Source organism: Bacillus massiliigorillae (assembly GCF_000380245.2).
In the GTDB taxonomy this organism is placed as follows: domain Bacteria; phylum Bacillota; class Bacilli; order Bacillales; family DSM-1321; genus Bacillus_AD; species Bacillus_AD massiliigorillae.
In genome coordinates this window covers 3,324,558-3,382,228 of sequence record NZ_HG428741.1, presented here as the reverse complement: position 1 = coordinate 3,382,228, position 57,671 = coordinate 3,324,558, and the positions used below count along the sequence as shown (strand labels likewise).

General features: G+C 35.1%; 62 protein-coding genes (1 of these 62 only partly in view). 43 read left to right on the top strand and 19 right to left on the bottom strand.

The genetic code is table 11. The annotated features are described in order from the left end of the window. The 6 genes from TX86_RS15625 to TX86_RS15600 form a co-directional block, all read left to right on the top strand. Positions 1-391: the 3' end of an NAD(P)/FAD-dependent oxidoreductase gene (locus TX86_RS15625; protein WP_042349802.1), read on the top strand. 509 nt of this gene lie to the left of the window's left edge; only the last 391 of its 900 coding nucleotides appear in the window; its start codon lies off the left edge, out of view; its stop codon occupies positions 389-391. A gap of 95 nt (positions 392-486) precedes the next feature. Continuing rightward, complete coding sequence (gene mobA, locus TX86_RS15620; protein ID WP_042349800.1) at positions 487-1,089, top strand: molybdenum cofactor guanylyltransferase; 603 nt, start codon at positions 487-489, stop codon at positions 1,087-1,089. A gap of 95 nt (positions 1,090-1,184) precedes the next feature. Then, complete coding sequence (locus TX86_RS15615) at positions 1,185-1,649, top strand: molybdenum cofactor biosynthesis protein MoaE (protein ID WP_042349799.1); 465 nt, start codon at positions 1,185-1,187, stop codon at positions 1,647-1,649. Next, the gene (gene moaD / locus TX86_RS15610) at positions 1,642-1,878 is read left to right on the top strand and encodes a molybdopterin converting factor subunit 1 (protein ID WP_042349798.1); all 237 of its coding nucleotides are present in this window, start codon (positions 1,642-1,644) and stop codon (positions 1,876-1,878) included. The genes TX86_RS15615 and moaD overlap by 8 nt, the downstream gene beginning before the upstream one ends. Before the next feature lie 6 nt (positions 1,879-1,884). Next, positions 1,885-2,904, top strand: coding sequence for a MoeB/ThiF family adenylyltransferase (locus tag TX86_RS15605; RefSeq protein WP_042349796.1), 1,020 nt, complete (start codon positions 1,885-1,887; stop codon positions 2,902-2,904). 15 nt (positions 2,905-2,919) lie between these two features. Further along, a complete protein-coding gene (locus TX86_RS15600) occupies positions 2,920-3,438 on the top strand; it encodes a MogA/MoaB family molybdenum cofactor biosynthesis protein (protein WP_042349795.1) in 519 nt (172 codons plus the stop codon). A gap of 74 nt (positions 3,439-3,512) precedes the next feature. Here the strand turns inward: TX86_RS15600 and moaC are convergent, their stop codons facing one another. Beyond that, positions 3,513-4,004: a cyclic pyranopterin monophosphate synthase MoaC gene (gene moaC, locus TX86_RS15595; protein WP_042349794.1), complete on the bottom strand. Its 492-nt coding sequence runs from the start codon at positions 4,002-4,004 to the stop codon at positions 3,513-3,515. Positions 4,005-4,195: 191 nt separating this feature from the next. On the opposite strand from moaC, the gene TX86_RS15590 reads away from it, so the two are divergent. From TX86_RS15590 to TX86_RS15570, 5 genes are all read left to right on the top strand, one after another. Next, on the top strand, positions 4,196-5,455 hold the full coding sequence (locus TX86_RS15590; protein WP_042349792.1) for a molybdopterin molybdotransferase MoeA: 1,260 nt from the start codon (positions 4,196-4,198) through the stop codon (positions 5,453-5,455). Continuing rightward, on the top strand, positions 5,443-5,958 hold the full coding sequence (gene mobB, locus TX86_RS15585) for a molybdopterin-guanine dinucleotide biosynthesis protein B (RefSeq protein ID WP_052343692.1): 516 nt from the start codon (positions 5,443-5,445) through the stop codon (positions 5,956-5,958). The genes TX86_RS15590 and mobB overlap by 13 nt, the downstream gene beginning before the upstream one ends. Before the next feature lie 22 nt (positions 5,959-5,980). Continuing rightward, positions 5,981-6,997 carry a GTP 3',8-cyclase MoaA gene (gene moaA / locus TX86_RS15580; protein ID WP_042349790.1) on the top strand — a complete coding sequence of 339 codons (1,017 nt, stop codon included), beginning with the start codon at positions 5,981-5,983 and terminating at the stop codon, positions 6,995-6,997. Positions 6,998-7,189: 192 nt separating this feature from the next. Further along, positions 7,190-7,804, top strand: coding sequence for a TorD/DmsD family molecular chaperone (locus tag TX86_RS25845; RefSeq protein WP_195892896.1), 615 nt, complete (start codon positions 7,190-7,192; stop codon positions 7,802-7,804). Positions 7,805-7,844: 40 nt separating this feature from the next. After that, positions 7,845-8,936, top strand: a complete 1,092-nt coding sequence (locus TX86_RS15570) for an ATP-binding protein (protein WP_042349789.1) — start codon at positions 7,845-7,847, stop codon at positions 8,934-8,936. Between the two features lie 55 nt (positions 8,937-8,991). On the opposite strand, the gene TX86_RS15565 is transcribed toward TX86_RS15570, so the two are convergent. Beyond that, the gene (locus TX86_RS15565) at positions 8,992-9,546 is read right to left on the bottom strand and encodes a helix-turn-helix domain-containing protein (RefSeq protein WP_042349788.1); all 555 of its coding nucleotides are present in this window, start codon (positions 9,544-9,546) and stop codon (positions 8,992-8,994) included. Positions 9,547-9,659: 113 nt separating this feature from the next. Here TX86_RS15565 and TX86_RS15560 point away from each other — a divergent pair, with 113 nt between their 5' ends. From TX86_RS15560 to TX86_RS25840, 5 genes are all read left to right on the top strand, one after another. Continuing rightward, positions 9,660-10,244 (top strand): LysE family transporter, encoded by a 585-nt coding sequence (locus TX86_RS15560; protein WP_042349786.1) that lies wholly within the window; start codon positions 9,660-9,662, stop codon positions 10,242-10,244. A gap of 414 nt (positions 10,245-10,658) precedes the next feature. After that, positions 10,659-10,916 (top strand): hypothetical protein, encoded by a 258-nt coding sequence (locus tag TX86_RS15555; protein WP_042349785.1) that lies wholly within the window; start codon positions 10,659-10,661, stop codon positions 10,914-10,916. 29 nt (positions 10,917-10,945) lie between these two features. Continuing rightward, positions 10,946-13,144 carry a molybdopterin-dependent oxidoreductase gene (locus TX86_RS15550; protein WP_042349783.1) on the top strand — a complete coding sequence of 733 codons (2,199 nt, stop codon included), beginning with the start codon at positions 10,946-10,948 and terminating at the stop codon, positions 13,142-13,144. Between the two features lie 13 nt (positions 13,145-13,157). Next, entirely contained in the window at positions 13,158-13,730 is a 573-nt protein-coding gene (locus TX86_RS15545; RefSeq protein WP_042349782.1) for a 4Fe-4S dicluster domain-containing protein, read from the top strand. Further along, positions 13,730-14,533 carry a dimethyl sulfoxide reductase anchor subunit family protein gene (locus TX86_RS25840; RefSeq protein ID WP_052343690.1) on the top strand — a complete coding sequence of 268 codons (804 nt, stop codon included), beginning with the start codon at positions 13,730-13,732 and terminating at the stop codon, positions 14,531-14,533. The genes TX86_RS15545 and TX86_RS25840 overlap by 1 nt, the downstream gene beginning before the upstream one ends. Positions 14,534-14,597: 64 nt before the next feature. Here TX86_RS25840 and TX86_RS15535 read toward each other — a convergent pair whose 3' ends face one another. Both TX86_RS15535 and TX86_RS15530 read right to left on the bottom strand, forming a co-directional pair. Then, entirely contained in the window at positions 14,598-16,148 is a 1,551-nt protein-coding gene (locus TX86_RS15535; RefSeq protein WP_042349780.1) for a PucR family transcriptional regulator, read from the bottom strand. Continuing rightward, a complete protein-coding gene (locus TX86_RS15530) occupies positions 16,145-16,714 on the bottom strand; it encodes a 4Fe-4S dicluster domain-containing protein (protein ID WP_052343689.1) in 570 nt (189 codons plus the stop codon). The genes TX86_RS15535 and TX86_RS15530 overlap by 4 nt, the downstream gene beginning before the upstream one ends. A gap of 265 nt (positions 16,715-16,979) precedes the next feature. On the opposite strand from TX86_RS15530, the gene TX86_RS15525 reads away from it, so the two are divergent. From TX86_RS15525 to tatC, 9 genes are all read left to right on the top strand, one after another. After that, positions 16,980-19,034: a molybdopterin-dependent oxidoreductase gene (locus TX86_RS15525; RefSeq protein WP_042349779.1), complete on the top strand. Its 2,055-nt coding sequence runs from the start codon at positions 16,980-16,982 to the stop codon at positions 19,032-19,034. Between the two features lie 35 nt (positions 19,035-19,069). Then, entirely contained in the window at positions 19,070-19,270 is a 201-nt protein-coding gene (locus TX86_RS15520; protein ID WP_042349777.1) for a twin-arginine translocase TatA/TatE family subunit, read from the top strand. A 299-nt stretch (positions 19,271-19,569) separates the two neighbouring features. Further along, positions 19,570-19,950, top strand: coding sequence for a winged helix-turn-helix transcriptional regulator (locus TX86_RS15515; protein ID WP_042349776.1), 381 nt, complete (start codon positions 19,570-19,572; stop codon positions 19,948-19,950). A gap of 453 nt (positions 19,951-20,403) precedes the next feature. Next, the gene (locus TX86_RS15510; RefSeq protein ID WP_042349774.1) at positions 20,404-21,093 is read left to right on the top strand and encodes a TorD/DmsD family molecular chaperone; all 690 of its coding nucleotides are present in this window, start codon (positions 20,404-20,406) and stop codon (positions 21,091-21,093) included. Beyond that, on the top strand, positions 21,086-23,488 hold the full coding sequence (locus TX86_RS15505) for a DMSO/selenate family reductase complex A subunit (protein WP_042349773.1): 2,403 nt from the start codon (positions 21,086-21,088) through the stop codon (positions 23,486-23,488). The genes TX86_RS15510 and TX86_RS15505 overlap by 8 nt, the downstream gene beginning before the upstream one ends. Before the next feature lie 13 nt (positions 23,489-23,501). After that, complete coding sequence (locus TX86_RS15500; protein WP_042349771.1) at positions 23,502-24,080, top strand: DMSO/selenate family reductase complex B subunit; 579 nt, start codon at positions 23,502-23,504, stop codon at positions 24,078-24,080. Between the two features lie 20 nt (positions 24,081-24,100). Continuing rightward, positions 24,101-24,937 (top strand): dimethyl sulfoxide reductase anchor subunit family protein, encoded by an 837-nt coding sequence (locus TX86_RS15495; protein ID WP_042349770.1) that lies wholly within the window; start codon positions 24,101-24,103, stop codon positions 24,935-24,937. Between the two features lie 177 nt (positions 24,938-25,114). Beyond that, a complete protein-coding gene (locus TX86_RS15490; protein WP_042349769.1) occupies positions 25,115-25,315 on the top strand; it encodes a twin-arginine translocase TatA/TatE family subunit in 201 nt (66 codons plus the stop codon). Positions 25,316-25,390: 75 nt separating this feature from the next. Next, positions 25,391-26,146: a twin-arginine translocase subunit TatC gene (gene tatC / locus TX86_RS15485; RefSeq protein ID WP_042349768.1), complete on the top strand. Its 756-nt coding sequence runs from the start codon at positions 25,391-25,393 to the stop codon at positions 26,144-26,146. A gap of 98 nt (positions 26,147-26,244) precedes the next feature. Here tatC and TX86_RS15480 read toward each other — a convergent pair whose 3' ends face one another. Continuing rightward, on the bottom strand, positions 26,245-26,835 hold the full coding sequence (locus TX86_RS15480) for a transglycosylase SLT domain-containing protein (RefSeq protein ID WP_042349766.1): 591 nt from the start codon (positions 26,833-26,835) through the stop codon (positions 26,245-26,247). Positions 26,836-27,659: 824 nt separating this feature from the next. Beyond that, on the bottom strand, positions 27,660-28,421 hold the full coding sequence (locus TX86_RS15475; protein ID WP_042349764.1) for a polysaccharide deacetylase family protein: 762 nt from the start codon (positions 28,419-28,421) through the stop codon (positions 27,660-27,662). Between the two features lie 181 nt (positions 28,422-28,602). Here TX86_RS15475 and TX86_RS15470 point away from each other — a divergent pair, with 181 nt between their 5' ends. Together TX86_RS15470 and TX86_RS15465 are read left to right on the top strand one after the other, a co-directional pair. Then, complete coding sequence (locus TX86_RS15470; RefSeq protein ID WP_042349762.1) at positions 28,603-30,123, top strand: FAD-dependent oxidoreductase; 1,521 nt, start codon at positions 28,603-28,605, stop codon at positions 30,121-30,123. A gap of 138 nt (positions 30,124-30,261) precedes the next feature. After that, positions 30,262-30,414: a helix-turn-helix transcriptional regulator gene (locus TX86_RS15465; protein WP_042349760.1), complete on the top strand. Its 153-nt coding sequence runs from the start codon at positions 30,262-30,264 to the stop codon at positions 30,412-30,414. A 255-nt stretch (positions 30,415-30,669) separates the two neighbouring features. Here TX86_RS15465 and TX86_RS15460 read toward each other — a convergent pair whose 3' ends face one another. Then, entirely contained in the window at positions 30,670-31,581 is a 912-nt protein-coding gene (locus TX86_RS15460; protein WP_042349759.1) for a DMT family transporter, read from the bottom strand. A gap of 497 nt (positions 31,582-32,078) precedes the next feature. Here TX86_RS15460 and TX86_RS15455 point away from each other — a divergent pair, with 497 nt between their 5' ends. From TX86_RS15455 to TX86_RS15425, 7 genes are all read left to right on the top strand, one after another. Further along, entirely contained in the window at positions 32,079-33,092 is a 1,014-nt protein-coding gene (locus TX86_RS15455) for an NAD(P)H-dependent flavin oxidoreductase (RefSeq protein ID WP_042349757.1), read from the top strand. A 231-nt stretch (positions 33,093-33,323) separates the two neighbouring features. Then, on the top strand, positions 33,324-34,337 hold the full coding sequence (locus TX86_RS15450) for an NAD(P)H-dependent flavin oxidoreductase (protein WP_042349755.1): 1,014 nt from the start codon (positions 33,324-33,326) through the stop codon (positions 34,335-34,337). 456 nt (positions 34,338-34,793) lie between these two features. Continuing rightward, positions 34,794-35,225, top strand: a complete 432-nt coding sequence (locus TX86_RS15445; protein WP_230203626.1) for a MarR family winged helix-turn-helix transcriptional regulator — start codon at positions 34,794-34,796, stop codon at positions 35,223-35,225. Between the two features lie 80 nt (positions 35,226-35,305). Further along, on the top strand, positions 35,306-36,670 hold the full coding sequence (locus TX86_RS15440; RefSeq protein ID WP_042349754.1) for an MATE family efflux transporter: 1,365 nt from the start codon (positions 35,306-35,308) through the stop codon (positions 36,668-36,670). A gap of 73 nt (positions 36,671-36,743) precedes the next feature. Beyond that, positions 36,744-38,492 carry an ABC transporter ATP-binding protein gene (locus TX86_RS15435; RefSeq protein WP_042349753.1) on the top strand — a complete coding sequence of 583 codons (1,749 nt, stop codon included), beginning with the start codon at positions 36,744-36,746 and terminating at the stop codon, positions 38,490-38,492. A gap of 22 nt (positions 38,493-38,514) precedes the next feature. Then, a complete protein-coding gene (locus TX86_RS15430) occupies positions 38,515-39,189 on the top strand; it encodes a response regulator transcription factor (protein ID WP_042349751.1) in 675 nt (224 codons plus the stop codon). After that, positions 39,186-40,217: a sensor histidine kinase gene (locus TX86_RS15425; RefSeq protein WP_042349749.1), complete on the top strand. Its 1,032-nt coding sequence runs from the start codon at positions 39,186-39,188 to the stop codon at positions 40,215-40,217. The genes TX86_RS15430 and TX86_RS15425 overlap by 4 nt, the downstream gene beginning before the upstream one ends. Positions 40,218-40,327: 110 nt before the next feature. On the opposite strand, the gene TX86_RS15420 is transcribed toward TX86_RS15425, so the two are convergent. Beyond that, the gene (locus TX86_RS15420) at positions 40,328-40,732 is read right to left on the bottom strand and encodes a hypothetical protein (RefSeq protein ID WP_042349748.1); all 405 of its coding nucleotides are present in this window, start codon (positions 40,730-40,732) and stop codon (positions 40,328-40,330) included. 208 nt (positions 40,733-40,940) lie between these two features. Here TX86_RS15420 and TX86_RS15415 point away from each other — a divergent pair, with 208 nt between their 5' ends. Beyond that, complete coding sequence (locus TX86_RS15415; protein WP_042349747.1) at positions 40,941-42,713, top strand: adenine deaminase C-terminal domain-containing protein; 1,773 nt, start codon at positions 40,941-40,943, stop codon at positions 42,711-42,713. Between the two features lie 84 nt (positions 42,714-42,797). Continuing rightward, positions 42,798-44,078 (top strand): cell wall-binding repeat-containing protein, encoded by a 1,281-nt coding sequence (locus TX86_RS15410; protein ID WP_042349745.1) that lies wholly within the window; start codon positions 42,798-42,800, stop codon positions 44,076-44,078. Between the two features lie 72 nt (positions 44,079-44,150). Here the strand turns inward: TX86_RS15410 and TX86_RS26760 are convergent, their stop codons facing one another. Next, positions 44,151-44,327 (bottom strand): hypothetical protein, encoded by a 177-nt coding sequence (locus tag TX86_RS26760; protein WP_154663118.1) that lies wholly within the window; start codon positions 44,325-44,327, stop codon positions 44,151-44,153. A gap of 154 nt (positions 44,328-44,481) precedes the next feature. Between TX86_RS26760 and TX86_RS15405 the strand changes: the two genes are divergently transcribed. Beyond that, positions 44,482-44,685, top strand: coding sequence for a hypothetical protein (locus tag TX86_RS15405; protein WP_042349743.1), 204 nt, complete (start codon positions 44,482-44,484; stop codon positions 44,683-44,685). A gap of 51 nt (positions 44,686-44,736) precedes the next feature. Here TX86_RS15405 and TX86_RS15400 read toward each other — a convergent pair whose 3' ends face one another. The 3 genes from TX86_RS15400 to TX86_RS15390 all read right to left on the bottom strand — a co-directional run bounded on the left by TX86_RS15400 (position 44,737) and on the right by TX86_RS15390 (position 48,644). Continuing rightward, positions 44,737-45,936: a MalY/PatB family protein gene (locus TX86_RS15400; protein WP_042349741.1), complete on the bottom strand. Its 1,200-nt coding sequence runs from the start codon at positions 45,934-45,936 to the stop codon at positions 44,737-44,739. Between the two features lie 133 nt (positions 45,937-46,069). After that, the gene (gene malX, locus TX86_RS15395) at positions 46,070-47,629 is read right to left on the bottom strand and encodes a maltose/glucose-specific PTS transporter subunit IIBC (protein ID WP_042349740.1); all 1,560 of its coding nucleotides are present in this window, start codon (positions 47,627-47,629) and stop codon (positions 46,070-46,072) included. A gap of 226 nt (positions 47,630-47,855) precedes the next feature. Beyond that, entirely contained in the window at positions 47,856-48,644 is a 789-nt protein-coding gene (locus tag TX86_RS15390) for a MurR/RpiR family transcriptional regulator (RefSeq protein WP_042349739.1), read from the bottom strand. A gap of 272 nt (positions 48,645-48,916) precedes the next feature. Between TX86_RS15390 and manA the strand changes: the two genes are divergently transcribed. Together manA and TX86_RS15380 are read left to right on the top strand one after the other, a co-directional pair. Continuing rightward, entirely contained in the window at positions 48,917-49,867 is a 951-nt protein-coding gene (manA, locus tag TX86_RS15385; protein WP_195892915.1) for a mannose-6-phosphate isomerase, class I, read from the top strand. A gap of 392 nt (positions 49,868-50,259) precedes the next feature. Beyond that, complete coding sequence (locus tag TX86_RS15380) at positions 50,260-50,874, top strand: hypothetical protein (protein WP_042349736.1); 615 nt, start codon at positions 50,260-50,262, stop codon at positions 50,872-50,874. Between the two features lie 53 nt (positions 50,875-50,927). Here the strand turns inward: TX86_RS15380 and TX86_RS15375 are convergent, their stop codons facing one another. Continuing rightward, the gene (locus TX86_RS15375; protein ID WP_042349735.1) at positions 50,928-51,416 is read right to left on the bottom strand and encodes a GyrI-like domain-containing protein; all 489 of its coding nucleotides are present in this window, start codon (positions 51,414-51,416) and stop codon (positions 50,928-50,930) included. A 140-nt stretch (positions 51,417-51,556) separates the two neighbouring features. On the opposite strand from TX86_RS15375, the gene TX86_RS15370 reads away from it, so the two are divergent. Continuing rightward, on the top strand, positions 51,557-52,027 hold the full coding sequence (locus TX86_RS15370; protein ID WP_230203662.1) for a GNAT family N-acetyltransferase: 471 nt from the start codon (positions 51,557-51,559) through the stop codon (positions 52,025-52,027). A gap of 105 nt (positions 52,028-52,132) precedes the next feature. On the opposite strand, the gene corA is transcribed toward TX86_RS15370, so the two are convergent. Further along, positions 52,133-53,086 (bottom strand): magnesium/cobalt transporter CorA, encoded by a 954-nt coding sequence (corA, locus tag TX86_RS15365; protein ID WP_042349731.1) that lies wholly within the window; start codon positions 53,084-53,086, stop codon positions 52,133-52,135. 333 nt (positions 53,087-53,419) lie between these two features. On the opposite strand from corA, the gene TX86_RS26340 reads away from it, so the two are divergent. Continuing rightward, on the top strand, positions 53,420-53,551 hold the full coding sequence (locus TX86_RS26340; RefSeq protein WP_081707673.1) for a DUF4023 family protein: 132 nt from the start codon (positions 53,420-53,422) through the stop codon (positions 53,549-53,551). A 59-nt stretch (positions 53,552-53,610) separates the two neighbouring features. Here the strand turns inward: TX86_RS26340 and TX86_RS15360 are convergent, their stop codons facing one another. The 5 genes from TX86_RS15360 to TX86_RS15340 form a co-directional block, all read right to left on the bottom strand. Next, complete coding sequence (locus TX86_RS15360) at positions 53,611-53,964, bottom strand: hypothetical protein (RefSeq protein WP_042349730.1); 354 nt, start codon at positions 53,962-53,964, stop codon at positions 53,611-53,613. 53 nt (positions 53,965-54,017) lie between these two features. Then, a complete protein-coding gene (locus TX86_RS15355; protein ID WP_042349728.1) occupies positions 54,018-54,674 on the bottom strand; it encodes a DUF1700 domain-containing protein in 657 nt (218 codons plus the stop codon). Next, entirely contained in the window at positions 54,675-55,007 is a 333-nt protein-coding gene (locus TX86_RS15350; RefSeq protein WP_042349725.1) for a PadR family transcriptional regulator, read from the bottom strand. It abuts the gene before it with no gap. A gap of 97 nt (positions 55,008-55,104) precedes the next feature. Further along, positions 55,105-55,428: an AzlD domain-containing protein gene (locus tag TX86_RS15345; protein WP_042349724.1), complete on the bottom strand. Its 324-nt coding sequence runs from the start codon at positions 55,426-55,428 to the stop codon at positions 55,105-55,107. Next, positions 55,418-56,122 (bottom strand): AzlC family ABC transporter permease, encoded by a 705-nt coding sequence (locus tag TX86_RS15340; RefSeq protein ID WP_042350535.1) that lies wholly within the window; start codon positions 56,120-56,122, stop codon positions 55,418-55,420. The genes TX86_RS15345 and TX86_RS15340 overlap by 11 nt, the downstream gene beginning before the upstream one ends. A 103-nt stretch (positions 56,123-56,225) precedes the next feature. Between TX86_RS15340 and TX86_RS15335 the strand changes: the two genes are divergently transcribed. Both TX86_RS15335 and TX86_RS15330 read left to right on the top strand, forming a co-directional pair. Continuing rightward, a complete protein-coding gene (locus TX86_RS15335; RefSeq protein ID WP_042349723.1) occupies positions 56,226-56,777 on the top strand; it encodes a helix-turn-helix domain-containing protein in 552 nt (183 codons plus the stop codon). A gap of 28 nt (positions 56,778-56,805) precedes the next feature. Next, on the top strand, positions 56,806-57,671 hold an 866-nt coding region (locus tag TX86_RS15330; protein ID WP_052343688.1), incomplete at its 3' end, for an aminoglycoside phosphotransferase family protein.

Here is a 57,671-nt window from a genome sequence, read left to right as displayed (position 1 = left end):
TACGGATGGAAGCCATACACTTTCAGAAGAAGAAAAGAGTGAACTTGAACGGAAAGAAATACAGCTGTTTGAACAAAAAGTGAAACAATTAGTGGGCAATGAAGGAATGGTAAAGGCTATAAGATTTGCTGATGGGGTGGAAGTGCCAATAGAAGGTGGATTTATTACACCTGAATGGGTTTCAACTACTTCAATAGCACAATCTTTAGGTTGTGAAATAGATAAAAACGGTGGTTTGAATACTGATGGATTAGGTAGAACAAATATAGAAGGTATCTATGCAGCAGGAGATGTTACAACTCCGTCACAAGTCGTAATTGCTGCTGGGGAAGGCAGTAAAGCGGCTATTGGCGTGAATACAGACTTGACGAACGAGGACTTTGTAAAGTAATTGGTTTGTTTTTCAATTTGTTACTTTCGTATTTAGTACGATAAAATGCATAAGTAAGAGAATATTTTTTACGAATGGAGAGGAGCGTTGACAAAATGGAATGTACAGCTATCATTTTAGCTGGTGGCAAGTCTAGTAGGATGGGAACAAATAAAGCATTATTACCTATTTTTGATAAAACGACAATTGAGCATATCGTAGATTGCTGTAAGCAAGTTGCTGATGAGGTTATTGTTGTGACAAATAATCATGAACAATATGCCTTTTTGAATGTTCCTTTAGTGGCTGATACGTATAAAGAAAGCGGTCCGCTAGCTGGTCTTGAAGCGGGGCTGCAAGCGGCGAAGCATGATAAATGTTTTTTAGTTGCTTGTGATATGCCATTTATTAATATTGAAGTAATGAAGCTTTTAGTACAGCATCTAGATGATTATGATGCCGTATTACCAAGTGTAGATAATCAGTATCATCCTTTATTTGCTGCTTATCGAAAAACTTGTTTAGCTCCTATTCGCAAGAACTTACAAGAGAAGATGCTTCGTATGGTAGGGATTTTCGATGAAGTTCATACGAGAATTTTGACCGAAGATGAGCTGTTGTCAGTGAATGATCATATACAAAACGTGTTTTTTAATATGAATCGACCTGAAGAATTTAAAATAGCACAGAAGCTAGAAAGTGAATTAAAGAAGGGTTAAACAATCATTCAAACTGATTAATGGATACATATTTGTAAATGATTTCACAAGTGAATTTTGTGAAAGAAATAATTATATTAAAAGGATGAAGACATATGAATTGTGCAATAACGACTGAACCGATTGACGTTCAGCAATTAATTGATAAAGTAACGAAACGAGAAGCAGGAGCAATCACAACTTTTATTGGTACGGTACGTGAATTTACAAAAGGTAAGAAAACGATGTATTTAGTCTATGAAGCATATGTACCAATGGCAGTGAAGAAATTAGAAGAGATTGTTTCTGAAGTGAAAGAACGCTGGCCTGATGCAGAGATGGTCATCACACATCGTATCGGAAAGCTTGAAATTACGGATATTGCTGTTGTTATTGCGGTATCAACACCACATCGTCGTGATGCATATGATGCGAATTCTTATGCAATTGAAAGAATTAAAGAAATTGTCCCTATTTGGAAGAAAGAGCATTGGGAAGATGGCGAAGAATGGATTGGTAATCAACAAGGAACAATTGAATACCCTTCTGGAAAACCGACGGAGGAAGAGTGCAATGATTAAAATTTTATTATTTACTAATTTAAAAGAGAAGTTTGGAAAAGACAGTATAGATTGGCAAGGTAGCGGTTTAACAGTTGCTGAATTAAAAGAACAGTTAATTAATGAATTCCAAGTTGCAGATGAATTACAAGCTGTGATGACAGCGGTAAATGAAGAATTTGTTGATGCTACATACAAGTTAAATGAAGGTGATACAGTAGCATTTATTCCACCAGTTAGTGGGGGTTGATGAGTGATGGGTGACCGTTATTCAAGACAAGAGTTGTTTAGTCCAATTGGAAAACAAGGGCAAGACCTAATTCGCTCAAAGCATGTTCTTGTGGTTGGTGCTGGTGCTTTAGGTTCAGCGAATTGCGAAATGTTAACGCGAGCAGGTGTAGGGAAATTAACTATTATTGATCGTGATTATGTAGAAGAAAGTAATTTACAACGTCAGCAATTGTATACAGAAGCTGATGTGCAGGAAAGAATGCCAAAGGCAGAAGCGGCACGACGTCATTTACAATCGATTAACAGTGACGTTGAGATAGAAGCCGTTGTTGCAGATGGTACAGCCCTTACGTTACAGCCTCTTGTTCAAAAAGCGGATGTCGTGATAGATTCAACAGATAACTTTGAAACGCGAATGATTATTAATGATTTAACACAGAAGTATAGTATCCCATGGATTTATGGTGCATGTGTTGGAAGTAGCGGAATGAGCTTTACGATTATTCCTGGAGAAACGCCTTGCTTGCATTGTTTGTTATCTACACTACCAATTCAAGGGATGACTTGTGATACAAATGGTATTATTGCTCCTGCGGTAACGATGGTTGTTGCTCATCAGCATACCGAAACATTAAAAATGTTAACGGAAAACTGGAGTGCACTTCGACCTGGATTTGTAAGCTTTGATGTATGGAATAATCAATATCATGTGATAAAAGCATCTAAAATGAAAAAATCTAGCTGTTTATCTTGTGGAGAAGAGCCTACATACCCGTTTTTACAAATTGAGAAAGCTACAAAAACAGCTGTTTTATGTGGACGAAATACAGTACAAATCCGACCGTCTTCTGAAAGAAAGTTAAATTTAGTAAAGCTTGCAGAGGATTTACGAAATGGTGGTTATGAGGTAAAAGCAAATGCTTTTCTTATTTCGCTAGAAACAAATGGACAGCGAATGGTCATTTTCCAAGATGGTCGTGCTCTTGTGCATGATACGAAGGATGAAGCGCAAGCGAAATCGTTATATCAACGTATTTTAGGATAGCAGTGGAGGTATAAGATGAGTGTAAATGAACATAAACTAGAAGCTCCGAAAAGCATTCGTATAATGGTGATTACAGTGAGTGACACACGTACTCCTGAAACAGATAAGAGTGGCAAGACGATGATGGAACTATTAGAAAGTGCGGGGCATACGATTTCGGCATATAAGATTGTTAAAGACGAGCAACAAGAAATCCACAATGCTTTAATCGAAGGCTGCCATAATTCTGATATAGATGTGATTTTAACGAATGGTGGTACGGGAATCGCACGTCGTGATGTAACCATTGAGACTGTAAAAAGCTTGTTGGATAAAGAACTACCAGGGTATGGCGAGATTTTTAGAATGCTTAGCTATTTAGAAGATATTGGTTCAGCTGCTATTCTGTCACGAGCAATTGCAGGAGTTGCGAAAGATAAAGTGATTTTTTCCACTCCAGGTTCAACAGGAGCTGTTAAATTAGCTATGAATAAGCTTATTCTACCTGAAATAGCTCATGTTGTAAGAGAAGTGAGGAAAGATCTTCTTGGGTAGATGGTTTACCTAATTAAAAAAGCTTTCTTCTACGTGCTCATGTAGAAGAAAGCTTTTTTGATGAATAGATAGCATTATAATTGTCTTTTATAATCGCCACTCTTTCCGCCTGTTTTACTGATTAACATCGTTTGACCGATAATCATGTCTTTACCAGCTGCTTTACACATATCGTAAATCGTTAATGCTGTGGCAGAAGCAGCAGTTAAAGCTTCCATTTCTACGCCGGTTTGTCCAGTTGTCTTAGCTTCAGCTAGTATTAAGACTTCATAATGATGGTCATAACGATGCACATTCCAATCAAACGTAATATTAACACCCGTTAAAGCAATTGGATGGCACATTGGTATGATGGATGATGTTTGTTTAGCTGCCATAATTCCAGCTACTTGTGACACGGCAAGCACATCACCTTTTTTATTTGTACCATCGATAATTTGATTATAAATATATTCGTTTACAATGACTGATGAACGAGCTACAGCTGTTCTTTCGGTAGTGTTTTTTTCAGAAATATCGACCATTTTAGCACGGCCTTGTTCATTAAAGTGTGTAAGTTTACTCATCAATAATCATCCAATCTGTTTGTTTATTCTCTTTTTTGTGATGGAATTAATATTATACAACCCTTCACATGATAATTACTGTCATATTACATAAAATATAAAAAAGTTTTTTGTGATATAATGTACAATACAAAAAAAGTAAAGCTTATATTCCTTTAGTATATACGAAAAATGTAGGGAGAACTGAAGAAATGATAGAAAAAAGAAAACCAATTCCTGTAACTGAAGCTATTGCAAGACTGATGAATCATATTCCTTCTGTAAAGACAGAAAGTGTACCTTTACAACAAGCTTATGGGCGTATATTAGCAGAAAATATTATTGCAAGGCATGATATCCCACATTTTAACCGTTCAGCATATGATGGATTTGCCATTCGATCACAAGACTCTGAAGGTGCATCAGGAGAAAGTCGTGTCACTTTTCGTGTAGTTGATCATATCGGAGCAGGCCATGTGTCGAAAGTTGTTGTAGGGGAGCATGAAGCCGTTCGTATTATGACAGGGGCAGCATTGCCAGAAGGAGCAGATGCTGTTGTTATGTTTGAACAAGCGAGAGCTGAAGGAGAAGATTCTTTTTCAATTCGTAAGCCCTTTAAGCCTGGTGAAAATATTTCTTATCAAGGTGAAGATGCAAAAGTTGGAACAGAATTAATTAAGGCTGGTGGTTTCATTCACCCTGGTACAATTGCATTGCTTGCAACTTTAGGCTATGCACAGGTGAAAGTGGCTAAAAAACCAATTGTCGGAATTATAGCAACTGGTACTGAATTATTGGACGTAAATGATGAGTTACAACCTGGTAAGATTCGTAATAGCAATGGATATATGATTGAGGCGCAGCTACAACGTATGGGTATTGAATTCCGTTCATATGGTATGCAGTCAGATGATCTTGATCAGTGCTATGAAACGGTAGTACGTGCTTTAAGTGAGACAGATTGTTTAATTACAACTGGTGGCGTATCGGTTGGTGATTTTGATTTTGCTCCAGCTGTGTACAAGCGTTTAAATGCAGATGTTCTATTTAATAAAATTTTGATGAGACCAGGAAGTGTAACAACGGCAGCAGTAAGTAATCATCAATATTTATTTGGATTATCAGGAAATCCGTCAGCTTGCTTCTCAGGATTTGAATTGTTAGTACGTCCTGTATTGTTAAAAATGATGGGCTGTAATAAGCCGTATTTACAGCAGACGAAAGCGATTTTAACAGAAGATTTTCTAAAACCAAATCCATTTACACGATTTATTCGAGCATCATATGAATTTGGTGTGAATGGACCTATTGTAAAACCAGCTGGTTTCAATAAATCAAATGCAGTAACTAGTATCGCAAATGGAAATGCCATTATTGTTCTTCCAAGTGGTACGAGAGGATATGAAGCTGGTACGGAAGTGGATGTTTTGCTTTTAGGAACTGAAGAGGGTGTAGCGGAGTGGAATCTGTGAGAATCTTACAGATTGTCGGCTTTAAAAATAGTGGAAAAACAACACTTATAGAAAACTGGTTAGATGTTCTGCAAGAAGAAGGATTAGGTGTATCAGTCATTAAACATCATGGACATGCTGGACCGATAGAGCTTCCTTCTTCTGAAACAGATAGTATGAAGTATTTTAATAAGGGTGCTTCTAGTTCTGTTGTGGTTGGTGATGGAATGGTTCAATTTCATAACCGTCGTGAATTGGATCTTAATCAATTAATAGAACTGTCTATGATTGCTAATCCTGATGTAATCTTGGTAGAAGGCTTTAAACGTGAACCATTACCCAAAGTGGTTTTAATACGCACTGAAGAGGATTGGAAAATTTTAAGCTCTTTACAAAATATTGTTCTTGTAGTGTGCTTATATGAAATGGCACTTGATACAAACAATAAGATAATCAATCGTAATAATCAGCAACAGTTGGATAATTGGGTTCGTAACTATGTGACTGAAACTATTATGAAATAAAGTTGTTGGAGGAGAATTCATCATGACAACACAATTTAGTGTAGATCAATTGCAAAGGCCTCTACATGATTTACGTATCTCAGTAACGGATCGATGTAATTTTCGCTGTGCGTATTGTATGCCGAAAGAAGTTTTTGGGGATTCCTTTAAGTTTATGCCAAGGGATGAGCTTCTTTCATTCGAGGAAATATATCGATTATCGTGTTTATTTGCTTCTTTAGGCGTAAAGAAGCTCAGATTAACAGGCGGTGAACCGTTATTAAGGCATAATCTTGAAGAGTTAATTAAGCGTCTTAATACCATTGAAGGTATAAAAGACATGGGATTAACGACGAATGGTGTGCTTTTGAAGAAAAAAGCGAGAGCGCTCTATGATGCAGGACTACGAAGATTAAATATTAGTTTAGATGCATTAGATTCAGAGTTGTTTGGAGAATTAAATGGACGTGGCTTTGATTCGAAAATAATTCTTGAAAATATTAAATATGCTCAAGATATGGGCTTTACCATTAAAGTGAATATGGTTGTTCAAAAAGGTGTGAATGATAATCAAGTTGTTCCTATGGCAGACTACTTTAAGAGTCAAGGCATTGAACTTCGATATATCGAATTCATGGATGTAGGTAATGACAATGATTGGAGTTATGAGAGAGTTGTCTCACAAGAAGAAATACTTAGGAAACTTCAAATAAATAATGAACTTACACCTTCTTCAGAAAAATACTATGGAGAAGTAGCTAAAAGATACAAGTATAGTAATAGTGAAGCAGAAGTAGGCTTTATTCCTTCTGTATCTAAACCGTTTTGTTCTTCTTGTACAAGAGGTCGCTTATCTTCTGATGGTAAATTCTATAATTGTTTGTTTGCTTCTGAGGGAGTTGATTTACGTCAAATCTTAAGAAATGGATCTACGGATGAGGAAATATTAAAAGTCATTCGCTCAACTTGGGAACAACGTAATGACCGATATTCTGAAGAACGTACCGAGCAATCCGTTAAGAATCGTAAGAAAATTAATATGTCGTTTATTGGTGGATAGTAAATAATAAGCTTCTTGCCAGTCAAAAAAAGCTAACTTTGTGAATTACATAAAGTTAGCTTTTTTTGATTAGCAAGTGTAAAAATGAACACTACGGCAATAAAAGAGTGTTCAACTTTACACTCTTTATTACAAAAGGAATTTGTTAAAATCTTGGTAGGAAGTCTATATGAAAAGGCGGTACAACATATTATGAGTACTCAACAGGTAAGAAACACAGAAGAAACCATTATTACTAAACTTAGCTTATATACATTTATACAAAAATTTTATGCAGGTCAATTAAATCAGTTATCTGAAAGTCAGTGGAAAGAGCTAATTGGCTGTATAAAACAAGACTCTTTAACTTTAGAACAAGAATCAATAACAGAGGGAATTCAAACGTTATTGAATTTCTCAACCCAAGATTTAGCTGATCTGCAATATGATTTTAATCGATTGTTTGTTGGACCAATGGAACTAGAAGCATCACCATATGAATCTACTTATCGTAGTGAAAATGGTGCAGTGATGCAATATTACACATTAGCGGTACGTAGATTTTATGAAGATGCAGGACTGACACTCGTTAATAAAAATAGTGATCCTGATGATCATTTAGCGCTGGAACTTGAATTCATATGTTATTTATTAGAGAACGGTTTAGAAGATGAACAATATATGAAATTATATAATGATTTTTTACAAAAGCATTTATTCCATTGGGTAGAAGAACATTGTGAATTAGTTCAAGAGAAAACAAGTAACAATGTCATAATTGGTATGTCTCATATATTGCAAGGAATGATGCTTGTTGAAAAGTGTTAAGTAGATTCATAATTAAGCTTGAAGGGAGGAGATGTTCCATATGTTATTCAATCGTATGAAAAAAATGTCTAATGTCTTAATCAAAAAAATTGATAAGATAGATATTGAACATAATCGTTGTTTAAAAGTAAGAGCGGTTATTAGTTCCTGTTCAGTATGTACAGATGTTTGCCCTGCACCGGGAAGCATTCAAATTAATCAAGATTCACTTGAGTTACAGGATTGCTTAGACTGTGGATTATGTACAACTGTTTGTCCAACGAATGCATTAAAATGGAACAGCCCTCCGCTTAGTCAAATTGAACAACGAATAAAGCGATTAGCCAAAAATGAACAAACGGTCTATATAACTTGCTCAGCAATGGAACATAAAACGGGCCATTCTTCAATCGTTGAAGTACCTTGTTTAGGTATGCTTCCAGCAGAATTTTGGCTGAACATCGGTTTGAGTGTAAACAACCTTTCTATTCTTGTAAGTAGTGACAATTGTAAGCAATGTAGCATAACAACTGGAGAACAAGTATTTCAACAACAATTGGATAAAGCATATGAAAACCATTCTAATCCTTTTCCGATTTGTTCAGAAGTCTCATTACAGAATCAAACCGATTCCAGTATAGATCATGGTAAACGTAATTTTCTTTCTTCTCTCATGGAAGAAGTAAAGGAAACGAATACAATTACGGTGAAGGAAGTTCTCGAAGTGAATAAAACACTTTCACCATTTGAGAAATTTGACCAATATTATCAACAGAAAAATGAAATAGAAGAAATTTCTGATGAAGTGAATGAAATTAAACAATCATTGGCGGATCAAGTATTGAAGGATAATGTCATTCATACTGATAAGCGTTCACTGCTATTAAGTGCTTTCAAGCAATCGCCGCAACTGCAAGAAGAAATGACGATACTTATGCCAACGATAAAGGAAAGCTGTACGCGTTGTGGAGCATGTTCGTTTCTATGTCCAACCGATGCTTTATATGCAGATGGTAAAGACATTATTTTAGCAACGAATAAATGTGTATCTTGTCAGCTGTGTGTTGAAATATGTTACGAAAAGCATATCTCGATGGAGCCAAAGGCAGCTACCATTATGAATAATAAATATATGTATATCTTAAAAAGTTAAGAAAAAAGCGAGAGCCAAAGTGTCATTAGCTGACGACACTTTGGCCCTCGTTTTTTTAGGCTGGATAATAAATTGTCATACTTAATCGAGTCACTGTATTTCCTGAATTACGATAGCTATGAGGTCTGTCGGCTTTGAATCTAATTGAATCACCATTTTTAATTGTATATTCAATTTCATTAACAATAATTGTTAGTTCTCCATCAAAGACTGTTATATATTCCTCTGTCCCGTCTCTATGAGCTTCTGCACTTAAATACCCGTCCTTATCCATTTCGATAGAATAAATTTCAAATCGTTTATCATCTTGGAAAGGAAAGTAAGGGTAAACTCTATATTTCCCGTTGTCTTCGGATAATACTTGAATTTCACTTTTCATGACTACTTTTGTATCTGGTTGTGGATTTTGGATAAGTGAAGAAAAAGAAATTTTTAAGCCATTTGCGATTTTCCAAATTGTTGTGATGGTTGGACTCGATTCGCCTCTTTCAATCTGCCCAATCATTGTTTTGCTAACGCCAGTTAACTCAGCTACCTTCTCTAGGCTGAGTTTTTTCTCTTCTCTAAGTGCTTTTAAATTTTTGGCAAGAATAATTTGTATGTCCTCCATAATTCACACTCCTTATATCTGTACAATATAACGACCGTATTGTACAATATGTAAAAATGTTATATCGTTCGTTTTAGACATTATATCATACGACATGGAGGAGGATGATTCGTATGCCTATGGTTTCATTTTTGTTATATGTTTTTATAACAAGCTTCACACCTGGTCCAAATAACATTATGGCGATGATGTTCGCTAATAAATACGGGTTAAAAAATACGATTAGATTTTGTTTCGGTGTAAGTGCTGGTTTTTTTGTCATCATGGTATTGTGTACTTACTTTAACATTATGCTTGAGAGTTTTATTCCGAAAATTGAATTTTTTATGAGTATTTTAGGTGCAGCCTATATGTTGTATTTGGCTGCGAAGTTTGTATTTAGTAAGGATGGTAAAGAGGATCAAGAGGAAAGTAAGAATAATGGATTTTTTACAGGTATGCTTCTGCAATTTGTTAATCCGAAGGGGATTTTATATGGTATTACAGTAATAGCTACTTTTATTTTGCCGTATCACTCATCAAATATAAGTTTGTTGTTTTTTGCTATATTACTAGCATTTGTAGGTTTTTTGAGTACTTTCAGCTGGAGTTTATTTGGTTCAATCTTTCAAAAAATGATATTAAAGTATAGAAATCAGTTCAATGTCGTTATGGCTTTGTTATTGGTGTATAGTGCTGTTTCTATTTTTGTGAAGTAGACAAAGGGTTCATTCAAAATATGAGAGGATGTTCGAAGTGTGATTGTAAATAACTTATCGAATGTCCTTTTTTTGTTTTGTAGATAAACTGAGAAGTAGACCCATCAAACAAAAAGACCGGTGCTGGTTTTTCTATGTATGTACAAAATTACATAGTTTATTGTTAAATGCTATGAAAATGGCAAAAAAGTGACGATAATCATTATCATTCGTTCAGTATTAATGCAGGATTTATTGGTTTGTTTAAAAGGGGAATGCTTATATATCAACGTTTGTAGAGCATCTTTTTAGGGTTGTGTAATTTTATACACTAAGACCATGTAATTCATGTTTGTATTTACACTCTTAACCATTAATAGTGTTTGTTAAAATTATCTCGAAATAATAAATTACAGAACAACGAGGTGAATAGAAATGAAAAGATGGCTAGTTTTTGCCTTATGTGCAATCAGTATTTTCTCCATTTTAAGTGGATGTTCTGGAGATAAAGAATCGAAGCAATCAATTGTGAATAGCGGAAAAGTAGATAAAGAATATATTGGAGAACCAAATCCTGTTCTAGAAGAAAAGTTTAAGCAATCAGAAGCTGAACAAAAAATTCAAGAGAATGTGAAGAAAGAACTTTCGGAGAACAAAGATGAATTAGATGGTGGAGGACTATCTGTTCATTAAATGGTGATTTTTGAAGGAGGGAAATATCAATGAGTAAAATTTCAAGACGTACCTTTTTAAAAGGTTCTGCAACTTTAGGAGCTCTTGTTGGAATTGGCTCAACAGCTTCAAGTTTTACGAAGGCAGATAAAAATATAGCTTCTGCAGCTGGAAAAACGAAGCAAGTTTTCAGTTCTTGTCCAAGAAACTGCTATGATACATGTTCAATTGTAACGACAGTAGAAGATGGAACAATTAAGTACATCACAGGTAACAAAAACAATACGTATACAAATGGGCGTTTGTGTGTGAAAGGTTACACATATCCAAACTATGTATATTCTCCAGATCGCGTGAAATATCCAATGGTACAAAAAGGCCGTGGTACAGGTAAATGGGAGCGTATTTCATGGGATGAAGCATATGAAATGATTGCAAAGAAAATCCTAGCGATTAAAGAAAAGCATGGTAGTACATTACCGATTGCTCTTAATAAATATTCCGGGAATTTTAACGTATTATCATATGGAGTCGAAGGTATGATGGCTAGCTGGGGTTATACAACAAGAGCTACAGGTACACCTTGTTGGCCAGCTGGGATTGACTCGCAAACTTTTGATTTTGGAACGATTGTAAACTCAGATCCAGAGAAAATGGTAGAGGCAAAATATTTAATCGTTTGGGGAGCAAATCCTGCGTGGACTTCTGTTCACTCAATGAGCATTATTCAAAAAGCAAAAGAAAATGGCACAAAAGTAGTTGTAATCGACCCGATTATGACAGATACAGCAGCGAATGCGGATGAATATATCGAAATTAAAACATCGTCTGATGGTGCATTAGCACTTGGTATGGCGAAATATATTTTAGATCATAATCTGCAAGATGTTGCTTGGATGAAAAACAACTCTGTAGGTTACGAAGAATATATGAATTATGTTCGTAATAATATCACGCTAGAATGGGCTTCTGAAAAAACAGGTGTTCCAGTTGATGTTATCGAGCGTTTAGCACGTGAATATGCTGCGGCAAAACCAGCTAGTATTTGGATTGGTTATGGTATGCAAAGACATACAAATGGTGGAGCGGCTGTGCGTTCAATTGATGCATTAGTTGCACTAACAGGCAACATTGGTGTTGTTGGTGGTGGAGCAAACTATGCACAATTAGATAGCTGGGGCTTTAACTATGCCGCACAATCTGCTGGTACACCACCTGAAGGTAGCGGTGGAGAAGCGGATCGTGCAATCAATATTAATAACTTCCCAGCTCAAGTATTAGCTATTAATAATGATCCAAAACAAGTACCAATTGAGATGCTATGGGTAGCATGTCGTAACCCAATTGCTCAAGACCCTGAAACATCTGTTTCGTATAAGGCGTTTGATTCAATTGATTTTGTTGTAACAGCTGATCTTTGGTTTAACGAGACAGTATCACAATCTGATTTAGTGTTACCAGTTTGCTCAATCTTTGAAACATGGGGACTTCACGCAAGTTATTGGCACTATTGGATGAACATTAACCAACCAGCAATTAAACCTTTATATGAATCAAAATGTGATGTGGAAATTGCGATGGGTATTTCGAAGAAGTTAAATGAGTTAGAACCTGGTTCTTGCACATATCCAACAGATCGTTCAATGGAAGAATGGGTTGGAATGGAAATGTCAGATGCATTTATTGAACAATTTGGTTTTTCAAGCTGGAAAGACATCTTGAAAAAAGGGACTGCTAAAGTTCAAGGCTATGATGCAGCTTGGGCAGATGGTAAATTCAGAACACCTTCTGGAAAATATGAATTCCTATCTAAGAAAAGTGCTTCTTTCGGTCATCATGCATTACCGGTATACGTGGAAGAAATGGCGGTTCCAAAGGATCAACCGATTCGATTACTATCACCTCACTGGAAATACGGCCTACATTCTCAATTCCAAAACTTAGAATGGATGCAATCTGTTCATAACGAGCCATTTGTGGAAATGCACCCTGTTTTAGCAAAACAAAAGGGCATCAAAGATGGTGAGATGGTAAAAGTTCATAATGACATTGGATTTGTTGAATTGAAAGCGAAAGTAACGAAAACTGTTCCAAAGGATGCAGTAGTCATTTATGAAGGCTGGTATAAAGATCAGAAATTTAACGTGAACTATTTGGTTAAAGCAACACCAGCAGATATGGGTTCTTGTGCGACTGGACAAGCTGGTTTAGCATTCCACGATCAGTTCGTTAATATTTCGAAAATGTAAGGAGGTATAGCAAATGGCAAAAAAGAAGGAAAGATTAGGTTTTGCGATTAACATGGATCGTTGTGTAGGCTGTAACGCTTGTACGATTTCATGTAAAAGCTTTTATCAATTAGAACCAAGTATTAACCGACGTTTCGTTCGTGAAACAGATGAAATGTTAACAGGTACGGCAAAACGTTGCTACATTTCAACAGCGTGTAACCATTGTGATGAGCCAGCATGTGCAAAGGCATGTCCTACAGGTGCTTATACGAAATTAGAAAATGGTATTGTAAAACACAATCAAGATCGTTGTATCGGATGTCAAATGTGTGCAACAGCATGTCCGTATGGTGTGCCACAATTTGATACAGTGAAGAAGAAAATGGACAAATGTAGTATGTGCTATGATCGCTTAGAACAAGGTGAAGATACAATTTGTGTATCATCTTGTCCAATGGAAGCTATCTCAATTATTGATTTAAATTCGATTAATGAGTCTGACTATGTGAAAGATGTATCAGGGTTTGTTAACTCAAAAATTACTGGCTCTTCAACTCACTTCACATTACCGAAAGCTAGTCATTCTGTTAGGAGGGATCAATAATGGAGCATAGTATGACCCTTGTTGTCTTTACAATTCTATCGCAATTAGCGATTGGAGCATTTATGGCATTCTTTATTTTAGATGCTATTAAGCAAAAGGTTTCTAAGAAAACAAGTTTGATTACACTTGGTATAATAATTGCTATTTCTATAGTTGCGGTTATTGTTTCTGTGTTCCACTTAGGGCATCCATTTGCAGCTTATAGAGCTATTTTGAATTTAGGTCAATCTTGGTTAACTAGAGAAATTCTGTTCTTCCCAGGATTCATTTTATTCGTAATTCTGTATACATTCTTTGCGAAAACAAAAGGGTCGAAACAAATCCTTGGAACAATTACTTCTCTATTAGGAGCAGTAACAATCTTCTGTACTGCTATGATTTATACGATTCCATCAATGCCAGCTTGGAATAATGGAACAACAATGGCTGCATTCTTCGTTACAGCTTTATTGCTTGGACCAGTTCTTGTACAAATGCTTGTATCTGTATTAGATGGGAAGTATGTTGATTTCACAGCTTATACGTTAGGGGCAGCAGTTGTAGCTATTTTGTTAAATGTGATTAATTTAACAATCTTAAAAGGTGGCTTCCCAGAAGCGGTTGAAACATTCACATTGTTAACAGCTAGTCCACTATTCTGGGTGAAGTTAGTGTTAATCGTTGTAGGATGTGGTATCGCTCTTATCGGACTTATGAATCGTAAGTATAAATCCACTCCGTTAGTTGCTGTTATCTTAGGTTGCTTTTTCATAGCGGAGTTTGTTGGTAGAATGTTATTTTACTCAACAGGTGTTCATTTATAATAGCAAGCGACTAGTTAAAGTAGTAAAGAGTAAAGCACCCTTACGATTGAAGGGTGCTTTACCTCTATATGTTCATATCGATAGAAATCTTTAGAGCTAAAATAATGTTCACTAAATCAGTATATTGATCTAATTGTATTTGCAAGATAGATTCTATTTTCTTCAACCGTTGTCGAAGTGTATTTGGATGTATAAATAATAGGTTTGCTGTTTTAAATATGTCTCCATTTTGATTGCAATATGTGTACAGAGTTTGAATAAGATCTGTTCCATTCTCGTTGTCATATCGTTGAAGCTTTCCTAAATAAAGCGAAGCGAAATCATCAAGTAATTCATGATGAATATAACTTAATAGTCGTATATATCCTAAGTCATTATAATGAATAATGGAATTTGTACCATGAAAGAAATTATGCATTTGTAATGCTATTTTTGCTTCTTGAAAACTGATGTGTAAATCTAAAATGGAGCTTTGTGTTCGACCAATACCAATGAATGTAGAGATGAATGGATATAATTCACTGAAAGTATGTTGAATGCTTTGAAGCCATTCATTGATTTCAGCCTTGGCATACAACTTACTTTTCGTTGATTTGGGAACAACAATAGCGACAATTCGATGACTAAGATGCGTTGTATAAATATGTGTTTCTTCTAATTTGTTTCTTATTAGAATACTTTCCATGTTGGAAATAATTTCTTTAGTAATGATTTTGTCACTGTTCAAGTTTGTGGCTAATACGTATGTGTTTGGAAGGAATTGCATCTCTAATAGTCTTCCTAATTGTATTAGCTCGCTTTCTGTTTCGATATTATTATTTAAAATATCGAATAGAAATTGATCTTTATATTTTAGATGAATGTTTTGAGTTAGTTTTTCTTGTTTCATCCATGTGCACATTGTAGGTGTGATAGAACCCAATATGTGAAGTTCCTCTTCACTTATTATTTCTCTATCTTGTTTGTCGAGAAGGAAATATCCGATTAATTGATTTTTCGTATCAATAATTTGATAGGCAAAATAAGTTAGTTGACCATCGGTTAAAATGTCTATATTTTTTTGTGTTGTTTCAACAAATGTAAACTCTTTTGAAGAAAATTCTAAGGATGAAACTAATTGTTTTTGATTGTTAAGAAAGGTTACTTTTCGACCAATTATTTCGCTTAATCGATTCCACAAAGTTTGAATATCATTTTCGTTATATAAGTGTAGCCAATATGTCGATAATTCACTTTGTTTTATTGAAAGAAGATTACTTTTTTGAAGTAGAAAGATTTCTTGAATAGCATCATAAATGGTTTGCCCATCTATATGTTTTAAACGTATAAGTGGTTTGTTTTTTTCATTGGCTTCTTCAAGAATATATGAAGGTACATCATAGAGTGAATGACCATATAGAATAATCCCTGATATATGCTCTGCTTCTATACTTTGTTCAATTGTAGAGAATGCATCTGAAGAACAATCAATTAGCAATAAACTATTACTAATCGTTGTTTCTTCTTCGAATGTCACATGATGACAAGCGTGCTGTTTTCCTTTCCAACCTGCTAAAATTTCACTGTAGAAGAAAGGATTATATGTTATTAATCGCTCATAGGTTAGTGAAATCATTGTTCGTTCTCTCTTTCATTTGCCCAAAAGTGAATCTTAGAAGGCGAATTATATTTATATCTAGTAGATGGTTGTGTAATGGTCTTAATAGTGTATTCTTTTATCGACGCTTTATAATCAGAAGGATAATCTTCTAGAATATTGCCAATAGAAATCGCATCTGCTATACATGTTTGCACACAAATTGGCTGCTCGCCTTTTTGTAGTAAACTATAGCACATGTCACATTTATCAGCTTTCTTTGTTTTTTTATTAATTATAATGGCTTGAAAAGGACAAGCTGAAGCACATTTTCCACAGCCGACACAGTTTTGCTTATCTAACACAACAATGCCATTTCTAAGTTTGCGAATACAGTTTTGTTTGCAGACAGGCATACAAGCAGGCGTTTCACAATGATTGCATGAAGTTGAGAAGTGAATTTCATCCTGTTCATGATATTGAGGAATAGATAGAACCTTTCTTCTCTTTGTATCTTCAATTTCTTTTTCGTTACTGCATGCATACGTACAAGAATGGCAATTGATGCATTTATTAATATCAATAAAAAATGCTAATTGCTTCATACTCCTCACCTCAATGTTAATAATACATGATAAGGAATTAGAAAGTAAGATTAATGTGAAGTTTTTCACATGTTTTTGTTGCCAGTTTGAACGGGATAAAGTGAAACTTTGCTGATGGGGATTTTCGTTCATCCCCACCGGGCATTAGTTGAAACAATCGGGTTCTTACTGGTTCTCAAACTCCCCTTGAACGTCTTTGCTTACGCTTCTGTTTTAAAGTTGGAGTCTTAGAGCCAGTAAGAACGGGATAAAGGAGGCGAAGTGAGTGAAACGTAGTCAGAAAATAACACGTCATGTATGTCCTCGAAATTGCTATAGCAGTTGTTCAATGCTTGGATACACTGTAAATGGTAAATTGGTTAAGGTTTCAGGTGATAGTAAGCATGGCTATACGAAAGGGAAGCTATGTCCGAAAGGCTATAATTATTTATCGCATGTGTATCATCCAGAGCGTTTAAAATTTCCTATGATTCAGAGTAGAAGAGGAAGTGGTGAATGGAATCGCATTTCTTGGGAAGAAGCTATCGATCATATTTGTCACAAAATGATTGAACTCCATGATCGTTATCAATCGAATTTATCACTTTGCTTAAATAAGTATTCGGGTAATTTTGGTATTTTGCATAATAGTGTAGAAGGCTTCTTTAATAGTTTAGGGCAAACTACGAGAGCTGTTGGCTCACCATGCTGGCCTTCAGGGCTAGATGCTTCTATATATGATTTTGGTGATTATAAGCATTCCAATCCAGAGCAATTAACTTATGCAGATACGATTATCCTTTGGGGAAGTAATCCGATATGGACCTCGATTCATTCTGTACAGTATTTGTATGAAGCCAAAAGCAGAGGAGCAACGATTATTACAATTGATCCTGTGTATACAGCATCAGCCAAAAAATCAGATGTTTATATCCAAATAAAACCTGGTACGGATGGAGCTTTTGCTTTGGTGTTGGCGAAATTTATGTACGAACAAGGTGTTTATGATGAAGATTTTATCACGAATCATACAAAAGGGTTTTCTAGCTTCAGAGAATATAGCGATACGTTAGATATAGATGCATTATTAATGGAATGTGGCTTAACAATTGATGCTGTTTCGATGATAGCTAAACATATGAAGCCGAAGCGTAGAACAACTGTATGGATTGGCTTTGGATTACAACGCAATAAATATGGTGGTCAAAATATTAGAGCTATACATGCTCTGATGGCGATAACGGGTAACATCGGAAAAAAAGGTTGTGGTGTCATGTATGCAGATTTGAGTAACTGGGAGTTTTCAAACCGCATTACACAATATTATAGTCACGGATTTACCGAAGAAAATGCTTATCGTTCTGTGAATATTAATGACTTTGCACATGCATTGCAAGATACAACTGATCCACCAATTAAAATGCTCTGGATTACATGCCGAAACCTCATGACGCAAAATCCAGATCAAAGGTTGCTATATAAAGGGCTACTAAATATGGAATTAATTGTGACTATTGATCAGTTTCTAACACCAACAGCTAAGCTTTCAGATATTGTATTACCTACAACCACGAATTTTGAGGAATGGGATATTGTACCGAGTTATTGGCATCAATGGTTAGGTATAAATGAACCTGCTATAAATCCTTATTATGAAAGTAAAAGTGATTTAGAAATATCATGTATGCTATCAAAACGATTAAATGAATTGCGGCCAGGGTTCTCTACCTTTCCTTATGATAAACAACCTGAAGATTTTATTGATGCGGAGTTTACGGAGAAGTTATATGAACAGCTAGGAATTAGTAATTGGCGGGAATTATTAGATGGACCGAAATGTTTAAATGTTTCTGATATCGCTTGGCAAGACTACCAATTTAAAACGCCATCGAAGAAGTTTGAATTTTATTCAGAAGTTGCGCTACAAAATGGAAAACCTCCAATGGCACAATATATTTTAGCGAATGAATCGACAGTTAATAGTCAATTTTTATTGATTACCAATCATGGACAATTTAATTTGAATTCGCAATTTGTTAATTTGGATTTATTGAATCGAGAGGAGAAGGAACCAATTGCCTTTATGCATCCATCAAGAGCAAGGCAAGAAGGTATAACTAATCATTCTTACATTCAAGTCTATAATAAACAAGGAGAAATAACGGTTAAGTGTATATTATCAACAGATGTGCATCCGGCTGCGTTATTAGTACAAGCAGAGCATCATATTGTCAATGAACTTGTGTATTATAAACCAACTGATATGGGTGAGATATCTTCAACTTATGAAGGAATGGCTTTTAATAGTATATATGTCAGTGTTAAAGGTATTAAGAAATAATTGTTAATTTGAATACAAGAAAAAGGGTGTTTAAAATGCTATCAAATATAGGTATTCCAGGCCTTATTTTAATCTTAGTTTTAGCTTTAATTATTTTCGGACCAAAGAAATTACCAGAGGTAGGTCGTGCTTTTGGACAAACATTACGTGAATTTAAAAAATCTACACGAGATTTAACAAGTGACGTAATGGAAGACGTTGAAGAAGACAAGAAAAAAGTAGTTGAAAAGAAATAATTAAAAGGAGAGGCTGTCTCAAAAATGATTTTTTAATCACTTTTGGGACACCTCTTTTCGCTTTTAAGATGCTTCGTACTTGTTATACATCTAATAATTAGAACATCTTGTACGATAAAATAATTGTATTCTATTTTATCTTTATAGGAGCTTGGTTGCTTAAGTCATTATTCACCAGATGGTTGAAGATAACACTTGATTTTTAAAAAAATGTATGGAAATATTATTGCTTGTATCAATTGAATCACATCAATTGATAGTGTTTTTAGGATAGTGAAAGCTCGGAGGGAGGAATAACTATGTATGAACCTAAAATCAAAAAAGAGATGATGTGTCCTATAGAGTATGCTATTGAATTATGTGGTGGGAAGTGGAAAACAAGAATTATTTGTCTAATTACGTCCAATGGTACTATGCGTTATAATGCCATTCGAAAAGAACTATCTAATGTGACAGATACCGTGTTAACATCCACTTTGAAAGAACTGATTGCAGAGGGTATTGTAAGTAGAAAACAATACAATCAAATGCCACCTAAAGTTGAATATATCTTAACGGAAAAAGGAGAATCGTTAAAACCAATCTTGCATGGAATTTGTCAATGGTCTAGAACCTATACAGAATTTGACAAAGAAAATGCTTTATCTCCTTGTAAATCTTGCAAAGAGTTTGTTAGCTAATGTAGGCTGACATGCAAGAGTGACTATACTTTAACAATCTTACGTGTACTAAAGGGTCGTAGTAAAACACGTTAGGTTGTTAAAGTAAAATGATCCTTATGCTGAAGCTCCTCTTTTTACTCCTACTTTCCTCGATGTATACGTTTTTTACCCTAAATTATAAGAATATTCTGTATTTGTATGTAGATTTAATACTAGCTTTTAGGCTAGTTACTAATAAAATTAATAGTATTTTGTTCTTTTCATGTCATTGCTAAACTAGATAAAGTAAATAATTATGTGAATGAAGTCACATGGAGACTGAGTTAAATAGAACCAGATGTCTTTAATCTTGAAATGAATATTAATGTTTTCGTCAAATAAGGAAGAATGATAAATGACAGGCAATAACAATTGAAATCTTAACTAATGCTGTAAGATTATTTTTTTTGTCATTAAGAAGGGAGTATTGAAATGGTAGCTATACAGGAATCTAACTTGATTTCTATAAGTAAGGAGAGAGAAGCGATTTATACATTTTTACGAGTATCTCTTCAATGTCCGTTAACAATTGAAATATTACAACATTGGAAAAATCATCTCTCATTTGAATTCAAATCTATTCTTTCGGAGGGAAATAAGGAGTTAGGTTCTTTCTTTGAAAGTTTAGATAGAAAAAAACTTGAAACAATTATTGAAGAAGAAAAAGAAGCATACTTAGCGACGTTTTACGTCTTTAACGAAGAAGGAAAAGTTCCTGCCCCACCTTGGGAATCGGCTTATGTGACTAGAGATAAATCTCTTTTTGGTGAGCCTGTATTCCAAATACGAAAGAGATTAGCGGATTTTGGTTTGCAATATATTCATGAGAATACAGACCCAGATGATCATATTGCGATTGAATTAGAATTTATGAATTTTTTAATTAACTACACACTTTCTGCCAAAGAAGAAGGTAGAGATGACGAGTATGCCAAAGGAGTGTACACACAATATTGGCTGATGAAGGAACATTTGAATAGATGGATTACTCCATTTACGAAAGATATTCTTTCTTCGAATACAAGTCCTTTTTATAAAGGAATAGCTTTGTTATTAAGCTTATTTGTAGAAGAAGATTTTGAATATATTAAAACAATAAAGGAGGACCTAGATAATGAATGAGAATATTTTCCGAAAGATTTCAAATTTTAAGATGAACCGTCGTTCGTTTTTAAAATGGTCAGGCGCAGTTGCAACGCCAGCAATTATTGGTGGGACTGCGGTATCTAGTAATCTTGTAAAAAAAGCAAGTGCCGCAAGCTCAAGCAGTAAAGCAGACGCTACTATTATTCCAACATGTAGCACATTAAACTGCGGAGGAAAATGTCTAATCAAAGCTCATGTGCAAGATGGACAAATTGTTCGGATTAGCACAGATAATGATGCGCGAGATGAAAATGCTGATAATGAAGAATATCCACAAATTCGTGCTTGTGTGCGTGGAAGAGGATATAGAAGGCATATTTATTCTCCTGACCGCATCAAGAAGCCGTTAAAACGTGTAGGTAAACGCGGTGAGGGCAAATTTGAAGAAATTTCATGGGACGAAGCGATTAAAATTATTGCTAAAGAAAATAATCGCATAAAAGAAAAGTATGGTCCAGCTTCTAGATTTAGCTTATATGCAACAGGGCAAACCGGAACAATTGGTAGCGGTGATACAGTTATTCAACGTTTACTTGCACAGGACGGTGGTTTCTTAGGTCGTTACTCCAACTATAGCTCTGGTCAACATGGTGCTGCGACACCATTCACTTTTGGAGTAAGCTCTGCAGGAAGTAGCTGTAATACGTTATTAGATTCTAAGCTAATTATTTTACATGGTATGAACCCTGCGGAAACGATTTTTGGTCACTTCAATATGTACTTACGTATGGCAAAGGCTAAGGGTGCAAAAATCTATACAATTGACCCAAGAAAAACAGATACTGAAGTTGCGCTAGCTGATGATTGGTTCCCTGTAAAACTAGGTACTGACAATGCTTTAATTGCAGCAATGGCGTATGTAATATTTACGGAAAAACTTCAAGATCAAAAATTCCTTGATACATTTTGCATCGGACATGATGAAGCGCATATGCCCGAAGGTGTTCCAGCAGGTGAATCATACTATAGCTATGTAATGGGAGTAAAGGATAAGACTCCTAAAACACCAGAATGGGCAGCCAAAATAACAGGTTTACCAGCAAACCGTATTAAACAGTTAGCTCGTGAAGTGGCGACTACAAAGCCAATGGCTTGGATTCAAGGGAACGGTATTAACCGCCATATGAATGGTGAGCAACTATCGCGCGGTGGTTCAATTATTCCTATTTTAACTGGAAACATCGGTATTAGCGGTGGTTGGGCAGGACCCGGAGCTCCAAACGGTACGATTGTTAAACATCAAGAATTCCCAATTCCTGAAAACCCACTAGGAATAAGTATTCCATGTTTCAGATATACGGATGCGATTGTTCGTGGTACAGAAATGGGAGCGGCTGATGGTGTTAAAGGTCTTGAAGAAGGACAAACATTACCTTCTAATATCAAAATGATTTATAACATGGCAGGTAACTGCTTAGTAAATCAACATTCAGATATTAATAAAACAATTGAAATTTTAGAAGATGAGTCGTTATGTGAATTTATTGTTACTTCTGATATTTATATGACGCCTTCTGCTAAGTACTCAGATATCGTTTTACCAACTTGTACGTTCTTTGAACAAAATGACTTAGTTCCACCGTGGAGTTATGGTCAACACATTTTCCTTTCTCAAAAAGTAGTTGAACCGTTATATGGCTCTCTAACAGAATACGAATGGATGAGTAAGCTTGCAGCTGAATTGGGCATTGAGCAAGAATTTACTGAAGGTCGAACACAAGATGAATGGGTTAAATGGATGATTGAAGAATCTAAAAAGGTTGATCCAGATTTCCCAAGTTACGAAGAAATGCAAAAAAATGGCGTGTATAAATATAAAGATATTACAGTAGTCAAGTTTGAGAAACAGATTAAAGACCTTAAAAATAACCCATTTGAAACACCATCTGGAAAGATTGAGCTATTCTCTAAAGATTTATTCGATATGAATAATCCTGAGGAAATTCCAGCTATTCCTAAGCATATTGTAGTGGAAGAAGGCCCTGAAAGTGAATTAACAAAAAAATATCCACTTCAAGTTTTCGGTTGGCATGTTAAGAGACGTTGTCACTCTACTTGGGATACAAGCGATTGGATGGAAGAAGTTCAAACACAGGAGCTTTGGATTAATCCTATTGATGCAGAGAAACGTGGCATTAAAGATGGAGATAATGTTGAAGTTTACAATGAGCGAGGGAAATTCGTTATTTCGGCCAAAGTATCAAGCAGATTCATGCCAGGCGTAATTGGTATACCACAAGGTGGCTGGTATGACCCTGATAAAAAAGGTGTAGATAGACGAGGAGCTATCAATGTATTGACTACTCATAAAGCATCACCATTCCATTGTAATCCTCAACATACGAATTTAGCAGAAGTAAAAAGAGTGTAGGGAGGAATAAAACATGGCTCAATTAGGTTTTTATATAGATCAAGCTCGTTGTAATGGCTGTAACGCATGCGTTGTAGCTTGTAAAGATAAAAATAATAATCCAGTTGGGGTTAATTTCCGACGAGTATATGTAAATGAATCTGGGCAGTTTACTAAAGACAAAGATGGAGCATGGATTAATAACGTTACGGCATTTAACATATCCATTTCTTGTAATCATTGTGATGAACCAGGATGTGTACGTGGATGTCCTACTGGTGCAATGCATAAACGCAAAGAAGATGGTGTTGTTGTTGTCGATCACGATAAATGTGTAGGCTGCAAATATTGTACATGGAATTGTCCATATGGTGCACCGCAATATAATGAAGAACTAGGTATGATGACAAAATGTGATACATGTCTAGATTTAAGAGAAGCAGGTGAAAAGCCAGCGTGTGTGGCTGCTTGTATTATGCGTGCTATTGATTTCGGACCAATTGATGAGTTACGTGCGAAATATGGTGATACTGCTGATATTAAAGGATTACCAAGCTCGAAATATACAAAACCAAATCTAGTGATTAATCCTCATAAGGATGCAGCTAAATAATATATTAAGGAGGGATTAAGATGCACGAATGGCCATTGTTGATTTTTACGATTTGTATGCAAGCGGCTATTGGAGGAATGGTGGTTCTTTGGTTCTTCCATAGAAGCTTAGAAAAAAACGGTGTAGATACATTTCATGTTTTAAGAATTCCATTAATCGTTATTGCTGTTCTATCATTCATAGGATTAGGAGCCTCCTTTGCTCACTTAGGAAAACCTAGCCATGCTTTTAATGCAATCTTAGGATTTGGACATTCTTGGATGAGTCGTGAAATTGTATTTACAGGTTGTTTTATAGGATTGGCTGTAATAACAATCGGATTATTCTTTATTCAAAAGAAAGTCAATCCTTGGTTTTTATTGGTGACAGCTCTTGTTGGTTTAGTCGATGTTTATAGTATGGCAGCAATTTATTCTAATACTTATGTAAATGGTTGGGATAGCGCAAATACAGTTTTATCATTCTATGGAACGACTCTGACATTGGGAGCAATCTTAATGTTAAGTTTAAATGCAACGTTCATTAAAAACGCAGAAGTTACAAAAACATTATTTAAAATAGGTTTTTCTCTAGCAGCTGTAGGTATTGCTGTTCAACTTATGGGAGCAGCATTGTTAGCAGCATTTAATGGAGAGGTAGTTTTGATTTCTGGTAATATGGCATCTGCGAGTTTAGCAGATTATCAATCTGTTATTATAGTACGCTGGATCATAGAAATCATTGGAATGGCTATTTTCGGCTTCTATGCTATTTCAACAAACAAAAAATCCATAGCCACGGTTGGTTATGTAGCCTTAGCAGCTATTCTTATAGCAGAAGGTATGAATAGATATGTATTTTATGTTTTAGGTTCGTAAAAATAATGCCGAGTATTCATGAGAATTCTCGGCATTTAATGCATTTTAAAGAAAAATAAAATAGCAATGGATGTTTTGTAAATATATGTGAATGTCTATGTTGTGTTTACAATTATAGGACTAAAATATTATAATGGAATAGTAATATAGTTCGTCAAATTAGAAAGGGTGTTATGTATGCTTTCAAACATTGGAATCCCGGGCCTTATTTTAATCTTAGTGTTGGCTTTAATCATATTCGGACCAAAAAAGCTACCTGAGGTAGGTCGTGCTTTCGGTCAAACATTACGTGAGTTTAAAAAATCAACACGTGATTTAACTAGTGATGTAATGGAAGATGTAGAAGACGAAAAGAAAAAAGTAACTGAAGCGAAATAATATAGAGGTGTGAGATGTAACCCATCTTGCACCTTTTTTAAAGAATTATAGAGAGAAGGTAGGCTTGAGTGGCGTATGGCAGATAAACAACAAAACTTAATTGGTCACCTAGATGAACTTAGAAATCGCTTAATTGTAACTGCTATTGTTTTTGTCGGTTCTTTTATAGCCGGATTTATGTATGTAGAGGAAATTTATAAATGGTTTGTTCGTGACTTAGATTATAAGTTAATCGTTCTTGGGCCTAGTGATATTATTTGGGTATATTTTATGCTAGCAGGTGTTATTGCGTTAGCTATTACAATTCCAGTGCTGGCACTGCAAGCTTGGTTATTTGTAAAACCTGCACTAAAGCCATTTGAAGTCAAAAAAACATTATCATATATTCCAGCTTTCTTCATTTTATTTATAGTTGGTTTATGTTTTGGCTACTTTGTCATTTTTCCTACGGTTCTTCATTTTATAGTAGGGTTAGGTGGAGAATTATTTGAAACTAGTTTTACTGTAGAGAAGTATTTCAAGTTTCTTATGAATTTAACATTACCAATTGCATTTCTTTTTGAATTACCTGTTGTTGTGATGTTCTTAACAACAATAGGATTTATTAATCCGTATGTATTAACGAAGATAAGAAAATATGCTTACTTTGTATTAGTTGTTTTAGCAACTATATTATCACCACCAGATTTTATTTCACAAACATTAGTTGCTATTCCTTTACTATTGCTATACGAAATCAGTATTTCTCTTTCGAAGTATGTCTATAAGAGACGTATGAAAAGATTAGAATCTTATAATGATGAAGATGAAGATATGGAAGAGGCACAATAAAGTGAAACTTTAATCGGTGAGGGTTCTTCTCCTGCCGATGATTAGTTGAACGGAATAAAAAAAGCGAGTGAAATGATATATATTTCACTCGCTTTTTTCTATACTCTAGCTCTTACGTATGCTAAGCATTCATTATGTTTTTTTATGTAAGAAACAGCTTTTCCGGTGCGGGCATAGCCACCTTCGCCTTTATTATATGCGCTTAATACAGCATCTCTTAAAGCATTTCCTTTTAAGCCTTTTTTCTTATATTTATTTGTTAAGTCTGCCATCATATAAGTTCCCCAGTTCATGTTTACATATGGATCATAAGGGGCAACCTTTGTTTTTAATTTTTTTGCTAATGTAGCATGGTTTACTTTATTTATTTGAAAATAGCCGTAGTTACTACCGCTCATTGCTTTCTTATTAAAACTACTTTCATGTTTAATAACGGCTAACATTTCTTTGTAGTCTAAGCCTCTCATTACGCATAAATCGTAAAGGTATTTTTGTTCATTATATGTAAGGGGAATCGATTTGCTATACCAAGCGGGTGTTTTAGTATTGTTTGCTACATTTGTCACAGCTGCTGGGTTTGTAGCAGCTTCCGCTTTATGTATGAATTTCGTATCTATTATAAGTGTGATGATTAATGATGTAATAACTACTGTTAAAAATTTCAAAATATTATTACTATGTTTATTCATGCATGCGCCTCCTAAGTTATTAATCTACTATATCGTAGACTATTTAAGAGAATTTTTTAAGAGGTTACACCACTATGATATAATTTGTTAGCTTCTCGTAATATTTTTGAAATATTGTAAAGAATATAAAACATTATATTTTTGGGAATGAAACTAGGTTTTGGAATAGCAAGCTAGGCAAAGTAAAATCTCTAAAGCGTTACTAAATCTAATAGGTAGGGGTATGTTTTTTGTTATTTTGGAATATTTATTTAGTTAATCTAATTAGCTGCTTGTATAGCATTTCCTTGGTTTATAGAAATGATTGTTCACTTTCAAATATATGAATCAAAATATGAACGAATTGTAGGTAGTGAACATAAAGAATAGAATCATGTCCAAATTAATTCAACCCTCATAGAATCTAGTAAAATGTGCAAAAGATTGGACATCTTACTCTTTCCCGAAGAGATAAACATTCATAAAAAAATAAAATATAATAACTAAAAAAACCGCCACTGCATCATGCAGTGGCGGTTATTACATTTGCTCCCTACTAATGAATGAATAGACTTTTACAGCTGTAATATAGAAAATCATGTGAACAATAAAATATATCGCTAAAATGGCCATGATATATTTCAAAAGACACAGTAATTTTTGTTAAAAGATAAGAAAGAATATAATTTTGTGTGTTGTCTAGCTCCAGCGCCCAGCGACTAGTAGATTTCGCCCATCTCTTTACGATAAGTCAACACGAAAAAGGCTACTGCCTCTTCGTGTTTCCTTTATCTCAGTCGAAGTGCTCCAATCTATACGTCACTAAACAGGCGCTTGCGCTTTTCTTACTTAAAAGGATCAACTTGGTCAGGAAGTGTTTTATTGGATTGATATAGTAACTCAGATACGGTAACACACTTGTATCCATTTTTATATAGATGAGATAGAATATCATCCAATGCTAGAACTGTTTGCGAAACTTTTGAGTCATCATTACCGTGCCAATCATGTAGCAAAATAATATTGCCAGGTTGTACACCTGTCGTAATGATTCTTGAAATCTGATTAGCAGCCGTATTACGCCAATCTTTTGGGTCCTGATGCCAAGACCATAGAACGACAAGCTTGTTGTTTTTTACTGCAGTATTAACGATTAATTCATTAAAAAGTCCTCCAACAGGTCGATAAAGCTTAGGCTTTTGCCCAGTAATTTGTTGAATAATTGCATCCGTTTCATCTAATTCTGTTGTTAATTTCTCCGCCGAAATATTTCGGCTATAAATATGATTGTATGTATGATTGGCTATTTCGTGACCTTCCGCAACCTCGCGTTTTAATACTTCAGGAAATCGTTTTACCTTATTACCAGCTACAAAGAAAGTTGCTTTTGCATCATATTTAGCCAATAGGTCAAGAATTTGTGGAGTGAAAACAGGATGTGGTCCATCGTCAAAGGTAATAGCAACGATTTTCTTATCCGTATTGACCTCCCAAATGACATGTCCGGTTTTTTCATATTCATTTCTACTTTTGGCAAAAGTGGGGTGAGGATTTTGTATAGAATAAATAGCAATAAGTAATAGGGCTATTGCCCATATTTTTTTCATAATACATACACTCCTATCAAATACATGTAGGGTTAGTGTATGGAATTGAGATTAAATTATTAATGGAAATGAATTTCGTATCACGATGTAAATAATTTAGTTAGAGAAACACCTATTATTTTTCCTGTTTTTGGGCAGATTGGTTTATAAGAATTCATTTCTATGCCAGGAGGAAAAATATATGCAAGAACCTAACTATCCAGAATCATATTGGGTTGAATCAGCAAAAAGAATAGAAAGTGACAATTCCATTGAAAGTCAAAAAATAGAAACAGTTATAGTCGGAGCAGGCATTACCGGTATTACATTAGCATACCTGTTAGTTCAAGAAGGTGTGAAAGTTGCTCTAATTGATGCTGATCGAATTATTCATGGAACAACAGGTCACACAACTGCAAAGATTACAGCTCAACATGGATTGATATATGACAAAATGATTAATCAATCAGGAATTGAAAAGGCTTCGTTATACTATAAGGCTAATAATGAAGCACTTCAATTTATTGCTGATACGATTCAGAAACATGAAATTTCCTGTGATTTCAGTAGACAGGATGCATATGTATATACAAATATGGATGAATATTTTGATAAGATTATGCTAGAGCACAGAGCATATGAAAAGCTAGGCATTACGGGTGACGTAGTGAAAGAACTACCGATTTCTATTGATGCTAAGCTAGGTATTATGATGAAGAATCAAGCACAGTTTCATCCTGTTAAATATTTAAATAAGTTAGTTGAAGCTTTTGTAAGTAGGGGAGGTATTCTCTTAGAAAATACACCTGTTGCTGATATTGAAAACGATGAACATCCTAAAGTTATATTGAAGAACGGGGGACAAATCGAAGCGAATAAGCTTGTATTGGCAACGCATTATCCTTTTTATGATTGGCCAGGGCTATATTTTGCGAGGTTGCATGCGGAACGTTCTTATGTAGTAGCGGCTAAGAGTACGAAGCCTTATGCTGGTGGTATGTACATAAACGCAGAAAGTCCTACACGTTCAATTCGCTATACGCCTTTGAATGAAGGAGAAAATTTGTTGTTAATTGGTGGAGAGACACATAAAACAGGGCAAGGAGAAAGTACATTGTCCCATTATGAAAAGCTTGTTGAATTCACAAAGAATAATTTTGGTATAGAAGAAATCAGTTATCGTTGGTCTGCTCAAGATTTAGTAACGTTAGATGATATTCCGTATGTCGGACATATTACAGCGGATGAGCCGAACATTTACGTTGCAACAGGGTACGCGAAATGGGGAATGACGAATGGTACAGCTGCTGCTCGTGTAATACGAGATTTGATTTTGGATAAGCAAAATGATTTTGTGGATTTGTATACGCCATCTCGATTTGATGCAAATCCTTCTATTAAAAATGTAATTGTGCAAAATGCAGATGTGGCTAAGCAGTTAATAAAAGGGAAGTTAGAAGCACCTGACAAAACGATAGAAGATATAGCAAATAGTGAAGGTGCAGCAGTGATGATAAATGGTGAACGTGCTGGTTGTTATAAGGATGAAGAAGGTCAGATTTATTTGGTTGATACGACTTGTACACATATAGGCTGTGAAGTGAAGTGGAATAGTGGCGATCGTAGTTGGGATTGTCCTTGTCATGGTTCTCGTTTTTCTTATAAAGGTGAAGTGATGGAAGGTCCAGCTACTGAACCGTTGAGACGAATAGATTTAGATTAATGGAACAGGTGTTCGAAAAGTGATTAAAAATCACTTTTGGGACGCCCTTTTACGCTTTTTCTAAAAAGTAAGATATATTTGATGTGAAGTGAAATTTACATTAATGTAAAATGAAGGTAAAAACACAAAGGTGAGCATATGGCTAAAAATTTAAAACTTAAATCAGCCAGAGCTTCTAAGGATATGTCGCAAAAGGCATTAGCTGAAGCGGTTGGTGTGACTAGGCAAACGATGAATGCAATAGAAAGTGGAGATTATAACCCTTCTTTAAAATTATGCATAGCCATATGAAAAGTACTAGATAGAACGCTTGATCAACTTTTCTGGGAGGATGATTAAAATGTTGAAACAGCAGTATGATGAAAGGCAAATGCATAGTTTGGATTTTACTCATTTAATAGGGATTGGAACGGTATTTTTATGTTCTGGTAGCTTATTAAGGAGAAAAAATAGTCTTTAGCAGAAAATGAGGTTGTTCAAAAAGTGTAAAGGGGCTATCTGAACAGTGATTAAAACTCCTTTTTCAGACAGCCCCATTTCAATTTATTAATTTATCTTAACTTCCTCATCTAAACCTTCATGATAAGGCACACGACTTCGTTGTTGCATTAAGAAGAGGAAAACACCTATTAGTACAATTAATCCTCCAACAATTTGCCACCCTACAAGTCGTTCTCCTAATAAAAAAATCGCTAGAATAGTAGCCCCGACAGGCTCACCCAAAATACTCATGGATATAGTTGTAGCATTTACATAGTTTAATAACCAGTTATTAATAACATGTGCAACAGTTGGTACGATGGCTAGTAATAGGAAAATACCCCATTCACGCGCTTCGTATCTAGTAAAGGAAACACCAGCTATAAGATTATAAAGTGATAATATGATGGCTGCAAAGGTAAAGACAGTAAAGCTATAAATCCAATGAGATATTTTCTTAACTGTATTTTGACCGATTAATAAATAACCGACAACTGCAATGACACTTAGAAAGGATAGAATATCTCCAAGAATCGCATCTTTGCTTAATCCAAAATCTCCCCATCCAATCATCATAGCTCCGATAATAGCTATAGTCATCGTCATCATTGAAGCAAAAGTTGTTCGTTCCTTAAAGAACAAATAACCTCCTGCTAATGAAATAATCGGCTGAAGTGCAAGTATAATCGTAGAACTTGCGACAGTGGTTAATTTGAGAGAACCGAACCACAGTAGGAAATGTAGAGCTAAAAAGAATCCTGAAAATAATAATAGAAGCCAATCTTTCTTGGTTATTTTGCTGAATTCAGCTCGCTTCATCCACACAATAGGAAGCATGAGTAGGCTAGAAAGCCACATACGGTACATACTTGAAATCGATGCTGGAGCTTCAGACCATTTTACAAAAATGGCTGAAAATGAAATCGCTACAATAGCAATAAATAATGGTAAACCAATTGATTTTCGACTTTCCTGCACCCTATTCACACCTTTCTTAATTTAAGATTCTGTATTTCTATGCTGAGCCAAATGGGTTCTCGCATTTTTAGTGTTCAAGGAAAGACTTTTGATCAAGTTTGAACGGGATAAATAGATAGTATCATATTTAAGATTTATAGCTTTCGTATAATCAAAAAGAACATAAAAAAAGCAGTCGAATGGTTCGACTCGCTGAAATATTTTCTGTATATAGTTTAAGAAAAAACAATCCTAAACATTGATTATAATATCATAAGTGAATCAGCTAGCTCAATATTGATTTTAAACAGAGGATATTGTTCTAAAGAAGAGAAATAAAAAATGGAGTTGGGGGAATCATTCGTATTTGGGGTATTTAGTAGTTCTTAATACGCCTTATGAGCAGACTGCAAAAGAGGTAATAAATAGTATAATGCTATTTATTGATGTAATATTGTTATTGGGTATTATTGTATTTTTGATTCGTTATTAATCGAACCATGAAAGAAGGGACTAGAATGCTAGATTTACAATATCCAATTATTCAAGCACCTATGGCTGGAGGTGTATCGAATCCAACACTTGCTTCAGCAGTTTCGAATGCAGGAGGATTAGGTTTTCTAGCAGCAGGATATAAATCTTCTGAGGCATTAAAGCAAGAAATAACAGAAGTGAGAAAACTAACAACAAAAGCTTTTGGAGTAAATATTTTTGTTCCAAGTAGTGAAGACGTTAATGAGGAAGAATTAGTTGCTTACGGACAGAAAATCGAAAAGGAAGCAGAAAAACTCGGAACTAGTATTGGAAAAACGGTTGCTGACGATGATGATTGGCAAAACAAGCTTCAATTGATGGTAGAAGAAAACGTTCCAATTGTAAGTTTCACATTCGGGTGTCCATCATCAGATATTATTCGCAAATTGCAAAACAATGGTACATACGTTATTATTTCTGTGACTAATTTAGGAGAAGCTACTCTTGCAGCAAACTCAGGAGCGAATGCGCTTTGCTTACAAGGAATGGAAGCTGGGGGGCATAGAGCTTCTTTTTCCAATAAACAAATGGAAGAGCAAGAGTTTACTATTCTAGATTTCATATCAATAGTACGTCAAAATATTAATCTACCTATAATAGCTGCTGGAGGTTTAATGGATGGACAGGCTATTCAGCAAGTATTAAATGCAGGTGCTAGTGCTGCACAATTAGGAACAGCATTCTTATGTTGCCCTGAAAGTGGTACTAATCCGGTTCATAGAGAAGCTCTAATCAGTGCACGTTTTACATCTACAGCAGTTACACGGGCATTTACAGGACGCCGAGCAAGAGGATTGGTAAATGAATTCTTAACAGCTTATACCGAAGTTGCTCCGGCTGCTTACCCTCATATTCATCAAATGACGCAACCTCTGAGAAAATCAAATAATGTAGAGTATATGTCATTATGGGCTGGTGAAGGTTTTAAACAGTGTCGTGAACTACCAGCCGCTGCTTTAATTGAAATTCTTATGGAAGAACAGATAATTACTAAATAAGAATGACTCATTGAAAGAGGGTGTATCAAGGTGATTTTCCATCACTTCTGAGACACCTTGTACTTGTTTACGACAAGTATGTCTCAATGCATGTTTCGTAAATGGATTATGTTGGTATAGATACATAATGGCTGATAAAAATAATATTTACAATATTATGGTAGCTAAGTATAAAGGTTATTTCACTTTGCATATAGAAAACGTTCTATAAGAATGAAAGGAGATAATACTATGAAAAATTTACAATACCCAATTATTCAAGCTCCTATGTCTGGTGGGGTTTCGACTCCAGAGCTTGCCGCAGCGGTTTCTAACGCAGGAGGATTAGGTTTTCTTGCTGCAGGTTATAAATCGACTGAAGAGGTAAAAAAAGAAATTGAGTCAGTAAGAAAACTAACTACAAAAGCTTTTGGCATAAATACTTTTGTTCCAAGTAGTGAACCAGTTGATCAAGAAGAGCTAGAAGCTTATCGAAATAAAATTGAAAAAGAAGCAGTAAAGCTAGGAACAACGCTTGGAGCTACATATGATGATGACGATGATTTTAGAAATAAAATGCAATTATTCATAGAAGAAAAGGTTCCAGTTGTAAGCTTTACGTTTGGATGTCCACCTGCAGAAGCTATTGAGGCATTACACAAAAATGGCACGTATGTCATTGTTTCTGTAACTACTTTAGTACAAGCTATTCTTGCAGTAAATGCAGGAGCGGATGCACTTTGTCTACAAGGCATTGAAGCTGGTGGTCATCGAGCAACTTTTACGAATGATCAAACTGGAGCTCAAGAATTTGGTATATTAGAATTCATCTCTGTCATCCAACGAAATATAAATATACCATTAATCGCTGCAGGTGGATTAATGAATGGGCAAGATATCCAACAAGCATTAAACGCAGGCGCCAGTGCAGTGCAATTAGGAACAGCATTCTTACTTTGTCCTGAAAGTGGTACAAATCCAGTTCATCGTAAAGCTTTAAAAAATCCACGTTTTACAGAGACTGCAATAACTCGTGCATTTACAGGACGTCGTGCAAGAGGGCTAGTGAATGAATTCTTATCAGCTTATACAGATATGGCTCCAGCTGCTTTCCCCTATATTCATCAAATGACGATACCTCTTCGACTTACGAATAATGAAGAGTATATGTCTTTATGGGCTGGAACAGGGTTTAAACAATGCCGTGAACTTCCAGCTGCAGAACTAGTTCAACTTCTTATGGAAGAAAGGGCAATAACAAAATGAAACAGGTTGTAGTTAATACTGCTTAAAAACCGGAGCTGCCATTTCAGCTCCGGTTTTTTGAATTGTATTAGAGAAGTTTGTAATCTTGACAATACATTTGGTGCGTTGTATAGTTGCTTTATAAAAAAAGTTAGATTTCTAACTGTTAGATATATCCCGTTCAAACAGGCGCTAAGACTCCCACTTCAAAACGGAAGCGAATGCAAGGCGTTTAAGTGGGAGACAAGCGCCTGTAAGAACCCGATTGGTTCATCATAGAAATGCGTAATCAGCCTGTTTAGCTCCGACAAGCATAAGAAAGATCTCAGTAGGTAATGTGGTTTTCATTTCCGGAAGAGAGATTGCTTATGACCTCGAGGAGCTGGCTGATGGAGCAAGACAACTAATGCTCGGGTGGGGGATGAATGAAAACCCCCACCGAGCAAAGTTTCACTTTATAACAAGGAGGTTTGAGATGTGAGGTCTAGAATGGATACCTCTTATTCTAACTTGCTTCAAAGTATTGGAATTAAAATGAAACGAAAAGCAGATGATCGTATTAATGAGCTAGGTCTGAATGCACAGCAAGGGCGAATAATTAGCTATATATATGAGCATCAAGATCAAGGTGTTATTCAAAAAGACTTAGCGGAAGCCTTCCAGCGCCGCGGGGCGAGCATTACGAGCATGCTACAAGGCTTGGAAAAAAAAGGTTATATTGAGCGAAAAATTCCTGCGGATAATGAACGACAAAAGAAAATTTATGTATTACCAAAAGGAGCCGAACTAATTGAAGCCTTCAACGAAACATTTACAGATGTAGAGGCAGAACTTGTTCATGCTCTGACAGAAGAAGAGAAGAAAACATTACTAATATTATTGAAGAAAGTCAATGAAAGTATCGATTAATGTATACACAGTAGCATAAGCTACTGTTAGATAAATAGTTAGAATTCTAATAGTTAATATTCTAATAGAGGGGGATATGTATGAAAAATCAGGAGTCAAATACGTATTATTTAGAGGAGGCACCAATTAAGAAAGCAATCGCTCATCTTTCTATTCCAATGATGCTTGGGATGTCAGCTGGAACCATTTACAATATTATTAATGTTTATTTCATAGGATTAGTCCATGATACTGCTATGCTTAGTGCGATTATATTGGGTCTACCAATTTTTACGATCTTAATGGCCGTTGGGAATATTTTTGGCGTTGGTGGTGGAACGTTTATTACACGATTAGTTGCTAAAGGTGAATTTGAGAAAGCGAAAGGAGTAGCGGGTTATTCATTTTATTGTAGTATTCTTGTTAGTGTCTTAATAGCAGTTATTGCTTATTTTGCCATAACACCACTTATTCATTTACTTGGTGCGGATGATGCTACATTTGATTACACGAAGCAATATGCCCTCACTTTATTTGTTGGTGGATTCACTATTATATGGAATTTTGCTTTAGAGCAAATCGTGCGTTCAGAAGGTGCATCTAAAGAGTCAATGTACGGAATGTTCATTAGTATTGTTTTGAGTATTATTTTTGATGTTCTCTTCATTTTAGTTTTAAACTGGCACGTATTTGGTGCGGCTTTGTCGATGGTTTTAGCCAATATCGGATCGACTATTTACTACCTTTGGTATTTAGAAACAAAGAGTGAGCACCTTAAAGGATTTTTACATCATTTCAAAATTGATGTGAAAGCTCAATTAGAAATATATAAAATTGGTGTTTCGGAACTATTACAAGCATCGTTTTTAATTGTCACAACCTTGTTATTAAATAATTACGCGATGGATTACGGCGAGCATGTTGTGGCTAGCTTTGGTATTGCGTTAAGAATCGTTCAGCTACCTGAATTTTTTTCGATGGGGTTATTCTTTGGGATTATTCCATTACTTGCGTACAACTTCTCTAATAAAAATTTCACTCGTTTAAAGGCTGCTATTAAACAGACAGCGATATACATTGGGGCTATTTCTGGGATTTTTATTACGGTATCTTTTATTTTTAGAGAACCGGTTATGCAGTTATTTTCGAATGATGCGGAAGTTCTTACAATAGGTGGGTACGTCTTAATTGCGATGTTAATCTCTGCTCTTTTCAATGGCTTTACAGGGTTGTTCACAGGGGTTTTTCAAGCGTCGGGTGAAGGCGTTCCGACAATCATTATGGCTATTACGCAAGGTGTTCTTTTCATTCCAGTTATTATTGTGTTACACCATTTCTTTGGTTTGTATGGCATCATTTGGTCGATGACTATTACCGAAGTGATTGCTTGTGCGATAGGCTTCGTTTTATTTCTTATTTATAATAAAAAAATCAATACAAGCCAATTACATTCAAAATTAGCGTAAAAGTTCATATTCAATTCATAACTTCTTTATATAATCCTTCGTAATAACAGAAACGAAGGGATGTATAAGAAAGATGGAAGAAATAAAAAAAGAAAAAGGATGGCACCAGTTTATTCGATTAGTCGGGCAGACGAAGAAGCCATCGAAACTGATGGTAGGAAGTGCTTTATTACTTAGCCTATGTACAACTGGAGTTGGTTTATTAGTACCTTTATTTACGAAAGATTTAATTAATGATTTCTCCCTTAGCTCACTTAGTGCTGGAAAGGTAACTCTTCTTGTTCTCGCGATTATTATTCAAGCATTAGCTGGTGGGGTTTCCGTTTATTTATTAAATCGGATTGGTCAATCTGTAGTAGCAGGTATTCGAGATCAATTATGGAAGAAGCTACTTGTTTTACCTATTAATTATTTTGATGAACACCCATCAGGAGAAACAGTAAGTCGTATGACGAATGACACGTCTGTAGTGAAAGGGCTAATTTCGGAGCATCTTGCTAATTTTGTGAATGGTGTTATCTCGATTATTGGTTCTATAATCGTTTTGTTTTTATTAGATTGGAAAATGACGTTGGTAATGTTTATTTCCATCCCACTTGCTGTTGCAATATTACTGCCATTAGGGAAAAGAATGCATCAAATCTCAAAAGGAATGCAGGATGAAACAGCGAGCTTTACGGCGGTTCTTCAACAAGTACTTACAGAAATACGTCTTGTAAAATCATCAAATGCAGAACCAATTGAGTATCAAAATGGGAAAAAAGGAATTACCGCATTATTTCAATTTGGATTGAAAGAAGCCAAAATCAATGCGCTTGTTTCACCAGTGATGAGCTTGGTCATGATGGGGTTACTCGTTTTAATCTTAGGTTATGGAGGTATGCGTGTTTCTTCAGGAGCTCTAACAGCAGGAGCGCTAGTGGCATTTATCATGTATTTGTTCCAAATTGTGATGCCAATGGCTCAGTTGGCAGAATTCTTTACGCAATTCCAAAAAGCGACAGGTGCAACAGAACGTATTGTTTCCATCTTGGATACGGTAGAGGAAGAAGATTCGACATACCAAGTTGAAAACATGAATCAAACAATCAAGGTAGATCATGTAAACTACAGCTATCATAATGGAGAGCAAATACTTAAAGATGTAAGCTTTAATGTTGAATCGGGTAAGGTGACGGCAATTGTTGGTCCAAGTGGTAGTGGAAAAACAACTCTTTTCTCTTTATTTGAACGGTTCTACAAGCCACAGGAAGGTTCTATTACAATTGGAGGACAGTCTATACATGATTTCACACTTCTTTCTTGGAGAAGTCAGATTGGTTACGTTTCGCAGGAAAGTCCAATTGTATCTGGTACGATTCGAGATAATATTTGTTATGGTATGGAAAGAGATATATCGGATGAGGAATTGCATCGAGTAGCGAAAATGGCATATGCAGATCAGTTTATTCTGGAGCTTCCAGCTGGATTTGATACAGAAGTAGGTGAAAGAGGTATGAAATTATCAGGTGGTCAAAGACAAAGAATAGCTATTGCTCGTGCCTTTTTAAGAAACCCAAAAATATTAATGCTTGATGAAGCTACTTCAAGTCTTGATAGCAAATCGGAACAAGTTGTACAACAAGCATTGAATAACTTGATGAAAGGAAGAACAACAATCATTATTGCTCATCGTTTATCCACAGTTATTGATGCCGATCAGATTATCTTTCTTGAAAAAGGGAAAATAACAGGAAGAGGTACGCATACAAAGCTATTCAATTCACACTCGCTGTATCGTGAATTTGCTGAGCAGCAGCTACACAAACTTGAACTAGCTTAATACGTTGAAAGGAAAGAGTAGGATGTCAAAAGTATTAATTGTCGATGATGATGTTCATGTTCGTGAACTTTTACTCCTTTTCTTAAGAAAGGAAGGGTTTGATTTGTATGAGGCGTCCGATGGGCTACAAGCATTGGACGTAATGGAAAAAGTGAAAATAAATGTAGCTATTATAGATGTCATGATGCCAAACATGGATGGCTGGGAATTATGTCAAGAGATACGAGGCTTTAGTGATATTCCCATATTGATGTTAACGGCAAAAGGAGAAACATCACAGAAAGTGAAAGGGTTTGGACTTGGAGCGGATGATTATTTAGTGAAACCATTTGAACCAATTGAATTAATAATGAGAGTAAAAGCCTTATTAAAGCGTTACAAAATCACTACTTCTCAAACGGTTACGATTGATGAATTAATGATGAATCGTAAAACGCATGAAATTTCATATGAGAATCAAGCATATACCATTCCACTAAAGGAATTTGAATTGCTGTTTAAGTTAGCTAGCAATCCAGGAAAAACATTTACTAGAGAAGAGCTAATTGAAGATATTTGGGGGTATGATTATGAGGGCGACGAACGGACTGTTGATGTTCATGTTAAAAGGGTAAGAGAACGGTTTCCTGAATCTATATTCCCATTTCGTATACGTACGATTTGGGGATTAGGATATCGGCTTGAGGTCATCCAATGAAGGCAAATCTATTGTTTAAACGTATATTTGGTGGCTTGTTTTTTCTAGTATTTATAACCGTTTGTTATTCTGCAGGTTATTGGATTGTTCAGTTACTTCCTATTAATATGCCAGATTATGTTGAGTATATCGTTACCATAATCATAAGTTTTATGATTATGAGCATCATTCCTTTTCTTATGCACTTCTTTGGTCATTCTAAGCGTCGCAATATTTATTTTGAAATTATTGAAGCTTTAAGAAAAATTGCAAATGGTGACTTTAATGTTTACTTAGATTTTAAAATGGATCAGAGAAATGAAATGACGGAAATTATTACTCATTTTAATCACATGGCTAAGCAATTAAAACAAATGGAGGAAATGAGACAGGAGTTTATCTCCAATGTATCTCATGAAATACAATCACCGCTTACATCCATTGTCGGATTTGCTCAAGCCATACAATTTAATAATTTATCAATAGAAGAAAGAAATCATTATCTCAATATTATTGAAACTGAAAGTCGGAGATTATCTAAACTGAGTGATAATCTTCTTAAACTGACATCTCTTGAATCCGAGCATCATCCATTTGAGAAAAAAAGCTATCGATTAGATCAACAATTGCGGACAATTATATTGGCTAGTGAACCAAATTGGACAGAAAAAGAATTAGAATTAGATGTATCATTAGATAAGGTTTTAATCTGTGCAGATGAGGATTTAATGAGTCAAGTATGGACAAACCTTATACACAATAGTATAAAATTCACTTCTGAAAAAGGAACGCTTAGTATCCATTTACAACAGATTGATCACTATGCAGTCATTTCGATTTCTGATACTGGAATTGGTATTTCTGAAAAAGATCAAATTCATATTTTTGAGCGCTTCTATAAAGCGGATGAGGCGAGAGTGCGTTCGAAAAGTGGTAGTGGATTAGGTTTGTCAATTGTGAAAAGAATTATTGAGATGCATGAAGGGACGATTTCTGTTAGTAGTGAGCTTGGTAAAGGAACGACTTTTATCATACAAATCCCTATATAAAGACGAAGGGGGTGGAAAAAATAAAGAAGACGACAAAAATACAAAAGCTGTGCCAAGGCATTTGAAAATGATTTGGGCACAGCTTCAGACTATATTTTAAGTGTATTTGTTTATTGTGCTATTTTGATTGGAGAAAATGGTTCTTTATATGTAGACTCCCATAAATCAATACGTTCTTGTACATGAATTTCATCTCGTAAGCTACTATAATCAGCATCAATTTTTTTAGAGATTCTATTTTGCCAAAATTCTTTGAATCCTTGTTGGATCAGAATTGTATGTTCAACAGTTGTAGTTTCACCATCGTTATGGAATAAAACGAGCACTTGGCTATCTACAAAGTTTGTTTCAGGTAAGATTTCATTTAATAAGTCCACAGTGATTACATTTTGTAAACGCTCCTGCTCTTGTGGGTCTGGGTGATGCAATGTGTTTGGGCAAATGTGAACAACATTTCCCTTTTCTACCATAACGACACGTACATATCCTAATGTTTTAGTTGCTTGTTTACTCATATAATCATCCTTCTTTCTTAAAGAAAACTATATCATTTCTTTGTTATAACTAAACTATACCACAAAGTTTGTGAAATGTTGAGCAAACTTTTTCAAAAGGGTAATATTTCCTTGTGATATTCTAGAGTCTTACAAAATATAGACGAAATGGAAAATGTGTTAATATAATGATAGTTATTACAATTAAATATGTATGGAGGGAAGACTATTGGAAAGAAGTCATTATAGATGGAGTAGTAAACAAATCCGAAAGCATGTTGAGGTACTTGATGGTATTGACAGCCCTCATATTGTATTAAAAAATGCGACATATTTAAATTCATATATACGTGAATGGGCTGAGGCAAATATTTGGATTTATGATGACCGTATTGTGTACGTAGGTGAAAAACTACCAAAGTCATTAGAACAATGTGAGGTAATCGATTGTGGCGGACAGTTTTTAGTACCTGGGTATATTGAGCCGCATTCACATCCTTATCAATTGTATAATCCTCATACATTAGCTACATATGCAGCACAAGCTGGCACAACGACTTTAATTAATGATAATCTATTATTCTTTTTTCGATTAGAGCGAGAAGTAGCATTCGAACTACTAGAAGACTTTCAGAACATACCTACTAGTATGTATTGGTGGTGCCGTTTTGATGGGCAGACAGAGTTACCAAATGGAGACCAAATCTTTAACAATGAGGATGTACTAGCTTGGCTTCAACATAAAGCGGTCCTACAAGGAGGCGAGCTTACAGCATGGCCAAAGTTATTAAATGGTGATGACCAAATGCTTAGCTGGATACAGGAAACGAAAAGACTGAAGAAGAAAGTTGAAGGACATTTTCCAGGTGCATCTGAATCAACATTAGCAAAGTTAATGTTACTAGGGGCGGATTGTGATCACGAAGCAATGACAGGTAAGGAAGCTTTAACTCGTCTGATGCAGGGCTACACTGTTTCGCTTAGAAATTCTTCAATTCGACCAGATTTAGAGAATATTTTAAAGGATTTATTAGAATTAGGCCTTCAGCAATTCGATAAGTTCTTTTTTACAACTGATGGGTCACATCCTTTCTTTTATGAAGATGGTATGAATGATGCAATGATTGCAATGGCAATTGAAGCAGGTGTTCCGTTGATTGATGCTTATAATATGGCAACGGTTAATATTGCTCGATATTATAATTTCGAACATTTACATGGAACTATTGCAACAGGGAGAATAGCGAATATTAATATTTTGGATAGTAAAGAAAATCCTACACCTGTTAGCGTGCTAGCAAAAGGAAAATGGGTGAAAAAAGATGGCAATAGTATGAATGAGCAATCAGTCATCAAATGGGATCATTTCGGCATTACGCCAATACAGCTAGAATGGAATTTACAACAAGAAGATTTGCAATTTGCAGAGACAAGTGGAATGGAGTTAGTAAATGATGTTATAGCAAAGCCGTATACGAGTACAATTAATTTAGATTGTGATGAAATTTCTTCTGAGTATGATGAATGTTTCTTTATGATGATTGCTCGTGATGGTACTTGGCGCATAAACACGTTGGTGAAAGGATTTGCTCAACGATTAAGTGGTTTTGCAAGCTCATATTCAGGTACAGGCGATATAATTTTAATCGGAAAGAGTAAAGAGGATATGGTGTGCGCCTTTAATCGGATGAAAGAGATAGGGGGAGGTATTGTCATTGTAGAGGAAAAACAAATCTTGCATGAAATCTTCTTACCTTTATCGGGTATCATGTCTACTTTAGATATGCAAACGTTGATTCAAGAAGAGAAAAAGATGATAAAACTTCTTCAAGAGCGAGGCTATCAATATAATGATCCATCTTTTACTTTAACATTTTTCTCAGCAACACATTTGCCTTTCATTAGAGTAACGCCAAGTGGATTATTTGATGTGAAGAATGGAAAGGTTATAGCTTTTCCAATCGATCGTGATTTACATATTACTGATGAAGTGAAAAATTAGGAATATCATATAATTCTGCATAATTTCTCCATATTTATTGCGTAGAATAACTGACATATTCTGCAATAAGGGAGGATGTAAAGTATGAAGAGTAAAATATGGTTAACCATATTTTTTGTCCTTATTTTGTTATTTGGATTAGGCGCCTGCTCAAATGATGAAAGTAAATCAAAAGATAATAATCAAGCAGTCGATCATAGCCAGATGAATCATGGGGAGAAAGATAGCAATCAGGCTAATCAACAAGGGACAAATAATACGTTCATAGAAGCACCAACACAATTTAATGAAGCAGCAAATAAAAACCTTGTGACAATGAATACGAAAAATGTAACGAGGCTTAATACGAATAATCCAATTGAAGCAGCTGTATATGTTTCTCAAACGATTTTTCCTGCCACGGAAAAAGAAAATCAGCCGGGAACTGTTATTCTAGTACAAGTGGATGACTGGCAAGCAGGACTTGCTTCAGCAGATTTAATTCATCATCCTAATAATGGTCCCATTTTGTTTATGAATAGAGATGGAATACCTGAAGCGACAATCAATGAAATTAGGCGTTTAAATCCTCTTGGAAATTCAGAAGGAACACAAGTCATGGTGATGGGTGATGTGCCGAGTTCGATATTAACAGCATTACAGAGCTATAAAGTTGAGAATATTAAAGGAGCAAATGCGATTGAGTTAGCATCACAAGTGGATGATAAATATGCTAGAGTATCTGGTGGTGAATATCCGAATAGTGTCATTATCGTTTCCGCACAAGAAGAAGCGAAGCTATTCTCACTTGCGGCTGTTAATTGGATCGCACATATGCCGGAGCCGATTTTATACGTGACTAAGGATGAAGTTCCAGAAGCAACTCTACAATCATTAAACAAAAGAGAAAATCCAAATCTTTATATTCTTGGAAATGAAGAAGTTATTTCTAAAGATATAGAGAAGAAGTTAAGTGCAATTGGCAAAGTAACTCGTATTACAGGAGACGATGCTGTTCAAACAGCAGTAGGATTTGCGAAGTTTAAGGATGATAAAACAGGATTTGGCTGGGGATTAATTGAACCAGGTCATGGTGTTTCATTTATTTCAACAGCAACACCTGAACTTGCAATTGCGGCAGCTCCATTCTCTCATTTAGGGAAGCATGCACCTCTTATTTGGCTAGATAACGGAAGTGTATCGGAACCTGTGTATTCTTTCTTAGCTTCTATCAAGCCGACATTTAAAGATGATCCTACAGCGGGTCCCTATAATCATGGCTTTGTAATAGGAACGGAAGAGGAAATATCGTATCGTACTCAAGGTATAATGGATAATAAACTTGAAATTGTTCAAGAAGATGGCCAAGGTCATGGTGGACATTAATAATATATATAGAAGAGCGAGTGACATATGTTCACTCGCTCTTTGAATAGTGTAGTAATGCTTTTTATATTCCTATAAATTAGTAATTACTACGCTACAGATTAAGTATACTACCAAAGTAACGACAATACTCTCTGTATAGGGGTTTGAGCGACGTTTATTGTCGTCTTGTTTTGATTGTTTTACAGTTCTAATGGCACCATAGGCGATACCAACCATGATGGCTATAGCTAGCGGTAAATAACTCATATTAAGTGTCCTCCTTCGTCTATGTTAATATAGTAACATATAAAAACTTACTATTCTTAATAGTAAGTGTAACTTGTTAAGTATTCCCTTCGTCCATATGACAAAGGGGTGGAAAACATAATGAAAAAAACGCGTTCATTTCCTAAAAAGGAGATTGAAAACGAGTCTATGTTCACGAACGAAATCCCTACAATTAGCTGAAGAAGATCTTGCAGAACTAGGAAATGGAAAGAAGCCTACAGAAAAAGTATCAGATGCTGCTATAGAGAATAATACAAATATATTATTAGTTCTTTTAATGGCAGTTACTTTAGGCTTATTAATATGGATTTATAGTAGACAACGAAAGAAAAAATAACGGTATATAAAAATGGCAAGTGTCGGTTGAATATGACACTTGCCTGTTTTTCTAAATTTGAGTAGTTGAAGTTTGTAAATATTCGATTCCCATTTTAAATCGACGTAAGCCTTCCTCTACCTTTTCGCGTGGACAGCCGACATTCATACGAATATATCCTTTTGCATCTTCGCCATATGTTTCACCAGGCATAATGGCGACCTTTGCGTGGTGAACAAGTGCATGCTGTAATTCATCGCTAGAATAAGGTAGTTTTGAAACATCAATCCAAGCTAAATAAGTGGATTCTGGCATAACAAGTCGTGCAGCCGGAACATTTTCTTCCAAGAATGTTTGAACCAGTTTTAAGTTCTCTTTTACATAAGCATTTAATTCATCAACCCATTGATTACAATGTTCGTAAGCAGTAATTGTAGAGAGTGTACCGAATACACTTGCACAAGAAATACCATCACGGTTTTTAAGAGTAATTAAAAACTCTTCACGAAGTGCTTCATCTGGAATGATATTATAAGATCCACTTAAACCAGGAGTATTAAATGTCTTACTAGCAGATGTACAAATGCATACTTTGCTTACATCTGTAGCTGCTTTTGTAATTGGTATATGTGGGTTAGATCCATGTACAATATCCATATGAATTTCATCAGAAATAATATAAACATCATGTTTATTACACAAAGAGATAATACGATCTAACTCTTCCTTCGTCCATACGCGTCCTGTTGGATTTTGTGGGCTACAAAGTAGTAAAATTTTAGCCTTTGGATGAGATAATTTGGCTTCTAAATCTTCAAAATCAATTGTATAAACCCCATCATGATTTACTAATGCATTACACGAAAGTGTACGATTATTATCTTGAATTAGTTTATAGAAAGCATCATATGCAGGTGTTTGTGTAACGATATGATCGCCTTCTTCTGTTAATAATTCAATAAGCTTAGAGATGGAGTAGATTACAGTTGGGCTATATACAATCCAATCTTCTTCAATAGGACAATCGAATCTTTTGTTAAACCAATGACGAATAGCGCCTTTGAATTCAGAATGATTCCATCTTGTATAACCGAAAATTCCGTGTTGCATTCGGGATTCCATTGCTTGTAATAGCTCGGGTGGGCATAGGAAGTCTGTATCTGATATGGAGAAAGGAAGTAGATCCTTTTCACCGAAACGATCTTCAATATAGTCCCACTGTGTACAATACGTACCTAAGCGGTTTATTCTTTCATCAAAGTTATATTTCATCTTTTAATACCTCTTTTTGTAAAAGTAAGAGAAGAGCAGATGCTCTTCTCTTTAAATTTCGCTTTTGTATCTTCTAGTTACAGCACCCAGCGTCTAGTGGACTTCGCTGAACGGATGCTGTAGCTTTTGTTATTTAAGCGACTTTTTCCATTTGTGCTTTAAGAATGGCTACTTGTGGTCCGATGATTACTTGTAAACTGTGATCATCAAGTTTTACAATTCCAAGAGCTCCACATTCTTTTAATACATCGTCTTGTACTTTGCTCATGTCTTTTACAACAAGACGTAGACGAGTGATACAGTTATCTAATGTTTCAATATTTTCTTTTCCACCTAATGCAGCCAAGATTCTTTCAGCATTGTGACTTGTACCTTTTGAAGAAGTAGCTGTTTCTTCTGCACCAGCTTTTGCTTCTTCACGACCAGGTGTTTTAAGATTCCATTTTGTAATTGCGAAACGGAATACGAAGTAGTAAGTTGCGAACCAAGCAGCACCAACTGCAAGCACAAGATACCATTTTGTTTTAAAGCCTTGCATAACACCGAAGATTAAGAAGTCAAGAATACCACCATCTGTGTTACCGATTGTTACGTTAAGCATTGCCATAATCATGAAACCAAGACCAGTTAATACAGCGTGTACTAAGAATAGTGCTGGTGAGATGAATAAGAATAAGAACTCGATTGGTTCAGTAATACCTGTTACAAGTGTTGCGATTACACCTGAGATTAATAAACCTTTGATTTTCTTACGGTTTTCAGGACGTGCAGTGTGATAAATTGCTAATGCTACAGCAGGTAGACCGAACATGAATGATGGCATTTTACCTTGAGATAAGAATGCAGTAGCATCAGGGCTAAATGGAAGTCCAGCTTGTAATTGTGCATAGAAAATATTAAGTGCACCAGAGATTGTTTCTCCGTTAACAACTTGCGTACCACCAGCTTCTGTGAAACGAATCATTGCCACTAGAATGTGGTGTAAACCGAATGGTAATAATAAACGCTCTCCGAAACCGAATAGGAATGGTCCGAATACGCCAGAACCTTGAATAATTGAACCAATACCGTTAATACCAGCTGCAAAGATTGGCCAGATCATTGGGATTGCAACCCCGACAACTGACATTACTAAAGCAGTGATAATTGGGACGAAACGAGGTCCGCCAAAGAATGCGAACGCATCAGGTAATTTAATTTCACAGAATTTATTGTGTAATAAGTAAACGATGATACCAGTGATAATACCGCCAAGGACACCCATTTCAATTGTTTGGATACCCATAACCATACCTTGACCTGCAGTACGCATTGCATCAGCAGCAGCTAATTGGTCAGTTAGTGTTAAATAGAAATTAATAGCTAAATTTAAAAGTACATAACCAACAAAACCAGAGAAAGCAGCTACACCTTTTTCAGAACGTACAAGGCCTAATGGAATAGCCATTGCAAATAGAACAGGTAGATAAGTAAATGCGAATCCACCTACAGTAGACATCCAGCTAAAAATAGCTTGAAGAATATCGTTTCCTAAGAACGGGAATGTTTCAATTGTTGTTGGACTTGTGAAGGAACTACCAATTCCAAGCATAAGACCCATGAATGCTAACAAGGCTACAGGAAGCATGAATGTTTTTCCGATGCCTTGGAAAAAAGCCCATAGCCTAGACTTTAGAGATTTTTTTTGACTCATTTGTTACATCCTTTCGTGTTGAAGAATTGTCTATAGATTACTTCGCTATAAAGCTTTGTGCAACCGTTTACAAGGTTTTTGTAAGGGCATACATAAAATGTATTCGCCGTACATTTTACAGAATTATTAGGCGTATTTTTGTGTGAGAGTTCAGTTTTTTTCGAAAAAAGAAGCTGCCCGATAAGTCATTGAAAATCACTTTTTTCAGACAGCCGCTTTTAAAAATCTATTTATTTTTAGAGTATTCATTTACGTAGGTGATAATAATAAAGTCGAGAATAAGGCTTAATGGAAAACGAGAGCTCATATCTAGTTCATCATAATACAATTTGACAATATGTGCTGGTATGGCTAAATCAACTTCTTGTTGAAGCCGATTTTTGTGATCGCCTGTAATGGCGATCGTTTTGACGTTTCTACTCTTTAATATGTGTGCATATTTGAGCATGTTTAATGTTTCACCACTATAGGAAACTAAAATAGCTAAGTCATTCTCTGTTAAGCTATTCGAAACGCTTTTCAAAACATCCCAATCCTCACGAGCATTGCATAACTTTCCAGCGAAAACCAGCTTTCTAGCAGCGTCAACACAGGTAGGTAACGAATTACCTAGCCCCATAAATTCGACTTGTGGACTTTCATGTATATATTTCGCGGCTAATTTGATTTTTTCTTCATCAATTAGTTGAAGGGTCGTATCGAACTCCTCTTTAATCCTCTTGATATGACTAGCGAGCGTAAATGAAGAAGTTGATTGTGCTTGTATTTGTTGATGCTCATTTTGTAGATTAGCTGACTTACGCAAAGTATATTTCATATCTTGGAAACCTTGGAATCCTAACTGTTTGCATGTTCTACTAATAGTCGCAGTAGACACAAAAATTTCTTTTGATAGTTCTTGAACATTTAGCTCAGTTACTCGCTCAGGGTTTCTTAATATATATTCTAAAACTTGTTTCTCAAGTTGGCTTAATTGATCACTATGTTGAACTAACTTTTTTAGAAAAAATGGCATGTGAATTTTTCACTCTCTTTATTATTGAAATCTTTCGTTTTTTGTATGGTTTGTACAAAAAATGTACGGTGGAAGAAGTAACTTATTTCAGTTTGATTTCGGTTGGTGAAATTAAATAGTTATGCTAAAATACTTTCTATTAAAACGAATATATTTATATATTACCGTTTTTTTAGCTTTTTAATTATGATTTTAATATTTCGAAATATTATTTTGTGTAACTTATTTAGTACAACTAAAAATGAATCTGATCAATAGTAGGAGGAAGTTAGATTATGCAACCTTTGTTTTTGACACCAGAATTTAAAGAAAGAATTTGGGGTGGAACAGCACTTCAAGATGAATTCGGTTATAAAATTCCTTCGAATAAAACAGGAGAATGCTGGGCTATTTCTGCGCATCCAAATGGAGCTTCAACTGTAAGAAACGGAAGACATGAAGGGAAAACATTGGATCAATTATGGAAAGAACATCCTGAGTTATTTGGTAACGCAGATGAAGAAGTTTTCCCATTATTAACAAAGATTTTAGATGCTAACATGGATTTATCTGTACAAGTTCATCCAGAAGATGAATTTGCGAAAGAGCATGAGAATGGTGAACTTGGAAAGACTGAATGCTGGTATATCATCGATTGTAAAGATGATGCTGAAATGGTCTTTGGACATACTGCTAAAACAAAAGAAGAATTAGAGCAACAAATGAAGGAAGGAAACTGGGATGGATTATTGCAACGTATTAAAATCAAACCTGGTGATTTCTTCTATGTGCCAAGTGGAACAATTCACGCATTATGTGAAGGTACACTTGTATTAGAAACACAACAAAGTTCAGATACAACATATCGTTTGTATGATTATGATCGTTTAGATGACAATGGTAACCCTCGTGAACTTCACTTAGATAAAGCGAAAGCGGTAACAACAGTACCGCATAAAGCTATCGGAGCAAATCCGACTATTGAATATCACGAGAATGCTCAAATTATCACATATGTTGAATCGGAATTTTTCTCTGTTTATAAATGGAATGTTACAGGGCCATCAAGTTTCTGTTATGATCAACAATATTTACTTTGCAGTGTCATCAACGGTGAAGGAACTATTACAACACACGAAGGGAAATCTTTTTCTTTGAAAAAAGGAGAGCATTTCATTATCCAAGTTGGTTTCGGTGAATTTACGATTGATGGAAATTTAGAAATGATTGTTGCACACCCTTAATTTAGATTAGTGATATGAAATAAAAAAAGAGGCTGTTCGATAATTCAAATCCTTAATTGTGGTTAGTGTGTGCGTAAAAGGAAATCTATGATTTTGTATGGAGTTTCAAGAGTTATATCTTGAGGAAAAGCGCCAAAAATCAGCTTTTTAGTCTACTAAGCAAAAATGCAATTGAAATGAATACGACTTCGAATGGTAAAAAAAGCGTAGAAGGGCGTTCGAAAAGTGAGTAAAAATCACTTTTCGGACAGCCTTTTTTTAATCTCTTTATTATGAAAATGCAAATTGTTCATCTTTTACAAATAAATATAACAAAAAATTCCAAGGTTATTTATATTAGAAGTGAAACCAGTTCTTTTGTAAAAACGTCAAAAATTACAAGGGGGAGGGATATGTATAGAATAACTAAGCAAGTTAAGTATGGGGTTTTGTTTTTAATCCTTTTTATAAGTTGTTTAAGTTTTCCATTTAATAAGAGTTATGCATGTGATTGTGTGGTACCTCTAAGTGTTCAGGAAGAATTAGAACGGAACACGGCTGTTTTTTCAGGGAAGGTTGTTGAGATTGTAGATAAGAATAAAAACAAAATCATAAAATCTACCGCTGACCCTATAGCTGTTGTATTTGAAGTCAAAGAATGGTGGAAAGGTGGAAAGCAAACTCAAGTGCTTGTTAATACCGTTAGGCATTCGTCCAGTTGTGGCTATAAATTCACAGTAGATGATCAATATTTAGTGTATGCCAGAGAAATAGATGGAGAGTTGAACGTGAGTATATGTTCAAGAACACAATCATTATCAACCGCTCAAACGGACATAGAAGCATTGGGGAAAAGTCATATACCAACAGAAAAAGTTTCGAAGGAATCTCTCACTAATGTAGAAGATGAACAAGGGAACTCTCAGAACGTAGTAAATTACTATTTGATAGGTATTTTGTTTGTTAGCTTAGAGATATCAACCATTATGTATATAAAGCAACGTAATAAGAAAAATGCTAATAAATAACTTAATGCTCATTAAGGATGGCTTAAACCCCAAATGAGCATTAGCTGAATGTGTTACTGTATTGCAATCCAAATTTCTGAATATAAGTCTGGGCTTGTTGAATCTTCCTCTGTATAGACTTCTAGTTCTGGAACCCCTATTACATGCTTATATCCGCTAGATGAAAACCACTCAGAATAGATTTGCTTCCATGCTTCTTGCATGGCATCAGGCATAGGACCATGAACTTCGAATACAGCCCATTTAGAGGCAGGTATTGCTAGTGATAAAAATTCATCAGGTGTTTTTTCTCCATCGAATGCAGTTGCAATCCAATAGTCAATAACAGGACAATCAACTTGAGCGACTTTATCGATACACACACCTAGAACTCCTTTTATCGCTCCGTTATTTAAGCTAATTAGTTTACCAACCGTACCATTTTCATTGAATGCCTTCCACATTTTCGGGATGCCAATTAGATTTTCATTAGCTCTTACTGAAAATTCTTCTTTAATACCAATAATGTTAAATGCATTTTTCTCGAAAATTTGATATTTCATCGGTTTCGCTCCTTTTTAGAATCACCTATATGATGAGGCGATGAATAAATTAAAACGGCCTATATTCTTACGGGCTTCTGTTCTTTTAGTAAATTGTACTACTTTTAATGTCATTAGAAGGAGTGATAGAAGTGAATATTATGATAAATGAAGCAACAATGGAAGATTACAAAGCAATCAATGCAATTGTAAAAGAGGGGCAAGATGAGCATGCTCAAGCGTTACCGCATATTTTTCGAAGCATTGATCGAGTAATGCCAGAGGATTATTATCAACATTTATTAAATGACATAAAGAGTGAAATTATAGTAGCAAGACTTGAAGATGAAGTTGTAGGTTTCGCAGTCATGGAACGAATAGAATCTCCAGCTTTCGATTCGCTGGTGCCAAGGGCATTCGCATATATGAATGACTTTGGTGTAAAGAATAATAACCAAAGAAATGGTATTGGAAGGGCATTATTCAAAGCCTGCGTAACATGGGCTAAAGTAAAAGGAGCATCTTCGTTAGAGTTAAATGTTTGGGAGTTTAATGAAAAAGCCATGTCTTTTTACGAAAGCTTTGGGATGGAGACTATTAGTCGGAAGATGAGTCTGTCGTTTACAAAGTAGTTCCAAATATTTTATATGTTGGAGAAATCCGATTATGATAATAGCGGATTTCTCCAATATGATATGCTTATCTCTATTTAATTGTAAAAGATTTGCTAGATAGGACTACTCACTATCAAACCAGCCTTTCCATTTAAACCATAAGTACATAATAATTCCTATGCTGAACATGACACCTAAAATAATAAAATATCCATAATGCCAATGTAATTCTGGCATATTCAAGAAATTCATACCATAAATACCTGCAAGAAATGTAAGAGGCATAAAAATCGTTGTGATAACAGTCAAAGTTTTCATGATATTGTTCATGCGGAAAGAGTTTAATGATATGTAGTTATCTCGTATATCGGCTGTTAATTGTCGGTTAGATTCAATCATTTCACTTAACTTTAAGAGATGATCATAAATATCTTGAAAGTAAGCTCGTTTTTGTTCTTGGACAATAAATCGTTTAGATTCAAGGATACGATAAATCAAATCTCTCATAGGCAAAATGGTTTGTCTTAATCGGAGTAAATCTTTACGAACCTTATATGTTTTTGTGATAACCGTATCTTTACCTCTTTTTACTTCTTCACTATCTTCAATAGCTAATAAGCGATCTTCAACTTGTTCCACAATGGGGAAGAAAGTATCGACAATTTTATCGATAATTTTATAGCCGATTTCAATGGATGAAAGTTTACTGCTTTCTTGTGGGGACTGAAAAAATTCCCATAATGCATCAATTTCTTTCTCTTTTTGAAAATGAAAAGTTACGATAAATTGTTCTGAAATAAATAAATCAATTTCATGCGTTTCTAGTGTGGTCGCATTTATGGCCTGAATAACAAGGAAGCTAAGATTTTCATAATAATCTAATTTTGGTCGCTGGAGCTCATGCATGCAGTCTTCAACAGCTAAAGGGTGAAAATGAAAATGACTATGTAATAATTTTGCTTCTTCTTCTGTTGGCATATTAAAGTCGACCCAATACCATTTCATTGTAGCTAGTTCATTTAGCGATGGATTGACGTGTAATTGATTGTCATGATTAAGTGCTAATATTCTGAGCATAATAAATCAGCTAATCGCTCCTTTCTAATGTACGATGTTAGGTACTTGTATTGATACTGCTAGTTTTATTTTATCATTTTTGAATTTAAAAAATCATAAAAGGGAAATATTCACCTAGTATCTTTCTAAAGAGAAGTGGATAAAGTAACGAGGAATGATAAAGTGAAACTTTAATCGGTGGTGGTTTTCATCCATCCCCACCGATTATTAGTTGAACCAATCGGGTTCTTACTGGTGTTTAATCTCCCACTTCAGTATCTTTGTCTTCACTGCTATGTTGAAGTGAGAGTCTTAGCGCCAGTTAGAACGGGATAAAAATTAGGAGGATGCATAGTGGAGAACACGCATGAGTTTGTAGAGAAGTTAAAAGTACAAAAAGAGAAACAAAAGAAGAACTTAAGATCACAAGGAGAAGGTAATCCTGATCAGAAGTTGCCGAATGTAAAGCATAATAAACGAGGATAATTTTCTAATAAAGATAAGAGCCAGCGCTTGTTTCGCTGGCTTATAACTCTCGAGTATCCTTACATATTAGATAACCAATACAAAAATAAACCAAAGAATCCACTAAAAACAGATATCCCGCCGATAGCAATAGAAAAGGAACTATTTTTTCTTTTATTTAGTATGGCTACAATTAACCCACTTAGAGCAAGCGTGAACCAAATAGGCAAAAAGAGTATCTCACTAATAGTAGCTGGAATATATGTGTAAAAACTTGTCATATATAAAATCCAGTTAAGAAGTAATAATCCAAAGATTATAAGCGAAAACAGAGAAGGCCGCTCTTGTTTCTTGTTGGCATCTTTCACTATATTGATAACAATAACTAGTAAGCAAATGATTAAAAGGGTACTAATCATAAAAGAAAACGTCATAATGAAACTCCTTTAAGATAAAAACGAATAATGGCAGCACATAATTATGATGATTAGGAAGAAAAATCATGGATAATACCTTGCTTAAAGCCCCATCTTGATAAAGGATAGAAAGCTAGTGTCATAATCATGCACATGATTAAGAATAAAGAAGACTGTTCAAGAAAATCGAAATAAGTTAAGGACCAACCTTCTTGAAATCCAAATAAAATGAAAATCATAAATAAATAATTAGGTGTAATCGCGAGTAATGTTATTTTTCTCATAGGTTTTTTACGAGGAATACCATTTACTTTCCCGAAAGTATATCCTAGTACAATCCAAATCAGTGCATAGCTATACAGAAGCACCCATTTTAGTTCAATAAGGAATTCCCAGATTGCATCAATGAATTGTAAGTTTGTATAGTAATGAAAAAAAGTAAGTACTAATGCTGATAGAAAAAGAGTATAGTTACCAATCATTAAATGATATTCTGAATGAAATTTCAGTGCATTTTCATAATGCCTAACGATCTCTTTCGGTGTGGGCATATTGTTTAAAACGATAGTAATAGCTTCTTGTTCATTAAATCCTTTTAGCATTTCAGAATAGACTGCATCCTCAATATGTTGTTGATAATCTTGCAGAATATCTACAGCATTTTTTATTCCTTTAAGGCGAAGAAGACGTTCAAGTTCTTCGATATACTTTCTTTTGGCTGCACCCATTTAGATTTCATTTCCAATCATTTTATTAATCATCTTAGCAAAAGCACTCCATTCTTTATTTTTATGCTTAAGTAGCTGTCTGCCTTCTTCAGTTAACGTATAGTATTTTCTTGATGGTGTTTTTTCTTGTTTTTTTATATAAGATTGGATGTAACCTTTCTGTTCTAGCTTGTGAAGAGCGGGATATAAAGTGCCTTCCTTCACTGCTAATTGTTCGTCTGACTTGCGTTCCATCTCTTTAGAAAGCTGATAACCATACATATCCCCATCTTTTAAGATGTTCATAATAATGAGGGAACTGCTGCCTTTCATAAGTTCTCTATCAAATGTCATACTTTTCACCTACCTAGAAATTCTATGTATAATAAATAACATAATTTTCTAATGTTTTCAAGTGCAAGAAAAGAGCCCTACCAAAAAGTGGTGGGACTCAGAAAATAAAACGTATGATAGCCATCAAAATTACGCCTACAATAACAGTAATAGATAAGCTTTTTGTCCATAGTGCTATGAAAAGCGTAGGTACAATAACTATTAACACATTCCAATCAATTGCAATACCATGGTCCGCTTCAATTAAGACGCTATCGACAACAAGTGCAGTTAATATACATACTGGTATAAAGGATAACCATTTAATAACAAGTTGTGGTAATTCAATATTTCGAACAAGCATGAAAGGAACAATTCTTGGAATTACTGTTACAAGAGCACAACCTAAAATAATGAGAAGAATAGTCGTATCAACGCTCACGATCAGTCACCACCCCAATAGTTGCTACAATCATTGTTGAAAGAATAACGGCGATATGAGATGGCAAGAACATACATAGAAGAACCATCGCAATAATCATGTATAATACTAAAGAAAGATATAGTTTTAGCTTTGGTTTCTGGATGCTTTGTAATTGCAAAACAAGTAGTGCTAAAAACATAGCGGTTAATGCAAAGTCTAATCCAAATGCTTCGGGATTTGAAATCCACTTACCAAATATAGCACCAGCCACACACGAAATAATCCATGATAAATAAGCAGTTACATTTAGTCCATTCATCCATTGGTCATTGATTTGTTCCCCTTTAACGATTTTATTCATAGCTACACCGAATGATTCATCGGTTACAAGTGCTCCAATCCCTACATTTTTCAAGGCAGAGTATTTTGAGAAGTGAGGAGCTAGAGACATACATAATAGAAAATTCCGTAAATTTACGATAAAAGTAGTTAATATAATGACAGAAATCGGACTATGTCCAACTAATAGTGCACAAATTATGAATTGTGCTGAACCTGCATAAACTAATGCTGATAATAAAGCTATTTCAAGCACACTCAAGTTTGATGATACACCAACAATCCCCATGGCAAGACCGATGCTAATATATCCTAATAGTGTCGGAATACAATCCTTCATTCCTTGCAAGTATGTAGGCATAGTATGCTCCATTACTTGTGCTTTTGCAGTACTGTTCAATTTATACCCTCCCTTTGTATGTTATAATAAACATATATATAATATAACATACAATCGGTGTGAAGGGACTGATTTAGTGGAGCCTATACAAGAAACGATTGCAAATAATTTAGCCAAATTAAGAAAAAGTAGAGCTTTAAGTTTAGATCAAGTTGCTGAATTAACAGGTGTTAGTAAAGCAATGATTGCTCAAATTGAAAAAGGAAAATCAAATCCAACTGTTACTACACTCTGGAAAATTGCAAATGGTCTTCAAGTTTCTTTTTCTGTTTTCATGAAAGAAGAAGATAAGCCTGTTGTGACAAAGATTAATATCAATGAATTGACACCTATGATTGATGATGATGGAAATTATCTTGTCTACTCGGTTTTTCCTTATAATCCGGAGAAGAAGTTTGAAATTTACACAGTTAATTTACAAGCAGGGCATAGCCATAGAGCCAATCAACATTTAGGTGAAGAATATATCCTTATGAAAAGTGGCACATTAACGCTTCGTGTGCAGGACGAGGAGTATATATTACTAGAAGGTGAAGCTATTTCGTTTACTGCGAATATCGTACATAGCTACATAAATGCAACGGATGAAATGGTTAGTTTTTATAATGTAATTTATTATCCTGATTAAAAAATAATATTGTTGTAGGAGTACATAAATGGATTTTACTAACATGATTATACAGCTAAGAGAAGCAGGAATTGTTCAAGATGAAGACGTTACTGTAGAGCCTTTAAGCGGAGGAACTTCAAGTAATATCAATATCCTTACTGTTGGTGATGATATTCGTTATGTGATTAAAACAAACGATAAAAGTATTATAGAAGCCGAAGTGCAATTTTTATCATTTTATAAAGAAGTGTCTATATTGCCGAAAGTCGTATACGAGGATTCACTACATCAGTTTTTTGTATATCCTTATATGAAAGGTAGTACAAACACCAGTGAGTATAATAAGAAAGATGTTTTAATAACACTAATAGAACAATTAGTTAAGTATTATAAGCCTATAAAGAATAAGAGGGGCTGGGGATGGGTTCATTATGAAATTGCTTCATGGCATGTATTTTTGCAAAATGAAGTGAAATCTGCAGCTGAAATTATGAATCATGAGGTTGTTAGCAAAGAAGATATAACCTTCGTAAGAAAATTATTGGATGAGCTTAAGGTTGAGAATGATGCAAAACAACCGTATCTTTTACATGGAGATTGTGGATTTCATAATTTCTTATTTTCAGAGGGTGAATTAGTTGGTGTTATTGATCCGATGCCTCTTATCGGTGACCCACTTCATGATATTATTTTTTCATATTGCTCGACTCCTGAGGAGTTAACACAAAAGTTAATTGAAGATATTGCATCTCGTATTCCTAATTGGAATGAGGACACATATTCATTGCATCGATATGTTATGATTGGTTTATTTGTTCGATTAGCAAGATGTAAACTTCACCATCCACAAGATTTAGATACATATTTACAGGCATGGGAATATTGGAAAGAGATTGTGAATTATAAAAAAAC

Excerpts from the sequence above, each read along its gene's own strand:
- TX86_RS15510 (WP_042349774.1), top strand. The coding sequence starts at position 20,404 with ATGGTAGCTATACAGGAATCTAACTTGATTTCTATAAGTAAGGAGAGA.
- TX86_RS15410 (WP_042349745.1), top strand. The coding sequence starts at position 42,798 with ATGAAGAGTAAAATATGGTTAACCATATTTTTTGTCCTTATTTTGTTA.
- TX86_RS15455 (WP_042349757.1), top strand. The coding sequence starts at position 32,079 with ATGCTAGATTTACAATATCCAATTATTCAAGCACCTATGGCTGGAGGT.
- moaA (WP_042349790.1), top strand. The coding sequence starts at position 5,981 with ATGACAACACAATTTAGTGTAGATCAATTGCAAAGGCCTCTACATGAT.
- TX86_RS15545 (WP_042349782.1), top strand. The coding sequence starts at position 13,158 with ATGGCAAAAAAGAAGGAAAGATTAGGTTTTGCGATTAACATGGATCGT.
- TX86_RS15560 (WP_042349786.1), top strand. The coding sequence starts at position 9,660 with ATGCCTATGGTTTCATTTTTGTTATATGTTTTTATAACAAGCTTCACA.
- TX86_RS15425 (WP_042349749.1), top strand. The coding sequence starts at position 39,186 with ATGAAGGCAAATCTATTGTTTAAACGTATATTTGGTGGCTTGTTTTTT.
- TX86_RS15515 (WP_042349776.1), top strand. The coding sequence starts at position 19,570 with ATGTATGAACCTAAAATCAAAAAAGAGATGATGTGTCCTATAGAGTAT.
- TX86_RS15375 (WP_042349735.1), bottom strand. The coding sequence starts at position 51,416 with ATGAAATATCAAATTTTCGAGAAAAATGCATTTAACATTATTGGTATT.
- TX86_RS15520 (WP_042349777.1), top strand. The coding sequence starts at position 19,070 with ATGCTATCAAATATAGGTATTCCAGGCCTTATTTTAATCTTAGTTTTA.
- TX86_RS15570 (WP_042349789.1), top strand. The coding sequence starts at position 7,845 with ATGTTATTCAATCGTATGAAAAAAATGTCTAATGTCTTAATCAAAAAA.
- TX86_RS15495 (WP_042349770.1), top strand. The coding sequence starts at position 24,101 with ATGCACGAATGGCCATTGTTGATTTTTACGATTTGTATGCAAGCGGCT.
- TX86_RS15355 (WP_042349728.1), bottom strand. The coding sequence starts at position 54,674 with ATGGGTGCAGCCAAAAGAAAGTATATCGAAGAACTTGAACGTCTTCTT.
- corA (WP_042349731.1), bottom strand. The coding sequence starts at position 53,086 with ATGCTCAGAATATTAGCACTTAATCATGACAATCAATTACACGTCAAT.
- TX86_RS15450 (WP_042349755.1), top strand. The coding sequence starts at position 33,324 with ATGAAAAATTTACAATACCCAATTATTCAAGCTCCTATGTCTGGTGGG.
- TX86_RS15500 (WP_042349771.1), top strand. The coding sequence starts at position 23,502 with ATGGCTCAATTAGGTTTTTATATAGATCAAGCTCGTTGTAATGGCTGT.
- TX86_RS15400 (WP_042349741.1), bottom strand. The coding sequence starts at position 45,936 with ATGAAATATAACTTTGATGAAAGAATAAACCGCTTAGGTACGTATTGT.
- TX86_RS15340 (WP_042350535.1), bottom strand. The coding sequence starts at position 56,122 with ATGGAGCATACTATGCCTACATACTTGCAAGGAATGAAGGATTGTATT.
- tatC (WP_042349768.1), top strand. The coding sequence starts at position 25,391 with ATGGCAGATAAACAACAAAACTTAATTGGTCACCTAGATGAACTTAGA.
- TX86_RS15440 (WP_042349754.1), top strand. The coding sequence starts at position 35,306 with ATGAAAAATCAGGAGTCAAATACGTATTATTTAGAGGAGGCACCAATT.
- TX86_RS15505 (WP_042349773.1), top strand. The coding sequence starts at position 21,086 with ATGAATGAGAATATTTTCCGAAAGATTTCAAATTTTAAGATGAACCGT.
- TX86_RS15550 (WP_042349783.1), top strand. The coding sequence starts at position 10,946 with ATGAGTAAAATTTCAAGACGTACCTTTTTAAAAGGTTCTGCAACTTTA.
- TX86_RS15605 (WP_042349796.1), top strand. The coding sequence starts at position 1,885 with ATGGGTGACCGTTATTCAAGACAAGAGTTGTTTAGTCCAATTGGAAAA.
- TX86_RS15390 (WP_042349739.1), bottom strand. The coding sequence starts at position 48,644 with ATGCCATTTTTTCTAAAAAAGTTAGTTCAACATAGTGATCAATTAAGC.
- TX86_RS15370 (WP_230203662.1), top strand. The coding sequence starts at position 51,557 with ATGATAAATGAAGCAACAATGGAAGATTACAAAGCAATCAATGCAATT.
- moaD (WP_042349798.1), top strand. The coding sequence starts at position 1,642 with ATGATTAAAATTTTATTATTTACTAATTTAAAAGAGAAGTTTGGAAAA.
- TX86_RS25845 (WP_195892896.1), top strand. The coding sequence starts at position 7,190 with ATGAGTACTCAACAGGTAAGAAACACAGAAGAAACCATTATTACTAAA.
- mobA (WP_042349800.1), top strand. The coding sequence starts at position 487 with ATGGAATGTACAGCTATCATTTTAGCTGGTGGCAAGTCTAGTAGGATG.
- TX86_RS15465 (WP_042349760.1), top strand. The coding sequence starts at position 30,262 with ATGGCTAAAAATTTAAAACTTAAATCAGCCAGAGCTTCTAAGGATATG.
- TX86_RS15615 (WP_042349799.1), top strand. The coding sequence starts at position 1,185 with ATGAATTGTGCAATAACGACTGAACCGATTGACGTTCAGCAATTAATT.
- TX86_RS15420 (WP_042349748.1), bottom strand. The coding sequence starts at position 40,732 with ATGAGTAAACAAGCAACTAAAACATTAGGATATGTACGTGTCGTTATG.
- TX86_RS15530 (WP_052343689.1), bottom strand. The coding sequence starts at position 16,714 with ATGAAGCAATTAGCATTTTTTATTGATATTAATAAATGCATCAATTGC.
- TX86_RS15435 (WP_042349753.1), top strand. The coding sequence starts at position 36,744 with ATGGAAGAAATAAAAAAAGAAAAAGGATGGCACCAGTTTATTCGATTA.
- TX86_RS15590 (WP_042349792.1), top strand. The coding sequence starts at position 4,196 with ATGATAGAAAAAAGAAAACCAATTCCTGTAACTGAAGCTATTGCAAGA.
- TX86_RS15480 (WP_042349766.1), bottom strand. The coding sequence starts at position 26,835 with ATGAATAAACATAGTAATAATATTTTGAAATTTTTAACAGTAGTTATT.
- TX86_RS15380 (WP_042349736.1), top strand. The coding sequence starts at position 50,260 with ATGTATAGAATAACTAAGCAAGTTAAGTATGGGGTTTTGTTTTTAATC.
- moaC (WP_042349794.1), bottom strand. The coding sequence starts at position 4,004 with ATGAGTAAACTTACACACTTTAATGAACAAGGCCGTGCTAAAATGGTC.
- TX86_RS15430 (WP_042349751.1), top strand. The coding sequence starts at position 38,515 with ATGTCAAAAGTATTAATTGTCGATGATGATGTTCATGTTCGTGAACTT.
- TX86_RS15555 (WP_042349785.1), top strand. The coding sequence starts at position 10,659 with ATGAAAAGATGGCTAGTTTTTGCCTTATGTGCAATCAGTATTTTCTCC.
- TX86_RS15360 (WP_042349730.1), bottom strand. The coding sequence starts at position 53,964 with ATGACGTTTTCTTTTATGATTAGTACCCTTTTAATCATTTGCTTACTA.
- TX86_RS15350 (WP_042349725.1), bottom strand. The coding sequence starts at position 55,007 with ATGACATTTGATAGAGAACTTATGAAAGGCAGCAGTTCCCTCATTATT.
- TX86_RS15535 (WP_042349780.1), bottom strand. The coding sequence starts at position 16,148 with ATGATTTCACTAACCTATGAGCGATTAATAACATATAATCCTTTCTTC.
- TX86_RS15475 (WP_042349764.1), bottom strand. The coding sequence starts at position 28,421 with ATGAAAAAAATATGGGCAATAGCCCTATTACTTATTGCTATTTATTCT.
- TX86_RS15600 (WP_042349795.1), top strand. The coding sequence starts at position 2,920 with ATGAGTGTAAATGAACATAAACTAGAAGCTCCGAAAAGCATTCGTATA.
- malX (WP_042349740.1), bottom strand. The coding sequence starts at position 47,629 with ATGAGTCAAAAAAAATCTCTAAAGTCTAGGCTATGGGCTTTTTTCCAA.
- TX86_RS15565 (WP_042349788.1), bottom strand. The coding sequence starts at position 9,546 with ATGGAGGACATACAAATTATTCTTGCCAAAAATTTAAAAGCACTTAGA.
- TX86_RS25840 (WP_052343690.1), top strand. The coding sequence starts at position 13,730 with ATGGAGCATAGTATGACCCTTGTTGTCTTTACAATTCTATCGCAATTA.
- TX86_RS15490 (WP_042349769.1), top strand. The coding sequence starts at position 25,115 with ATGCTTTCAAACATTGGAATCCCGGGCCTTATTTTAATCTTAGTGTTG.
- TX86_RS26760 (WP_154663118.1), bottom strand. The coding sequence starts at position 44,327 with ATGAGTTATTTACCGCTAGCTATAGCCATCATGGTTGGTATCGCCTAT.
- TX86_RS15470 (WP_042349762.1), top strand. The coding sequence starts at position 28,603 with ATGCAAGAACCTAACTATCCAGAATCATATTGGGTTGAATCAGCAAAA.